The organism is Streptomyces noursei (assembly GCF_001646665.1).
Lineage (GTDB): Bacteria > Actinomycetota > Actinomycetes > Streptomycetales > Streptomycetaceae > Streptomyces > Streptomyces lavendulocolor.
In genome coordinates this window covers 60,650-107,595 of sequence record NZ_LWBU01000001.1, presented here as the reverse complement: position 1 = coordinate 107,595, position 46,946 = coordinate 60,650, and the positions used below count along the sequence as shown (strand labels likewise).

The window sequence follows — 46,946 nt, the reverse complement described above, 5'->3', positions numbered from 1 at the left end:
CGCTGGAGCGGGCTGCCGGGCCGTTCTGCGTTTTCGCGCTTTCCCTTTCCGGCGGCTCCGACTCTATCAGCCTTTTTCCGACCCCCTGACCACACTCGTGGGCACACAGAGGTGTAGACCAGTGGTGTAGACCAGTTAGGATCCGGCTTGTGAGAGTCGCTGCCGACCTCCGACTCAGAGTTGCGTCGTGGTCAAGCAGGGGTACGACCCTACCGCCCGTGGGTAGTTGAGGCAAATCGCTTCCGGTGGCCGCTAGGCCGTCGAACCGGACTACTCGGGCGGAACCCGGACTTCTCATGACATACGCTTCTGATCAGTACGCCGTCCAGGACAGGCAGTGACGGCGACACAGAATCTCCACCCCTGGGAGGCTCCCCATGACCACCGTGACGTCGCCGCTCGAGGGCCGCGCCATCGGACTCGCCGCCGTGCCCGACCCGGTCTTCTCCGGGGCCATGGTCGGCCCGGGTACCGCCATCGATCCCGTGCGTGAGGCCTCGGCGGCCGTGGCGCCCGTGGACGGCATCGTCGTGTCCCTGCACCCGCACGCCTTCGTGGTCGTGGACGGCGAAGGGCACGGGGTGCTCACGCACCTCGGCATCGACACCGTGCAGCTGAACGGCGAGGGCTTCGAGCTTCTCGTGAAGAAGGGGGACACCGTGACGCGCGGCCAGGCCGTCGTGCGCTGGGACCCCGCCGCCGTCGAAGCGGCCGGCAAGTCGCCGATCTGCCCCGTCGTGGCCCTGGAGGCCACCGCCGACTCCCTGAACGACGTCGTCGAGGACGGCGACGTGAAGGCCGGCGACTCCCTCTTCTCCTGGCGGTGACGTCAGTGCCGCCGTCGGCGGCTGCAGCGGGTCGGGACATACAACGTGGCGGTCCGGCCGCCACTCGATCGGAGACAGGTGTAATGGAGACAACGCTGCGGGGCGTCGGCGTGAGCCACGGTGTGGCGATCGGCGAGGTCCGCCACATGGGCACGGCCGTCCTCGAACCGCCGGCGAAGCAGATCCCGGCCGAGGAGGCGGAGCGCGAACAGGGGCGCGCCCGCCAGGCCGTCGAGGCGGTGGCGGCCGACCTCATCGCGCGCGGCAACCTGGCCGGCGGCGAGGCGCAGGCGGTGCTCGAGGCGCAGGCCATGATGGCCCAGGACCCCGAGCTGATGGCCGACGTCGAGCGTCGTATCGCCGTGGGGAGCACGGCCGAGCGGGCCGTGTACGACGCGTTCGCCGCCTACCGGGCGCTGCTCGCCGGTGCCGGGGAGTACCTGGCGGGGCGGGTCGCGGACCTGGACGACGTGCGGAACCGGATCGTGGCGCGGCTGCTGGGTGTACCGATGCCGGGTGTGCCGGACAGCGACGAGCCGTACGTGCTCATCGCGCGGGATCTGGCTCCGGCGGACACGGCGCTGCTGGACCCGGCCCTGGTGCTGGGGTTCGTGACGGAGGAGGGCGGGCCGACCAGCCACAGCGCCATCCTGGCGCGGGCGCTGGGTGTGCCCGCCGTGGTCGCGCTGCCCGGGGCCGGGGAGCTGGCCGAGGGCACCGTGATCGCGGTGGACGGCAGCACGGGTGAGATCTTCGTGGAGCCGAGCGACCTGAAGCGGGCGGAGCTCGAGCAGGCGGCTGCCGCGCGCAAGGCGGCGCTGTCGGCGGCCACCGGTCCGGGTGCGACGTCGGACGGGCACAAGGTGCCGCTGCTGGCGAACGTCGGCGGGCCGGCCGATGTGCCGGCGGCCGTGGAGGCCGGGGCCGAGGGTGTGGGGCTGTTCCGCACCGAGTTCCTCTTCCTGGACGACAGCGAGAAGGCGCCGTCGGAGGCCAAGCAGGTCGAGGCGTACCGCAAGGTGCTGGAGGCCTTCCCCGAGGGCCGGGTGGTCGTGCGGGTGCTGGACGCGGGTGCGGACAAGCCGCTGGACTTCCTGACGCCCGCCGACGAGCCCAACCCGGCGCTGGGTGTGCGGGGGCTGCGAACGCTGCTGGACCACCCGGAGGTGCTGCGGACGCAGCTGTCGGCGCTGTCGAAGGCGGCCGAGGGGCTGCCGGTGTACCTCGAGGTCATGGCGCCGATGGTGGCGGACCGTACGGATGCCAGGGCCTTCGCGGAGGCGTGCCGTCAGGCGGGGCTGCGGGCGAAGTTCGGTGCCATGGTGGAGATCCCGTCGGCGGCGCTGCGGGCGCGTTCCCTTCTGCAGGAGGTGGAGTTCCTGTCGCTGGGGACGAACGACCTGGCGCAGTACACGTTCGCCGCCGACCGGCAGGTGGGTGCGGTGTCGCGGTTGCAGGACCCGTGGCAGCCGGCGCTCCTCGACCTGGTGGCGCTCGCCGCGGAGGCGGCGAGGGCCGAGGGCAAGAGCTGCGGTGTGTGCGGTGAGGCGGCCGCGGATCCGCTGCTGGCGTGTGTGCTGACGGGCCTGGGGGTCACCTCGCTGTCGATGGGTTCCGCGTCGATTCCGTATGTGCGGGCGACCCTGGCCAAGTACACGCTGGCGCAGTGCGAGCGGGCGGCGGCGGCCGCGCGTGCCACGGACACCGCCGAGGAGGCGCGGCTGGCCGCGCAGGCGGTGCTGTCGGGGGAATAGTCCCCGGGCGCGGGTCGTGGAGGGGCTTTCCCGCCGGTGGGCGGGGAAGCCCCTTTTCGCTGTCCGGGATCAGTGGTGGGTGGGCCACTGGTCGTCGGGGGTGAGGGGGAAGCCGGCGCGGTAGTCGACGCCTGGTTCCGGTGGGAGGGGCTCCCCGGTGTCGGCGTCGGTGCAGTACGCGTTGAAGACCTCGGCCTCGGTGAGGGGGGTGAGGCGGCCGCGGTCGAGGCGCCAGCCGTGGACGCGGTCGGGAGCGGCCGGGGTGGTGGTGCGCAGGACGAGGCCCCCGGGGCTTTCGAGGGCGATGCCGGCCGCGAGGACGGTGACGAATTCGGCTGCTTCGGTGGGGTCGAGCACGGCGGGGCCGGTGGGGGGCCGTTCGGCGTGGAGGACGGCGAGGAGCTGTTCGTCGGCGGGGACGCTGCAGACGAGGTGGTGGGTGCCGGGGCCGGCTTCTTCGAGCAGCCGGGCCAGTGTGTGGGATGCCTGGTCGAACGCGGAGCGGCCGATGTCCTGGCCGCAGTCGGCGCATTCGCCGATGTCGGTGAGGAGCATGGTGGCGTACTCCCAGGTGGCCTGTCGGACGGCGCGGTGGACGAGGAGCGGGACGAGGCTGTCGATGGGCTGGCCGGTGTAGGCGACGGAGGCGCCGGTGGCGGCGACCTCGGCGGTGAAGCGGCTGCGGCTGGCGGGGCTGTCGGGGTCGAGTCCTGTGCGCGTGCAGTAGTCGGCGTAGTCCTCGGGGTCGAAGAGGGCGACGGTGGTGTGCCCGCCTTCGGTGGCGAGGGTTTCGAGGAGCTCCTCGACGCGGGCGAGGTACGTCTCGTGGTCGTCGAACGTGAAGGTGCGGTAGCGGCGGCGCATCGCGGTGAAGTCCTCGTCGTCGGCGAGGAGGCCGACGGTGCTCGGTACTTCCCTGCGCAGTGCGCGTCGCATGGTCGTGGCGTCCGTGCTGCGTGCCATGTCTCCCCCTTGTTCATCGGTGCTCACTCACCGTAATCGGCGGCACTGACAGTGGGGTGTCGGGCAGTCGGCGGCGGACGAGGCGGTGCTGGGCGAGGCAGGTGAGGGTGAAGGCGGCGCCGAGGACGGGCCAGGCGAGGGGGCCGGCGGTGATGGCCGCGGTGACGAGGAGGGGTCCGGCGCTGCGCTGGGCGGAGGCGGCGAGTCCGTGGACGCCGAGGTAGGCGCCCTGGGCGTCGGCGGGGGCGAGGGCCACGGAGAGTTCCCAGGAGGCGGTGGCGTGGATCATTTCGGCGAAGGTGAGGGCGACGGCGGCGGTGGTGAGGGCGGCGACGGCGGTCCAGCGGTCGCCGGCGGCCGAGGCCGCCAAGGCCAGGCAGCCGGTGGTGAAGAGGCAGGCGAGCGGGGTCAGCAGGGTGCGGGCCGCGGCGGGGGTGGTGCCGAAGCGGGCGAGGGGGACCTGGAAGAGGACGACGAGTACGGAGTTGAGGACGAGCAGGAGGGGGGCGAGGCCGACGGGGGCGTCGGTGGCGTGGACGATCCACAGCGGCATGCCGACCTGGAGGATCGCGTCGTCGAGGAAGAGGGCGGCTTCGGTGGCGGTGTAGAGGAGGAAGGTGCGGTCGCGCCACGGGTTGGACGGTTTGGCGGGAACGATCGGGGCGGGGGTGGTGCAGGTGGCGGCGATGCGGACCGGTGACGGGGGTTCGGCGCAGCGGAGGGTGAGGGCGGCGGCGCCGACGTACGAGAGCGCGTTGCCGATGAGGAGGGTCTGGTAGGCGGTGGTGGTGGCGACGGCGAGGGCCGCGGCGGCGCCGAGGCCGCCGATGGCCCAGCCGATGTTGGCGACGGTGCGGTTGACGGCTTGGTAGCGGGCCCGTCGGGGGCCCGCGAGGCGGGCGGCGTAGAGCTTGGTGAGGACGCCGGAGGCGCGGTCGGGAAGGGCGCCGATGGCGGAGTAGGCGAGGAGGAGCGCGTGGTCGTGGGTGGTGAGGAGGGCGAGGAGGGCGGCGGCGCGGAGCAGTTGGGCGGAGATGAGGACCCGGGTGACGGGGAAGCGGTCCGCGAGGCGTCCGGCGAGGGGTGCGCCGGCGACGCCGATGCCGCCGGAGATGCCGACGAGGAGGCCGACGTGGGCGACCGTCATGGCGGTGACCTGGGTGAAGTAGAGCGGGAGGGCGGTCGCCCAGAGGCCGGTGCCGATCTTGTCGATGAGGGAGACGAGCAGCATGCGGCGGCCGTCGCGTCCTCCCGGTATGCGCTGTGCGAGTGCCGGCCGGTCCTTGGTCCTGGTCACCGTTCCCCCTTGACGACGCTTTTGTATTGATACATAGTTCGGTACGTGACAGCACAATATGGTTTCTCGGGGTCGACGGCGAGGGACATCTCGGCCTCGGTGGAACGCGCCGTGGCCGGCGGGAGGCTGGTGCCGGGGGCCGCGCTGCCTCCCGTGCGGCGGCTCGCGGACGAACTGGGGGTCAGCCCCGGCACGGTGGCGACCGCCTACAAGGAGCTGCGGCAGCGCGGGATCGTGGTGACCAGGGGGCGCGGCGGCACCGTGGTGGCGCAGGCCCCGGCGGTGGGGTCGCGGCGGCCGCCGAGGGTGCCCGACGGGGTACGGAACCTGGGGGGCGGGTATCCCGACCCGGCGTTCCTGCCGGAGCTCGCGCCACCGTCGAGGGTGCCGCCGGTGCCCGGTTCGCACCGGGCCTCCCCGCGGCTGGCGTCCCTGGAGGCGCTCACCCGGGACTGGTTCGCCCGGGACGGGGTGCCCGCGCAGTGCGTGACGTTCGCGCACGGGGCGCTCGACTGCGTGGGGCGGCTGCTGTCGACGGAACTGAAGCCGGGCGACTCCGTGGCGGTGGAGGACCCGGGCTTCCACCACCTGCTGGACCTGGTGCCGGCGTTGGGCCTGCGCATGGTGCCGGTGGCGGTGGACGACCGGGGCATGGTCCCCGAGGCGCTGCGGACGGCGCTGCGGGCGGGGGCGCGGGCGATGGTGTGCAGTCCGCGCGGGCAGAACCCGACGGGGGCGTGCTTCTCGCGGGAGCGGCGGGACGCGCTGGCGGACGTCCTGAGCGCGTTTCCCGAGGTGCTGGTGATCGAGGACGACCACAACGCGGACATGTCGGGCGCGCCGTCGTACTCGCTCGCCGCGGCCGGGCTGCCGCGGTGGGCGCAGGTGCGGACGGTGTCCAAGCACCTGGGCATCGACCTGCGGTGGGCGGGGCTGGCGTGCGACGCCACGACGCTGGCCCGGCACGACGGGCGGCTGCTGCTGACGTCCGGCTGGATCAGTCACGTACTGCAGGAGACCGCGGCGTGGCTGATGGCGGACGAGGCGGTGCGGCGGCTGGTGGGCAGGGCCGAGGAGGTGTACGCGGAGCGGCGCGGGGCGCTCGTCGGGGAACTGGCGCGGTACGGCGTCCGGGCGCACGGGGCGAGCGGGCTGAACGTGTGGGTTCCGGTGCGCGACGAGTCGGCCGTGGTCAACGGGTTGCGGTCGTGCGGCTGGTGGGTGGCGGCCGGGGCGCGGTTCCGGATCGCCTCGCCGACGGGCGTCCGGGTCACGACGGCGGAGCTGGAGCCCGCCGACGCGGCGCGGCTGGCCTCGGACCTCGCCGGGGTGCTGGGCGAGTCCGAGGCCACGTACGGCGGTTGAGTCAGAGCTTCCCGAAGGGGTGCCGCGCCGCGAACTCCGGGGCGGTCATGCCCATCAGCACCAGGTCGTGGTGGCGTCCGGCGAAGAACTCGTGGTCGCGCAGCCTGCCCTCCTCGACGAAACCGAGCCGGCGGTGCAGGGCGAGCGAGGCGTCGTTGAAGGCGTGGATGCCCGCCTCGCACTTGTGGTAGCGCCGCTCGCCGAACATGTAGCGCAGCAGCAGCACCACGGCGTCCGAGGCGTAGCCGCGCCGCTGGTGCTCGCCGACGATGCCGACGCCGTACCGGAAACGGCCGCTGTGGGGGTCGGCCCCGTTGGTGGCGAGGCTGCCCACGACGTCGCCGGTGTCCAGGGCTTCGACGGCCAGCCGGAAGTCGTCCCCGTCCGGTGCGGCGACGGACTGTTCGGCCGCCCACGCGTGGTAGCGCTCGGCGGAGCGCGGCGGGTGGAGGACGTCCACGGAGCGCTGGTGCCCGGTGTGGGCGTCGAACTCCATGAACGCCTGCCAGTCCTCCGGTTCGATGCCCCGCAGCCGTACCCGCTCGCCGGTCCAGAAGGAGGCGTCGGCCGTCATCGGATGCTCTTGGACCGCTCGCGGGCGAGGTCCTCGTAGAAGCGGAGCAGGTCGAGGTTGTCGACGGAGCCGGGGTTGACCGCCTTGGACAGGTCGGTGCCCTGGAGGAGGCGCTTGACCGGGACCTCGATGCGCTTGCCGGTGAGGGTGTGCGGCACGCCGGGGACCTGGATGATCTCGTCCGGCACGTGGCGCGGGGACAGCTCCGCGCGGATGGTCGCCTTGATGCGGGCGATCAGGTCGTCGTCCAGGGCGGCGCCCTCGGCGAGGTGGACGAAGAGCGGCATCCAGTAGCCGCCGTCGGGCTCCTCCAGGCCGATGACGAGGGACTCGCGGATCTCCGGGAGGCGTTCGACGGCCTCGTAGATGTCGGCGCTGCCCATGCGGACGCCCTGCCGGTTGAGGGTGGAGTCGGAGCGGCCGTGGATGACGACCGAGCCGCGGTCGGTGATGGTGATCCAGTCGCCGTGGCGCCACACGCCCGGGTACATGTCGAAGTAGCTGTCGTGGTAGCGGCTGCCGTCCGGGTCGTTCCAGAAGCGGATCGGCATGGAGGGCATGGGGTTGGTGACGACCAGCTCGCCGACCTCCTCGACGACCGGTTCGCCCTGCGGGTCCCAGGCCTGGAGGTCGGTGCCCAGGCACGCGGCCTGCAGCTCGCCGATGTGGACGGGGAGGGTGGGGACCGCGCCGGCGAAGCAGCTGCACACGTCCGTGCCGCCGCTGACGGAGGCGATCCACAGGTCGTCCCGCACCTCGTCGTGGAGCCAGCGGAAGCCGTCCGGGGGGAGCGGCGAGCCGGTGGTGGCGACGCAGGTGACCCGGGAGAGGTCGTGGTCGCGGGACGGGTGGACGCCGGCCTTGCGGCAGGCCATGACGTAGGCGGCGGACGTGCCGTACAGGGTGGCGCCGGTGATCTCGGCGACGCGCCACTGGGCGCCGGTGTCCGGGAAACCGGGGCTGCCGTCGTACACCACCACCGTGGTGCCGGTGAGCAGGCCGGAGACGAGGAAGTTCCACATCATCCAGCCGGTGGAGGTGTACCAGAAGAACCGGTCCTCCGGACCCAGGTCGCAGTGGAGGCCGAGCTGCTTGAAGTGCTCCAGGAGGATGCCGCCCTGGGACTGGACGATCGCCTTGGGCAGGCCGGTGGTGCCGGAGGAGTACAGCACCCACAGGGGGTGGTCGAAGGGGACCTGCTCGAAGACCGGCTCCCGCTCGCCCGCCGTGAGGGCGGACCATTCGAGGGCGCCTTCGGGTGCTTCCGTGCCGAGGAGCGGGATGTGCACGACCGCGCGCAGGGAGGGCAGCTCGCGGCGGAGCTCGGCGACCGTGTCGCGGCGGTCGTGTTCCTTGCCGCCGTAGCGGTAGCCGTCGACGGTGAACAGGACCACCGGCTCGACCTGCTGGAAGCGGTCGAGGACGCTGCGGGCGCCGAAGTCGGGCGCGCAGGAGGTCCACACGGCGCCCACGGCGGCGGTGGCGAGGAGGGCGGTGACGGCCTGCGGGACGTTCGGCAGGTAGCCGCTGACGCGGTCGCCGGGGCGTACGCCGAGGGCTCGCAGCTCGGCGGCGAGGGCGCCCACCTGGCGGCGCAGCTCGGCCCAGCTGATGGGCGTCACTTCCTGCGTCTCGTCCACGTGGAGCAGGGCGGGCGCGTCGGGCCGGTCGGCGGCGGTGCGCAGCGCGTGCTCGGCGTAGTTGAGGGTGGCGCCGGGGAACCACTGCGCGCCGGGCATGGAGCGGTCGCCGAGGACGCGCTCGTAGGGCGTGGAGAACCGGATGTCGAACCACTCGGCGACCGCCTGCCAGAAAGCGTCGAGGTCCTCGACCGACCAGCGGTGCAGGGCGGCGTAGCCGCCGCCGGCCGGTGCCCCGTGCCGCTCGGCGGCCCAGGCCTGGAAGCGGGTGACCGCCGCCGAGGCGACGCGGTCCTGGTCGGGCTGCCAGAGCGGCTCGGAGTGGGCGTGCTCTGTGGTCATGGGGCTGCTCCCTGGCTGTGCGTCCCTGTACGCGGGTCTGCGTGGGTCGCGCGCACGTGCGGGGGTGTGCGCGTGACGCGGCTGACAGGACGATGCCATGTGATCGTTGTTCGCACCAGGGTCCGCCACCCATGGTCGGCGTGATGAATATGTGCTCCCACCACGGGTGAACGCCAGTTGAACGGCCCCTGATGGCCTCGTCGCGGGTGGCAGGGTGATCGGCATGGACGGTCGTGATCTGGTGCGCTCGGTGAGGATCTTCAGCACGGTGCGGGGGCTGCGGGCGATGCGGTCGGCATGGCGGCAGCGGCGGGCGGACGCCGTCGGGCTGCGGCCCCGGGGAGCGGAGCGGGCCCGGGTTCCGGGGCCCGTGGAGGGCGTGGAGCCGTTGCCGGGCGGGGGGATCGTGCGGTTCGCCCGGGCGCGGGTGCGGGTCTGCGTGGCGAGCGGCGGCACGGTGTTCTGGGGCTGGGACGGGGCGGAGCCGCTGCCCTCGTACGCGCTGGCGGGCCGGCCCCCGGAGCCGGACCCGCGCGCGGTGCTGGAGCCCGACAAGGGCGGCGGCTGGCGGGTGGTCTCGGAGCGGGTGACGGTCGCCGTGTCGCGCAACGGCGCGGTGGAGGTGCGTACGCCCGGTGGGGTGGTGCTGCGGCGGGACCTGCCGCCCCGGTGGTGGGAGCCGGTCGCCGGGGGGCCCGCGCGGTGGGTGCAGCGGACGGAGGTGCCGGCCGACGCGCGGTTCTTCGGGCTGGGCGGTCGGGCGGCCGGGCCACGGCTGCGCAGCGGGACGTACCGGCTGTGGAACACCGACCCGCGCGGCAGTTTCGCCCCGGGCGACGACCCGCTCTACATCACCATGCCGGTGCAGCTGGTGGTGTCGGACGCGGGGACCCATCTGGCCTTCCACGACAACTCCTGGGACGGGCTGGTGACGCTGCGGGAGGGCGAGGAGGGCGCGGGTTCCGGGCACGACCGGCCGGGCGTGAGCGAGGTGCGGATGGGTGGCGGGCCGCTGCGCTGCTGGGTCGTCGTCGGGACCCCCGCGCGCGTGCTCCACGGCTGGACGGTGCTGACGGGCGCGCCGGCGCTGCCGCCGTCGTGGGCCCTCGGGCCGCAGCACGCGCGGTGGGGGTTCGGCAGCGAGGCGGAGGTGCGGCGGGTGGTGGCCGGGTACCGGGAGCGTGACCTGCCGCTCTCGGTGCTGCATCTGGACATCGACCACTACGACCGGCACCAGGTGTTCACGGTGGACCGGGAGCGGTTCCCCGACCTGCCCGGGCTCGCGCGGGAGCTGCGCGAGGAGGGGGTGCGGCTGGTGTCGATCGTCGATCCGGGGGTGCGGGCGGAGCGGGGGAACCGGGTCTACGAGAGCGGTCGCGCCGTCGGGGCCTCGGGGGCGTACGTGCGGGACGCGAGGGGCGGCGAGGTGCGGGGCGTGGTGTGGCCCGGCGAGTGCGTGTACCCGGACTTCACGGACCCGGCGGCACGGGAGTGGTGGGGCGGGCTGTACGAGGAGCGGCTCGCGCAGGGGTTCTCCGGGGTGTGGCACGACATGAACGAGCCGGTGTCCTTCACGCCGTTCGGTGACATGACGCTGCCGCGTTCGGCGCGGCACGCCCTGGAGGGCCGGGGCGGTGACCACCGGGAGGCCCACAACGTGTACGGGCTGGCCATGGCGCGGGCGGGGTACGAGGGGCTGCGGCGGCTCCGGCCGGACGAGCGGCCGTTCCTGTTCTCGCGCTCCGGGTGGGCGGGGATGCAGCGGTACGGGGGCACGTGGTCGGGCGACGTGTCGACGGGGTGGCCGGGGCTGCGGGCCTCGCTGTCCCTGGTGCTGGGGCTCGGACTGTGCGGGGTGCCCTATTCCGGCCCGGACGTGGGCGGCTTCGACGGGAGCCCGTCGCCGGAGCTGTTCCTGCGGTGGTTCCAGCTCGGTGCGTGGCTCCCGCTGTTCCGGACGCACGCGGCGATCGACGCGGGGCGGCGCGAGCCGTGGGAGTTCGGCCCGGAGGTGCTGGAGCACGCCCGGGCGGCGCTGGCGGAACGGGAGCGGCTGCGGCCGTACTTCGTGACGCTGGCGCAGCTGGCGCGGCTGACCGGCGCCCCGTATGTGCGGCCGCTGTGGTGGGGCTCCCCGGAGGACCGGGCGCTGCGCGACTGCGACGACGCCTTCCTGCTGGGGGACGCGTTGCTGGTGGCCCCCGTGTTCGAACGCGGTACGGACCGGCGGGCGGTGCGGCTGCCGCGCGGACGCTGGTACGACACGGCGACGGGCCGGGCGTACGAGGGGCCCGGGCAGGTGCTGGTGGACGCGCCCCTGTCGCGGATCCCGGTGTTCGCCCGGGCGGGTGCGGTGCTTCCGGTGCGGGGCGGGGACGGGGCCGACGAGCTGGAGGTGTGGGCGCCGGCCGTGGGGCGGACCGGTGGCGGGCTGGTGGTCCGGGACGCCGGGGACGGATGGGCGGAGGCGGAGATCGAGCGGTACACGTCGCGGAGGGTGGACGGGCGGGTCGTGGTGGAGCGGGTCACGGACGACGGGACGGTGGAGGTCGTGGGGAGGGTGCGGGTGCGGGGGGTGGAGTGAGGCGGTGGGAGGCCCGGGGAGGTCGGTCCGGGGCCAGGGGGACGGGGGCCGGGGGGACGGGGGCCGGGGAGACGGGGGCCGGCTTCGGCTGGGTGCGGCGGGCGGGGGGGGGCGGGGGGCCGGCTTCGGGCCGGGTGCGGCGGGGGGGTGGGGCGGTGCGCGGGCGTCAGGTGTAACGGCCCGCGAACCAGTTCGCGACCGCCGCCGTGTGGAGGGGGAAGGCGAGTTCGGCCGGCGCGTGCAGGAGGTGGTGGCCGGCCGTCTCGTCGGTGACGGCGGAGGGCGGGAGGCTCGCGGCCGGGCGCTCCGGCAGCAGGCCGAACAGCAGGAGGTGTCCGGCGGGCGAGCTCATCGCGTCGGCCAGGGTCACGTCGCCGGCGGGAGCCTCGATGCCGGTCTCCTCCCTCAGCTCGCGCACCACCGCGTCCCGCCAGTCCTCGGCGTGGTCGATGAACCCGCCGGGCAGCGCGATCCCGCCGCTGTACGGCTCGATGGTGCGGGTGATGACGACGAGGCCCGTGCCCCGCGCGTCGGTGGCGGGGAGCAGCGCCACGGCGACGGGCAGCGGGTTGCGGTAGGCGACGGCCCCGCAGGACGCGCAGGCGCGGGGCCAGCCGCGGCCGGCCGGGTAGGGGGCGCCGCAGCTCGTGCAGTGGGAGTCCTTCACGGAGTGGGACTGTACCGACCCGCCCGGCGCCTGGTAGACGGTCCGCATGACAGGACGAGCCTCCGTGGTCCCCCTGGCCCCCGTTTCCCGCGCCCTGGTGACGGTCGCGGCCGTGCTCCTCGCCGTGCCGGCGTCCCCGGCGCCCGCCGCGCTGGCCACGGCCGAGCCGAAGGCGCCGGAGGACTTCGTGACCCTCCGCTCCGTCGACCCGACCATCATCCAGGAGATGCGCTACACGACCGCCCACAACTTCGTGGGCGAGCCCGTGGACGGCTACCGGCAACCCGTGTGCATCCTGACCCGGCCCGCCGCGCGGGCCCTGCACCGGGCGCAGGCGACCCTGCTGCGGCAGGGCCATTCGCTCAAGGTGTACGACTGCTACCGGCCGCAGCGGGCCGTGGACCACTTCGTACGGTGGGCGAAGGACCTTCGGGACGTGCGGATGAAGGCGGAGTTCCATCCGCTGGTCGACAAGTCGCGGCTCTTCGCGGACGGGTACATCGCCGTGAGGTCGGGGCACAGCCGGGGTTCCACGGTGGACCTGACCGTCGTACGCCTTCCCGCGGCACCGACCCGCCCCTACGAGCCGGGGGAAGCGCTGGTGCCGTGCTACGCCCCGCAAGGGGAGCGGTTTCCCGACAACTCCCTCGACATGGGCACGGGTTACGACTGCTTCGACACGCTCTCCCGCACCGACGACCCGCGCGTACGGGGTGAGCAGCGGGCGAACCGGAACCTGCTGAGGGACACGCTCGGTGCGGAGGGGTTCGTCAACCTGCCCGAGGAGTGGTGGCACTTCACGTACGAGCCGGAGCCGTTCCCCGACACGTACTTCGACTTTCCCGTCTCCAGGCGGTCGGTGGCGGGGCACTGAGCCACGGGCCACACAGGGTCCTCCACTCCCCTGCGGACCGGCGGTGCCGACGGCCTTGACGCACCGTCACGGCGGGAGAACACTGCCTCTTCGTCGACATCGCCGCTCACGCCCGCGCACCAGCACCCCCATGCCCGTCCGGCACGCCAGGGAGCCATGGAGCCTAGGAGCCGCCATGAGCAATGGAGACATCTTCGCCGGTGAGGTCATCGGCACCGCGATCCTCATCCTCTTCGGGGCGGGCGTCTGCGCCGCCGTCACGCTCGACTTCTCCAAGGCCAAAGGCGCCGGGTGGGTCGTCATCGCCTTGGGCTGGGGCTTCGGGGTACTGGCGGGGGCGTACACCGCCGCGCCGCTCTCGGGGGGACACCTCAACCCCGCCGTGACGGTCGGCGTCGCCGTCGACACGGGCGAGTGGGGCAAGGTGCCGCTGTACGTCCTCGCGCAGCTGGCCGGCGCGGTCCTCGGAGCCGTACTCGCCTGGCTGGTCTACTACGCGCAGTTCCGGGCGAACGCCGACACGGCGACCTCCCGGCCCACGCTCGGGATCTTCTCGACCGGACCCGAGGTCCGCAACCCGGCCGCCAACCTGACGACCGAGGTCGTCGCGACGGTCGCGCTGGTCCTCCCGATCCTGGCGTTCGGGAAGAACGACGGCATCGGCGTCGGCCCGATCCCCGGTGAGGCGGCGGGCATCTACGGCTCCGGCATCTCCATCCTGCTGGTGTCCCTGCTGGTCGCCGGCATCGGCATGTCACTCGGCGGGCCGACCGGTTACGCCATCAACCCCGCCCGGGACCTGGGGCCGCGCATCGTGCACGCCCTGCTGCCGATCCCCAACAAGGGCACCTCCGACTGGGGCTACGCGTGGATCCCGGTGGCCGGGCCGCTCCTGGGAGGGCTGCTCGCAGGGGTCCTCTGCAACGCCGCCTACTGAGACGGCCCACCCGCGCCACCCTCCCCACCCGTTCGTGCGTCCCGCCCATCCGCCGTCCCGGCACGGCCGCCCGGCCCGGCTCCCACTCGCGACAAGGGGTTTCATCACATGACGGACAGCTTCGTCGCCGCGATCGACCAGGGCACCACCTCCAGCCGCTGCATCGTCTTCGACCGGCACGGTGCCGTCGTCGCCGTCGACCGGCGTGAGCACCGTCAGATCTTCCCCAAGCCGGGCTGGGTCGAGCACGACGCCACCGAGATCTGGTGCAAGGTCCAGGCGGTGGTGGCGGGAGCCCTCGCCAAGGCGGGGCTGGAGCCGGACCGGCTGAGCGCGCTCGGCATCACCAACCAGCGGGAGACGACGGTCCTGTGGGACCGGGCCACCGGGAAACCGGTGCACAACGCGATCGTGTGGCAGGACACCCGCACGTCGGCCCTGTGCGCCCGGCTCGGCGGCACCGACGGCCAGGACCGGTTCCGGGACACCACGGGACTGCCCCTCGCCTCCTACTTCTCCGGCCCCAAGGCGGCCTGGCTGCTCGACAACGTCCCCGGGCTGCGTGCGCGCGCCGAGCGCGGGGAGATCGCCTTCGGCACCATCGACTCCTGGCTCGTCTGGAACCTCACCGGGGGTGTCGAGGGCGGCGTCCACGTCACCGACGTCACCAACGCGTCCCGCACCCTGCTGATGGACCTGGAGACGCTGGACTGGGACCGGTCCATCCTCGAGGCCATGGACCTGCCCGCCGTCATGCTGCCCCGGATACGGCCGTCGTCGGAGGTGTACGGCACCGCCGTCGGACCGCTGCGGGGCGTGCCCGTCGCGTCGGCCCTCGGCGATCAGCAGGCGGCCCTCTTCGGCCAGGCCTGTTACGACCCGGGAACCGCCAAGAACACGTACGGCACGGGGAGTTTCCTGCTGCTCAACACCGGGGAGCGCCCGGTGCCGTCGAAGAACGGCCTGATCACGACGGTCGGGTACAGGATCGGTGAGCAGGCACCGGTGTACTGCCTGGAGGGCTCGATCGCCATCACGGGCGCCCTGGTGCAGTGGTTCCGGGACCAGCTCGGCATCATCCGCAGCGCCGATGAGATCGAGACGCTGGCGGCGAGCGTGGAGGACAACGGCGGCGCGTACATCGTGCCCGCCTTCTCCGGGCTGTTCGCGCCGTACTGGCGCTCGGACGCGCGCGGTGTCGTCACGGGCCTCACCCGGTACGTCACCAAGGCGCATCTGGCGCGTGCCGTCCTGGAGGCCACCAGCTGGCAGACCCGCGAGGTCGTGGACGCCATGCACCAGGACTCGGGGGTGCGGATCTCGTCCCTGAAGGTGGACGGCGGAATGACCGTCAACGGCCTGCTGATGCAGCACCAGGCGGACGTGCTGGGTGTCCCGGTGATCCGGCCCGAGGTGGCGGAGACCACCTGCCTGGGCGCCGCCTACGCGGCGGGGCTGGCCACCGGGGTGTGGTCGGGACCGGACGAGCTGAAGGCCCACTGGCGGCGTGACGCGGAGTGGCGGCCCCGGATGGCGGCGGCTGCCCGGGAGCGGGAGTACGGCAAGTGGCGCCGGGCGGTGGAGCGGAGCCTGGGCTGGGAGGACGGGCACGAGGAGGGGAGCGCCGGGGCGGGGGCGGGCGCCGGGGCGGGGTGAGGCCGGAGGGCCGGCCGGATCACTCGGTGCACGCGGCCCGTGCCTCCCGTCGGTGGGGGACGGGCCGCGGCCGTCTTCTCGACGGTGGCGGACCAGCGGGCGCGGGCGCCTCAGGTCACGGCGGGCTCACGGGTGCGGGCCGCGAGGGTCAGGGCGTGCTCGACCACGGCGACGAGCACCGCCTTGACCGACTCCCGGTCCCGCGCGTCGCACATCATCAACGGCACGTCCGGGTCGAGGTCGAGCGCCGTCCGCACCGTCCCGGCGGGGAAGCGCGCCGCCCCCTCGAAGCAGTTGACGGCCACCGCGAAGGGGATGCCGCGCCGCTCGAAGTAGTCGATCGCGGCGAAGCTGTCCTCCAGGCGGCGGGTGTCGCACAGCACCACCGCTCCCAGGGCCCCTTGGGCCAGCTCGTCCCAGAGGAACCAGAAGCGGTCCTGTCCCGGCGTCCCGAACAGGTACAGCACCAGGTCCTCGCGGACGGTGATGCGCCCGAAGTCCATGGCGACCGTGGTGGTCGACTTGGTCTCGACGCCCCGCAGGTCGTCGACCGGCCGCCCGGCCTCCGTGAGGGTCTCCTCGGTGCGCAGCGGCCGGATCTCGCTGACCGCGCCCACCAGGGTGGTCTTGCCCACCCCGAATCCGCCGGCGACCAGGAGCTTCAGCGTCACCGGCTCGACCGGTCGCTTCCTGCGGCCGGTGCTAGAGCGCCCGAAGGCCATTGATCACCTCACGGAGGATGCTGACGTCCGGCAGTTCGGCCGGCGGTACGGGACGGGTGACGTGGACGAGTTCGTCCTCGACGAGGTCGCCCACCAGGACGCGGACCACCCCCACGGGCAGGTCCAGGCCGGAGGCCAGCTCGGCGATCGAGCGGGGCAGGTCGCTGCACCGCTCGACGATCTCCACGTGCTCCGGGGACAGCGTCTGGTCGCGGCCGGGGTCGTCGGCCGCGGGTTCGGGGACGACCATCGCGATCAGGTCGAGGCGGTGGCGGGTGGCGCTGCTGGTACGGCCGCGTGTCATCGCGTACGGGCGGACCACCGGGCCCGCGTCGTCGTCGAACCAGTGGTGCGGCTCATGGCGGCCCCGGCGTCTGTGCCGGTTGTGCGGCCCTGCTGCGTCACTCATCGCATCCCCCTCACCCTCCGGCGTGCAGTCCGGTCCGAGGTGCCGTCGCGAGGTGTGCCCCGACCCGCTTGACCATCAGCGTCATCTCGTACGCGACGAGCCCGACGTCCGAGTCGGCGTCGGCGAGCACGGCGAGGCAGCTGCCGTCGCCGGCGGCCGTGACGAAGAGGAATGCCTCCTCCAGCTCGACCACGGTCTGGCGGACGCTGCCGGCGTCGAAGTGGCGGCCGACGCCCTTGGCGAGGCTGTGGAACCCGGAGGCCACGGCCGCCATGTGCTCGGCGTCCTCACGGCTGAGGTCCTTGGAGGCTCCGGTGGCCAGTCCGTCGCTGGAGAGCACCAGGGCCTTGCGGATGGAGCCGACCCTGTCGACCAGCTCGTCCAGGAGCCAGTTCAGCTCACCGGTCGAGCCGGTCGAGTCGGGTGCTGCTGCGGCGTTCGGTGCGGTCATCGACCGTCCCCCTCGGGTGTCGTTCCTCGTGCTGTTACGCCGGGGTCGGCGGGCGGGGTGCCTTCGGCGTTCTGCCTGCGCCCCCGCTGCCAGCCCCGTTGCATGGCTGCCATTCGGCTGCGTACTTGTTCCGCTTCGCGCTCGGTGTCGCCGTCCGCGTCGCGAGCGGTGTCCCGGTCCTCCTCGGCGGCGCGGCGGGCCGCCTCCCTGAGCTGGGGGGCGAGACTCGCCTGGCGTACGCGCCTGGGAAGGCCGCGCAGCAGGAGGGTGGCGTCGTCGTCGGGGGCCGGGGTCTCCCCCGCGGCCCCGGCACCGGATGGCGTGGTGGGCGCGGCCGGTGCGGCGGGTGCGGCGTCGGACCGGGCGCCGGGTGCCGGGTGCGTGCGGCCGCCTTCGTCCAGCCGCCGGCCGCGGTGCGCGACGAGCGTGGGAGGCTTGCGGCGCGGGAGCGGGACAAGACCGCCCGCCGTCGCATCGGGAGCCTGGTCGGTGGCCTGCTGGTGCTGCTCCTGGTCGCCGGGCCGGCCGGTGACGGGGCGCAGCGGCGGACGGGCGCGGAACAGCCCGCTGCCCTCGCTCCGCGACCCTTCCAGGTCGCCGAGCCGGTCGTCGAGGTCGGTGAGGCCGGCGAGCCGGTCGTCGAGGCCGAGCGCACCGACCGGCGCCTCCAGTTCGACCGGTCCGTCGAGGACGGACGGGCCGGAGGCCGGGGAACGGCCGGAGGGGACCTTGGAGAGTGCCGCGCGCCGGTGCGGGGCGTCCTTGCCGCCCTTGCGGTCGAGCCGGAAACCGGCGCCCTCGGTCTCCGGTGCGTCGGTGAGCAGCGCTGCCGGGATGAACACGACCGCGGTGGTCCCTCCGTACGGGGAGGGCTGGAGGGAGACCCGCACGTTCTGGCGCTGGGCGAGGCGGCTGATGACGAACAGGCCGAGCCGGTCCGTGTCGGAGAGCTCGAACTCGGGGGTCTCGGCGAGCCGCAGGTTGGCGTCGAGCAGGGCCTCGGGCGCCATCCCGAGTCCGCGGTCGTCGATCTCCAGGGTGAAGCCGTTGGCGACCCGCTCGCCGTGGACGTGGACGGCGGTGTGCGGCGGGGAGAACACCGTGGCGTTCTCCAGCAGTTCGGCGATGAGGTGGGTGAGGTCCGCGACCGCGGGGCCGCCGACGCCGATGCGCGGCAGGCGCCGGACCTCGATGCGCTCGTAGTCCTCGACCTCGGCGACGGCCGCCCGTACGACGTCCATCAGCTGCACCGGCTTGCGCCACTGCCGGGAGGGTGCGGCGCCGGAGAGGATGACCAGGCCCTCGGCGTGGCGGCGCATGCGGGTGGTGAGGTGGTCCAGGCGGAACAGGTCGGCGAGTTCCTCGGTGTCCTCGGTGCGCCGCTCCATGGTGTCGAGGAGGGTGAGCTGGCGGTGGAGGAGCACCTGGTTGCGGCGGGCGAGGTTGACGAAGACGTCGGAGACGCCGCGGCGCATGTCGGCCTGCTTGACGGCGGCCTCCACGGCGGCCCGCTGGAGGGTGTTGAGGGCCTGGCCGACCTGGCCGACCTCGTCCTTCTCGTACTCCAGGTGCGGCACCTCGGTCTCGACGTCGACGTGCTCGCCGGCGGCGAGGCGGCGCATCACGCTGGGCAGCCGTACGCCGGACACCTCCTGGGCCTCCTTGCGCAGCCGGCGCAGGTCGCGCACGAGGCCCCGTCCGATCCGTACGGACACGACGACCGATACGAGCAGGGCGAGGAAGCCCAGCACACCGGCGACGCCCGCCTTCAGCAGGACGCTGTGGGCGGCGGGCTCGACGCGGTCCTGATAGCGGTTGCCGGCCTCGGTGTTCTCGCGGGCAAGTTCGTCGAGGACGGGGGTCGCCAGCTCCTCCCAGCGCACCGCGTCGATCGAGCGGGGCTCGTCGGTGGCCCCCTCGGCGAGCAGGGCGTCCTCGGCGTCGCGCAGCGTCTCGGTCTCGGGGCCGCGCCAGTAGGCCTGGAAGATGTCGCGTTCGGAGGCGGGCATCAGCTCCAGGTTGACCTCGTAGAGCAGTTCGCGGTGGGCGGCGAGGTCGGACATGGCGCGTACTTCCTGGGCGGTGATCCTCCTGCTGATGAGGGAGGAGACCGTCAGGGCGTCCTGCCGGGAGAGCATCTCGCGGGCCCGTACGACACCGGTGAGGGCCCGTCCCTGCTTGTCCAGCTCCACGTTCTCCAGGGCGTGGAGGTTGGTGAGGAAGCTGTAGCAGGGGTCCACGAGCCGGTTGTAGAAGTCCAGGGCCTGGAGGCGGCCCACGGCACGGGTCTCGACGGAGCGGCGCAGGGAGGTGAGGTCGTCGAGCGCTTCGAGGAGGGAGGTGAGCCTGGCGGACGCCTGGCCGCTGAGCGCGTCGACGACACCGGGGTCCTTGGCGCTGGCGCGGATCCGGGCGATGGCCCGGTCGGTCGCCGTACGGTCACGGCGCAGGACGGGCAGGGCCTCGGCGGAACGCGGGTCCGCGAGGTAGATCAGCGACTGGCGGCGCTCGCGCTGGATGACGTTGATGGTCTCCTCGAGGGGGTGCGCGACCCTGTCGACTATGTGGCCGACGTCGAGGAGCTGGCCGGCCTCGCGGCCGGTGATGTAGGTCGCGAATCCCCACAGGCCGGTGAGGGAGAGGAGCGGCACGAGGAGCAACGCCACGATCTTCCTGCGGATCGACTTCCCGCGAAAGCGCATGGCCTCCCCCACTCGCACCCGCCTGTCGTCCGGCGTGGGTGTACACATCAACACGGCAATAAACGGCGCGAGCCTACTACTGCATCACGGACAACTCGAAGGGACGCCCGGGCGATTTTCAGCCTCACACCGTCGCGCAGATCATGAGTTTTCCTGCTATTCGGCGAGTTGACGATCGCCGCTGTGGCGTACGGCACCTGGTGGGGCGTCATTTCTGGTTGGTGGGCGGATGGCTGGAATTGCACGATCCGGGGGAATCTTCCCCGGCCGTCGATCGTCCTTTCCGTACGGGGAGGCAAGAACGGTCCGCGTAAAGCGGCTCAAGGCGGGCAGCCACCCTTGTGACGGTCGGCGTGGGGAGTGGCGGTTCGGATGGAGACGGCAGAGCGGCGCGAGTTGTGGGTGGAAGAGCCGGTGGGGCGGCGGAGGCTCCCGGATCCGGTGCGTACGGCGGCTGTTCGCGCGGTGCTCATCACGGCACTGACACTCATCCAGGCGATGGTCGCGTTCTTCTGTACGGTCACGGCGTCCTGGCTGGCCTTCCCGATGGTGCTCACCAGCGTCGGGAGCACGGTGGTCGCGACCTGGTCCGTGCTGGACGTGTGGGTGACCCGGCAGGTGTGGAACCAGCGCCACGGCGTGGTGTCCACGCCCAGCAGTACGGCGCGCCGGCTCCGCCGGGAGCGGCGCAGGGCCCAGCGCGCGGCGCGCGCCGAGGCGCGGGCGGCGGCCCGCTCGGAGGCGCGCGGGACGGCGCGGGAGGCGGCGCGCGGAACGACGCGCGGTTCGGCGCGCATACCCGGGCGGCAGAGCGCGGGCGACAACCGGCTGTCGCGGGCCTGATCCCCGTACGGCTCGCGCGCGGTGCCGCCGCCGGGCGGGACGGAGACGGTGGCCCGTGACGTGGGAGGCGCACCGACCGATGTGGCCGTCCGCGCGGTGGGCGCGGTGAGCACGCGGGTGCGTCGCGCCCGCCCCGCGTAACCTTCTCCCGTGCCAGCAGCCCGCCCGCGTCGCGTCGCCGTCCTCGTGCTCGAAGGGGCGAAACCGCTCGACGTCGGCATCCCCGCACAGGTCTTCACGACCCGCGCGAGCATGCCGTACGAGGTGCGGGTGTGCGGGGCGGCGCCCGGCCTGGTGACCGGTGGCGACGGCCTCGCCTACCACGTCGCCGACGGCCTCGACGCGCTGGCGTGGGCCGACCTCGTGTTCGTCCCCGGCTACCGCTTCCCGGACCGCGACGATCCGCCGCGGGCCGTCGTCGAGGCCCTGGTCGCCGCCCACGACCGGGGCGCGCGCCTCGCCGCCATCTCGACCGGTGCCTTCGCACTCGCCGCCACGGGTCTGCTCGACGGCAGGCGCGCCACCACGCACTGGCACTACACCCGGGCGCTCGCCGCCAGGCACCCGCTCGTCCGGGTCGACGGGAACGTGCTGTTCGTCGACGAGGGCAGCGTGCTCACCTCCGCCGGCGCCGCCTCCGGCATCGACCTGTGCCTGCACATCCTGCGCGGCGACGTCGGGGTGGCCGCGTCCAACCACGCGGCCCGGCGGCTGGTCGCCGCCCCCTACCGCAGCGGCGGCCAGGCACAGTACGTGCCGCGCAGCGTCCCCGAGCCGCTGGGCGAACGGTTCGCCGCCACCCGCGAATGGGCGCTGCACCGGCTCGGCGAGCCCCTCACGCTCGACACCCTGGCGCGGCAGGCGGGGGTCTCGCCGCGCACGTTCTCACGGCGCTTCGTCGAGGAGACCGGCTGCACGCCGATGCAGTGGGTGATGCGGGCCCGCATCGATCTGGCCCGGGAACTGCTCGAACTCTCGCAGCGCAGCGTCGAGCAGATCGCCGCGGACGTCGGGCTGGGGACCGGCGCCAACCTGCGCCTGCACTTCCAGCGCATCCTCGGCACCACGCCGAGCGAGTACCGGCGCACCTTCACCCGGGGCGAGTGAACGGCGGCGACGTGCCCCGGCCCGGGTGAGCCGTACCGAGTGAGCCGCGCCGCGTGCCCCGGACCGGGTGGCGGAGGTCGGGCGACCGACCGGGCGTGACCAGGAGCGGGGTGACGCGGGCGAGTGGCCGGGGCCGGTGATTTGGGGCGAGCGACCTGTGGGGAGGAGCACGGCGGAGGACCGGGGCGAGGTGCGCCAGGGGAAGGTCGGGGACTGCCCAGGGCGCATGACCGGGGGCGGGTGATCCGGGGCGAACGGCCAGGGGCGTGATCGGGGGCGCGGTCCAGGCGCGTGACCGGGGGCGAAGGGCCGGGACGCATGACCGGGCCTGTCCGGTCGGCGCCGCCCGCGTGGCGGGATCCTTGTGAACCGTGGCGATCGCGCCACTGTCAGCGGTGGTTGCCGCGGGCGACTCTGGTGGCGAAGGGAAGGGACCTCACTCATGACTCGCATCGCCATCAACGGATTCGGCCGCATCGGACGCAATGTGCTGCGCGCGCTGCTGGAGCGCGACAGTGCCCTGGAGATCGTGGCCGTCAACGACCTGACGGAGCCCGCCGCCCTCGCCCGGCTGCTCGCCTTCGACAGCACGGCCGGCCGGCTCGGGCGCCCGGTGGTCGCCGACGGGAACACCCTCGTCGTGGACGGCCGCCGGATCGCGGTGCATGCCGAACGCGAACCGGCGCGGCTGCCGTGGGCGGACCTCGGCGTCGACATCGTCCTGGAGGCCACCGGCCGGTTCACCTCGGCCGGGGCCGCCGGCGCCCACCTCGACGCGGGCGCGAAGAAGGTGCTCGTCAGCGCGCCGTCGGACGGCGCCGACGTCACGCTGGCGTACGGGGTCAACACCGACGCGTACGACCCGGCCCTGCACACGATCGTCTCGAACGCCTCCTGCACCACCAACGCGCTGGCGCCGCTGGCGAAGGTTCTCGATGAACTCGCCGGCATCGAGCACGGGTTCATGACGACGGTGCACGCCTACACGCAGGAGCAGAACCTGCAGGACGGTCCGCACCGCGACGCCCGTCGCGCCCGGGCCGCCGGCGTCAACATCGTGCCGACCACGACCGGCGCCGCCAAGGCGATCGGCCTGGTGCTGCCGAACCTCGACGGCCGCCTGTCGGGCGACTCGATCCGCGTACCGGTGCCGGTGGGCTCGATCGTCGAGCTCAACACGACCGTCGCCCGCGACGTGACGCGCGACGACGTGCTGGCGGCGTACCGCGCCGCGGCGGACGGGCCGCTCGCCGGCGTCCTCGAGTACTCCGACGACCCGCTCGTCTCGTCCGACATCGTCGGCAACCCCGCCTCGTCGATCTTCGACTCGGCCCTCACCCGCGTCGACGGCCGCCGCGTCAAGGTGGTCGCGTGGTACGACAACGAGTGGGGCTTCTCGAACCGCGTGATCGACACGCTGGAGCTGCTCGCCGGCCGCTGACCGCCGGGCCCAGCCGCCCCCGCCGGCCACGACGGGGGCGGCGCGCACGCCTCCGCCGGGGCCGACTGGCGACTGCCGACGGCCGTTGAGGGTGCCGGCCTGCCCGGACCTCCGTCGGCGCGTGCCGGGCACGGGCTATTCGGCGACCGCCGGTTCCTGGGCCGGGGCGCGCTTGAACATGCGGGTGGCGGTGATCTCCCCGTGCACCACCGTCTCCCCCTCGGCCGGCGGCTGCGGCAGGCCGGGCCTCAGGTGTTCCTCGACGCTGATGTACTTCAGGCCCGCCCGCAGGTCCGCGTCGTTGCGCAGCCGGATGACCAGCGGGAACTCGGCGAGCGCCGTCGTGTCGAACAGGCCCGTGGTGTAGAGCAGCTGGACGCCGAGCGCGTCCGACACCGCACGCTGGAGCTCCAGCAGATACGTGGCGTTGGCGCGGCCGATCGGGTTGTCGAGGAACAGCGTGCCGGCGTGCCGGTGCTTGTCGCGGCCCCGGTCGTTGCTCCGCAGGGCGGCCATCGTGCAGTACAGGGCGATGGCGGCGGTGAGCAGCTGCCCGCCCGAGAAGACGTCGCCCATCTGCCCGACCGGCACCCGCTCGGCGCGCAGCACCGCGTCGGGCTTGAGGATCTCCACCGCGACGCCCTTGGGTTCGAGGGCGGCCTGGACGCCGCGGAGCAGCAGCGACATGCCGTCGCGGCGCATGTCGGAGTTCTTCCTGACGGCGGCGCGGGTCGCCTCGTCGACGACCTCGCCGAGCCGCTCGACGAGCGTGGCCTGGTCGGGCTCCTCGAACCGGATGCGCAGGAACTCCTGGCCGGACCACTCGCCCAGGCCCTCGGGGAGCCGGGACAACCGCTGCGCCGAGCGGAGCGTGGCCAGAGCGGACTCCACCAGTCCGCGCAGCCGGTCGACGATCGAGTCGCGGTTGCGCTCCAGCTGGGCCAGCTCGTCGGTGAGGACGCGCAGCCGGGGCGCGAAGGCCTCGGCCCACTTGGCGGCGTGCTCGGGCAGCGCCGACGCGGGCAGTTCGCGGATCTGCTGCCGGGCGGGGGTGCGGACCTGTTCGTAGCGGGTGGAGTTGGCGTGGCGTACGAGGATGTCGCATGCCTCGCGGACGGCGGCCTCGGCGGCCGACAGGTCGGCGGAACAGCCGCGCAGGGAGCGCCGGGTCTCGGCGGCGGACCGGCGCGCCTCCTCCAGGCTGCCCGGGTACGGGTCGGGGCTCTCCCCGTCCTCGTCGGTGTGCTCCCGCAGCAGGTCGCGCAGGAGGGCGGCGGTCTCGTCGAAGCCGCTCGCGGCGTCCTCGGCGGCGCGGTGGTCCCGCAGGAGCCGGGCGTGGGTGGCGCGGGCGGTCTCCAGCGCGTCGGTGCGGACGGCCAGTTCGGTGGTGGCGGTGCGCAGGAGCGACTGGGCGTGCTCGGCGTCGGCGGGCACCAGCTCCTCGGGCAGCTCGGTGTGCGCCTCGCCGTCCACGGGGGCCAGCCGCTCCGCCTCACCGCGCAGCCGGCCGAGCTTCTCGCTGGCCTCCGACGCCCGGGACTCCAGCATCTGGACCAGGGACTCGGCGCGGGCGGCCGCGGCCTGGCGCGACGGGCCGTCGGCGCCGTCGGGGCTCTCCAGCAGCTGGGCGGCCCGGGTGCGGACCTTGTTGGTGAGGCGGTCCAGCTCGGCGAGGGCGGCGCTCTCGTCGCTCTCGGCGCGGGCCTGCTCGGCGCGCAGGTCCGCGCCGACGCCGACCTTCTCGTACAGCTGGGAGGCCGCTCGGTAGGCCTCGCGGAGGGCGGCCAGCGGTACGCGGGGGGCGTCGGCGTCCGCCTCCGGCAGGTTCTCCGGGGCGCCGGCGATCTCGGCGCGTTCGGCGCGCAGGGCGCGGGCGGTGCGGTGGGCGTCGTCGGCGGCGCGCTGGGCCGCGCGGCGGTCCTCGTCGGCGGCGCGGGCCCGCTCCAGGCAGGTCTGCGCGCGGGCCTCGTACTCGGCGGCCTCGTCGGCCAGTTCGCGGAGCCTGCTCTGCCAGCCGGCCCGCTCGCGCAGCCGGAAGGCCAGGCCCGCGAGGGCGTCGGCGACGCGGCGCGCCCGCTGTGCGGCCTCCTGCCGCTCGTCGCGGACGCGGGCGGTGTCCGCCGCGGCCTCGTCGGCCTCCGCCCGTACGGTGCGGGCCTCGGCGAGCGCGGCCTCGGCGGCCTCGGCGGCCTCGCGCGCGGCGGTGGCGGCCTCCGCCAGTTCGGTGAGCATGCCGGGCGGGCAGTCGGCGCGCCAGGAGCCGATGCGGGCGGCGAGCGAGCGGTCGCCGGTGAGGCGGGCCGCGAGGGTGCGGATCTCCTCGTCGCGGGCGGCGGCACGGGCGCGCAGTGCCTGGCGCTCCTCGTCGGCGGCGTGCTCGTCGTGCATGGCCGGGTTCGGCGGGACGAGGAAGACGTCCGTGTCCGCGTCCTGCCCGGTGGTCGCCGGTACGGGCGCGAGCAGCGCGGCGGCGGTGCCCACGGCCACGGCGGAGCGCGGCAGCAGGGCGGCGCCGGCGAGGGCCTCGCGTGCCCGGGCGTACGAGACGGGGTCGGTGATCACGACGCCGTCGACCAGCTCGGGGCGGGCGGCCAGCACCGCGGCGTGGTCGGCGGGGGCGACGGCCTGGGCGAGGTAGCGCCAGCCGGGGAGGGCGGGGATGCCCTGCTCGCCGAGGTACTCGACGGTGGCGAGGACGTCGGGGCCGGGCGGCAGCAGTCCGCCGTCGCCGAGGGCGCCGAGGATGCGGGAGTCGTCGGCGGCGGCGGTGCGCAGTTCGAAGAGCTTGCGTTCGGCGGAGGCGATGCCCTGGTCGAGGAGGTCGCGCAGTTCGTCGGCGTACCGGTCGAACTCCTCGACGGTGAGGGGCCCGTCGGCCGCCCGCAGGGGCGCGGTGGCTTCACCGGTGCCGGTACCGGAGCCGGAGCCGGTGTCCGCGCCCTGGCGGGGGCCCGGGACGGCCGGCCGGGAGGCGGACGGCTCGGCGGTGGACGCGCCGGTGCCGGACGCCCCGCCGGTGGCCGCGCCGGCCGTGGACGGGAGGCTCAGCAGCTCGGCGAGGCGCTCCTCGGCGGCGATCGACTCGGCGGCGCGGCGCTCGGCCTGGTAGGCGTTCTCGGCGGCCCGGGCGGCGTCGGCGGCGCGGGCGGCGGCCAGTTCGGCACGGGACTCGGTGGCGGCGGCCTCACGGGCGCGGTCGGCCGCGGCGCGGGCGGCGTCGCGGGCCGTGTCCCAGGCGGCGACGGTGGTCTTCTCCGCGTCGCTGGCGGCCAGTGCCGCACGGGCGGGGTCGGCGTCCGGGGCCGTGTCGTCGAGCCAGCCGGCCCGTACGGCTTCGGCGGTCTCCTGCTCCACCTCGGCGAGGCGCTGACGGAGGTGGCCGGCCTCGGAGCGGGCGCGCTGGGCCTCGGTGGCGGCGGCGGTGGCGTCGCGGTGCGCGGTCTCCCCCGCCTCCTGGAGCGCGGCCGAGCGCTCCTCCTCCTCGCCCGCGTGCCGCTCGCCCTCCTCGGCGGCGGCGTGCAGCGCCCGTACGAGGTCGGCGGCGGCCTTCGCGCGGGCGGCGAGCGCGGGCGCGGCGTCCCGCTCGGCCTCGCGGATGGCGGCGGCCACGCGCGCGGAGCGGTCGGCGGCGGCGCGGTGCCTCAGGACGGCTTCGGCGGCCTGCCATGCGGCGTGCAGGGTGCGGGCGTCGGTCAGTTCGCGGCGCTGGGCGGCGGCGCCCTTCTCGGCGGCGGCGAGGGCCAGCGACGCGTGGCGGTAGGCCAGTTCGGCGGCGATGTGGGAGGCGCGGGCGCGGGCCCGCTCGGCCCCGGTGACCGTGTCGGCGGCCCCGGTGACCAGCTCGGCCAGTTCGGCGGCACGGCCCCGCTCCTCGGCGGCCCGGGCGGAGAGGCGGGTGGCCAGCGTGCGGGTGCGGCGCTCGGCGCCCGCGTGGACGTCCCGGGCACGCGCGCGTGTGCCGGCCGCGTCGACGATCCGCCCGAGGAGGTCGACCGAGCCGGCGGTGAAGTCCCGCTCGGCGGTGAGTTCGGCGCGGCGGCCCAGCTTGTTGCCGAAGCCGCTGACCAGGTCGGCGAGGCCGTCCGTGTCGCGGGTGTCGGTGACCGCGCGCAGCAGCAGGTCGGTGAAGTCGGAGTCCTTCTTCACCGCGAAGAGGCCGGCCGCCTCGCCCTCGTCGGCGTTCATCTCCCGCTGGTAGCGGAAGAGTTCGGGGTCCAGGCCCAGGTCGCCGAGGTGCTCGTTCCAGCGGTCGTGGATCTCCTCCCAGTACACCTCCAGGTGCGGGTACGCCTTGCCCGCCTCCGTGAGGGCGTCCCGGAAGCCCTTCATGGTGCGCCGTCGGCCCTGGGCTCCGGAGATCCCCTCGGCGGGCGGGCGAACGGAGGTGGCTTCGGCGACGGGGAGGGAGTCGAGGCTGAGGCCGGGCCCGGGGCGGAAGGAGTACCAGGCCTCGGCGAACTTGCGCGGGTCGTTGGAGACCTGCCGGCCGCGCCACTCGCTGACCTTGCCGACCACCACCAGTTCGCCGGTGAGCGTGTGCTGCCACTCCAGGGCCACGTGGCCGCAGTCGTCGGCGAGCAGGAACTTGCGCAGCACGCCGGAGCTGGCGCCGCCGAGGGTGTTGCGGTGGCCCGGCAGCATCACCGAGAAGATCAGCTTGAGCAGGACGGACTTGCCGCCGCCGTTCTCCAGGAAGAGCACGCCCGCGGGCGCGGGACGGCGCGGCGGACCGACCGGCTCCTCCTCGAAGAACTCCGCCTGCATGGGGGCGGGGTTGGGCACGGGCGCGCCCACTCCGCGCAGGTCCAGCACGGTGTCGGCGTAGCGCGCACCGGCCGGCCCGATGGAGTAGAGGCGGACCCGGGACAACTCGTACATGTCGGCGGACTCTCAGTCGTGTGCTGTCGTGTTGCGCGTGTCAGGCGTGGAAGGGCAGGCCGGCGTCGGCGGCGAGCTCGAGGTCGTCGCCCTCGGGCGGTGGCAGGAGGGTGGCGGAGCCGTCCGTGACCGGGACGACGCCCAGGTCCAGCAGTTCGGCCATGGCGGCGCTGCCGGCCAGGTCGCGGACCTGGAGCTGGTAGCGGGCGGTGGTGCGGTAGGAGCCGCCGCCCTCGTCCCCGGTGCGCTGGAGGAACCCGGAGTCGGTGAGGAAGGCGACGGCCTTGCCGATGATGCCGGTGGTGGAACCGGCGAGGCGGCGGGCGTCCTTGGTGGCGCCGGTCGAGCTGCGCCGCGCGTAGATGCGCCAGGCGGCCTCCAGGCCGGGGGCGTCGGTGGCGGGGTCGGTGTTCTCGCCCTGCTCCTCGGCGCGCTCCTCCAGGCGGCGGCAGGCCTGGCGTACGAAGGCGTCGACGCCGTTGACGGTGATGCGGCCGATGTACCCGTCGTCGGCGAGGTCATCGGGGCGCGGGAACGCCATGGCGGCGACGGCGAGGTGGGCCAGGCCGTGGAGGAAGCGGTCGCCGGAGTCGGTGGAGGCGCGGCGGGCGTAGTCGCCCATGCGGACGGCGAAGACCGAGTCCTCGGCGGCGGTGACGGCCATGCCGGCGCGCGGGGACACCTCCAGGACGATGAGGCCCAGGCCGGTGGCGACCGCGTCGGCGATCCGCGCGAAGGCGGGCTCCTCGCGGTAGCGGCGGAGCAGGTCGGCGTACTCGGCGTCGCGGGCGGGGAGCAGCTTGGGCTGGAGCCCGAAGGAGACCAGGCGGGCGGCGTCGGCCGCGTCGGCGGGCGTGACGGCCGGGCCGCCGGTGGGGGTCGCGGTGCCGGGCTGGGCCGTCTCGTGGACGTCCGGCTCGCTCCACGCGTCGGCGTGCTCGGCGTGGTGGTCGCTCACGGCTGGGGCTCCTCGGTGCGGGTGGATCGTGGTGGGGGCGGGGCGGTACGGGCGGCCCGGGTCACGCGCGGCGGCCGGCGTCGGTGACGGCGGCGGTGCCCGTCATGCCGTGTCCTTGCGGTCGGCGGCCATGCCCACCGCGTCCAGCAGGGCGGTGCCGACGATCAGGTCGGCGCCGCCGAACTCCGGGTCGTCGAGTTCGGTGCCGTCGTCGACGGCGAACAGCAGGCGCTCCTCGCCCTGCCGGTACGCCGTGCCGACCGGGGGGCTCGCCGCGTGCACGGCCAGCAGGGCCACCAGGTAGGGCAGTTCGGGGTCGAGACGGCGGGCCTCGGCGAGCAGCCCGGAGAGGCGGCGCGGCGCGTCGTGCTCCAGGTCGAGCAGGTCCATGGCGGTCGCCAGCTGCGCTTCGCTGAACCGGCTGTCGTCGGGCGTCGCGATCAGGTCGGGTTCGGGCATCTCGGCGCCCAGGTGCTCGCGCTCCACCGGCGGGGTCAGCAGCAGTTCGACCAGGTCGCCCATCCGGACCGCGCCGGGGGCGCGCAGCCCCGTGCCGTGGGCGAAGTACGCGTCGGTGACCTTGATGGCCTCTTCCACGGGGAGCGGCAGGACGGGTGCGACCAGCTGGCCGTAGAGGTCGAGTCCCGAGCGGGCGGTGGGCCGGGCGAAGGCCTGCCGGTCCTGTTCGGCCCGGAACAGCGGCCCGGCCTCCAGGAGGCGTGACTGGAGCTGGGTGTGGCGGCGGATGCAGTCCTTGACGATGTCGACCAGCTCGGCCGCGCGCCGCTTGTGCTCCTGGTCCTCGGCCTCGTCGCGCGCCTTGCGGATGTTGGTGAGGATGGCGTTCTCGTGGCGGTAGCGGTCGGCGACGTGGTCGAGCGCCTCGTCGATCATGTCCGGTACGGCGCCGAGCCAGTCGACGGCCCGGACGTTGCGCCGGGTGGCCTCCAGGGTCCTGCGCAGCGTCTCGGCGTACTGCACGGTGCGGTACCTGGCCTGCTCGGCGGCGAGCTGGGCGTCGGCCAGCCGGCCGCGGCTGATCAGCACCTCCAGCTTGACCTCGGCCGCGATCTGGGCGCTGGTGACGTCGGTGTCGAGGGCGCCGACGAGGACGTTGACCGCCTCGTCGGTGGTCCGCAGGTAAACGGCGCCGCCGTAGCCGGGGACCTCCTCGATGAGCTTGAAGTCGTAGTCGCGGCGCACGTAGACACCGTCGGTGCCGAACGTGCCGTACACGGCGCGGAAGCCCCGGTCGACGCTGCCGACGTTGATCAGGTTCTCCAGCACCCAGCGGGCCACCCGCTCGTGCTCGGCGGCGGGGCGCTGCGGGGCCTGGGCGGCGATGCGGGGCAGCAGCCGGGCGACGATCTGCTCGTGGTCGGCGCCGGTGTCGAAGTCCATGTTGAGCGTGACGAGGTCGATCGCCGCGAGGGCGACCTCCGCCATGGCGTACGTCGAGTACTCCCCCGCCAGGTTCGCCTTGCGCGCGTCCAGGTCGTGCAGGGGCGCGGTGCACGCGAGCGCGCGCAGCCGCCGCGCGAGCCCTTCGTCGGCGGCCGGGCCCTGCGCGGGCCGCGGCCCCGCGCTGAGCTGGGGCGGAACGAATTCCGTCGAGGCAGGCGAAGTCACGCTGCACAGATTAGGTCCTCGCAGTGACAACGGTCGAAACGGCGCAGATGGCCCCCGCCCTCCCACGGGCGGGCCGGTGCGCGGACACCCCCCACGCCTGTGCGCGCAAGCCCCGCACGCCGGTGCGCGCGGGCCGCGCCGGCCGGCTCGCGGAGGCGGTGGCGAGCCCCGCGCGCGAGCCCCCGCCCGGCCCCTGGGACCGAGCCGTGGGCCCCGGGCGGGGCGGCCGGCTCCCGCTCGGCCGGGTGCACGGGTGCACGGGTGCACGGGTGTCCCGGGTGTCCGGGCGCCCGCGGACCGTCAGCCGGTGGGCGTTCCCGAGCCGTGCTCCCGCACACGGGTGTAAACCCGGACCAACTGGTCACGCGAATCGTCGAGGTACTCCACGAGCAGCCGCTCCGCCTTCGCCCGCTCCCCCGCCTCCAGAGCGTCCAGAATCTCCCGGTTTCGCATGAGATAGGGCTCGTGCAGCGCACGCGGATCGTCCACCAGGTGGAAGACGAGCCGGAGTTCGGCGAGGACGCCCCGCATCAGCTCGTCCATGCGGGCGCTGCCCGCGAGGGCGACCAGTTCGCGGTGGAAGTGGATGTTGGCGGTGGAGACGCCCGCCCAGTTCCCCTCCCGCGCGTCGTGCTCACCCCCGGTCACCGCCCGGACCAGCCCGTCGAGGCGGAACGGGGGCTCTCCCAGGTCGTGCACGACAGCCCGCTCGACGAGCCGCCGCGTGCGGTAGATGTCCACGACGTCCTCGACGGCGAGGACGCGCACGAACACCCCCCGGTTCAGCTCGTGGACCAGCAGACGCTCGTGTGTGAGCAGCCGGAACGCCTCGCGCAGGGTGTTGCGGGACACCCCGAGCGCGCCGCCGATGCTGTCCTCCGACAGCCGCGTGCCCGGCGGGAAGAACCCCTCGGCGATACGGGTGCGCAGGATGTCCGCGACCCGCTCCGCGGTGCTCGTGCGGCCGAGCAGCGCCCGGTCGTCCGCCAGCCCGCCGCTCCCCGAGCCCGTCGTCCCCACAGCGCCCTCATCTCGTCCGTCCACGGCTTCCGCTCCCCTGTGCTCATCGTAGAAGGAAGCGAGGCTCCGAGAACAAGGGGACGAACCTCTTGTCGGATCGTTCAACAATCCCTACTTTGGGGACACCGCACGGCTCGGATCCGCTCCTCCCCCCACGCCCACTCAGGCCCGCCTCCCCCTCTGCGAGGTGCAGATGAGTACGACCCAGACCCCTCGGCCGACCCAGGGCGAAGTGCCCGGCGACAAGGGCGCGTTCGCCTGGCTGCGCGCCCTCGGACCGCGCGGCCGGCGCGCCTTCGGCGGCGCGTTCGGCGGCTACGCCCTCGACTCCTACGACTTCTTCACGCTGCCCCTGAGCATGGTGGCGATCTCCGCCTACTTCAGCCTGAGCAGCGGCCAGACCGGCCTGCTCACCACCGTCACGCTCGTCGTCTCGGCCCTGGGCGGCATCCTCGCGGGCATCCTCGCCGACCGGATCGGCCGGGTGAAGGCGCTGATGATCACCGTCATCACCTACGCCCTCTTCACAGTCCTGTGCGGCTTCGCCCCCAACTACGAGACGCTGCTGGTCTTCCGTGCCCTGCAGGGCGTCGGGTTCGGCGGCGAATGGGCGGTCGGTGCGATCCTTGTCGCCGAGTACGCCTCCGCCAAGCACCGCGGCCGCACGCTCGGCGGCGTTCAGAGCGCCTGGGCGGCCGGCTGGGCCCTCGCCGTCATCGTCTACACGCTGGTGTTCCACTTCCTCGACCCGGACACCGCATGGCGCGTGATGTTCTGGACGGGCGCCCTGCCGGCCCTGCTGGTCATCTGGGTCCGGCGGAACGTCGAGGACGCCCCGCACGCCGCCGAGGTGCGCAGGTCGAGCAGCGAACGCGGCTCCCTCACGGCCGTCTTCCGCCCGGGCCTGCTGCGGACGACCGTCTTCGCGACACTGCTGTCCACCGGGGTCCAGGGCGGCTACTACACACTGGCCACCTGGGTGCCGACGTACCTCAAGGGTGACCGCGGGCTGACCGTCGTCGGCACGGGCGGCTACCTCGCCTTCCTGATCTCCGGCGCCTTCATCGGCTACCTGACGGGCGGCTACCTCACCGACCGGCTCGGCCGCAAACGCAACATCGTCGTCTTCGCCGTGCTGTCGGCGGTGTGCATCCTGGCGTACACCAACATCCCCGCCGGGGCGAACGGACTGGTCCTCGTCCTCGGCTTCCCCCTCGGGTTCTGCATGTCGGCCATCTTCAGCGGGTTCGGCTCGTTCCTCTCCGAGCTGTACCCGACGGCGGTACGCGGTACGGGGCAGGGATTCACGTACAACACCGGCCGCGCGGTGGGGGCCTTCTTCCCCACCCTCGTGGGCTTCCTCGCCGACAGCTGGGGCGTGGGCGGGGCGCTCGTCTTCGGCGCGGTGGGCTACGGCATCGCCGTACTGGCCCTCCTGGGCCTGCCCGAGACGCGCGGCCGTGAACTGACCTGACGCACCACTGGGAGACACCACCATGACCTGGGCCTCGATCGACCTCAACGCCGACCTCGGAGAGGGCTTCGGGCGCTGGCTCCTGACCGACGACGAACAGCTCCTGTCCGTCGTCACCAGCGCCAATGTGGCCTGCGGCTTCCACGCCGGGGACGCGGTCACCATGCGGCGCGTCTGCGAGCTGGCGGCCGGACGCGGCGTACGGATCGGTGCCCAGGTCTCCTACCGGGACCTGGCCGGCTTCGGCCGGCGTTCCATGGACGTGCCGCACGACGAGCTGGCCGCCGAGGTGGCGTACCAGATCGGCGCCCTGCAGGTGTTCGCCAGGGCGGCCGGCGCACGGGTGTCGTACGTCAAACCGCACGGCGCCCTCTACAACCGCGTCGTGCACGACGAGGGGCAGGCCCAGGCGGTCGTCGACGGCGTACTGCTCACCGGTGAGCGGCTCCCCCTCCTCGGGCTTCCCGGCTCCCGGCTGCACGAGACGGCCGAGAAGGCCGGACTCCCGGTCGTCACCGAGGCGTTCGCGGACCGGGCCTACACGGCGGGCGGCACGCTCGTGCCGCGCGGCGAGGAAGGCGCCGTCATCACGGACGCGGCGGCCGTCGTGGAACGGTCGGTGTCCATGGCACGGTTCGGGGTGGTCACCTCGCTGTGCGGCCGCTCGGTCCCCGTCCGGGCCCGGTCGCTGTGCCTGCACGGCGACACCCCGGGCGCGGTGGGACTGGCCCGCCGTGTCCGGGCGCAGCTGGAGGCCTCCGGGGTGCGGGTGGAGGCGTTCGTATGAGGGCCGTCGTCGTCGGCGAGCGGGCCCTGCTCGTCGAGCTCGGCAGCGGCGGGGAGACCGAGGCCCTCCACGCGGAGCTGCTGCGCCGCCGGGCGGCCGGTGCGCTGTCCTCCGTGACCGAGATCGTTCCGGCGGCGCGGACGGTGCTGCTGGACGGCGTGGAGGAGCCCGCGCGGCTCGCCTCGCTCATCACCGGGTGGGAGATCGAGCCGCTGCACGCGCGCGTGGAGCCGGCCCTCGACATCCCGGTCCGGTACGACGGGCCCGACCTGCCCGAGGTCGCCGCTCTGTGGGGCGTGAGCCCCGAGGAGGCGGCGGAGATCCACGCGGGGGCCGAGTTCAGGGTCGCGTTCTGCGGGTTCGCGCCCGGGTTCGGCTACCTGACCGGACTTCCCGCCGGGTACGAGGTGCCACGGCGGGCCACTCCGCGCACCGCCGTGCCGGCCGGTGCCGTGGCGGTGGCGGGCCCCTACACGGGCGTGTACCCCCGCACGTCACCGGGCGGCTGGCAGCTCATCGGGACGACGGACGCGGTGCTGTGGGACCCGCGGCGTGAGCCCGCGGCACTGCTGTCGCCGGGCACCCGGGTGCGGTTCGTCCCGCAGGACCCGCAGGAGGCGGCGCGTGACGTGCCGCGGGGCGTGGGGGGCCGATGACCGACCGGGCCTTCGCCGTCGTACGGGCCGGGGCGCTGACCACCGTGCAGGACCGGGGGCGCCCCGGCCACGCGCACCTCGGCGTACCCCGCTCGGGCGCCCTCGACCCGTACGCGAGCGCACTGGCCAACCGCCTGGTCGGCAACCCGGCGGACGCGGCCGTGCTGGAGACCACCGTCGACGGCTGCGCCGTCCGGCCGCGCTGCGCGGTGACCGTCGCGGTCGGCGGCGCCCCCTGCGCCGTCCGCGTGGACGGGCGGCCCGCGGCGTGGGGCGCCCCCGTGCGCGTCCCGGCGGGCGCCGTGCTGGAGGTGGGCCGCGCGGTGCGGGGTCTGCGGTCGTACGTGGCGTTCGCCGGGGGCGTGGCCGCCGAGGCGGTGCTCGGCAGCCGGTCCACGGACCTGCTCTCGGGGCTGGGCCCGGCCCCGCTCCGCGACGGGACCGTGCTCCCGCTGGGCCCGCGGCCCGCGGGCGCGGCCGGGTCCGACGCCGTGCCCTGGCCGGCGGCGCCCGGGGAGCTGGTGCTGCGGGCCCGGCTCGGTCCGCGCGACGACTGGTTCACGGCCGCGGCCCTCCGGCTGTTCACCACGCGCGCGTACCGGGTGTCGCCGGCGAGCAACCGCATCGGGCTGCGGACCGAGGGCCCGCCCCTGGAGCGTGCCGTGACCGGGGAGCTGCCCAGTGAGGGCATGGTCCTGGGAGCGGTCCAGGTCCCGCCGGACGGGCGCCCGGTGGTGTTCCTCGCGGACCACCCGACGACCGGTGGCTATCCGGTGGTGGCCGTGGTCCGCGAGCGGGACCTGGCGGCGGCGGCCCAGGCGGTGCCGGGGACCACCGTCCGGTTCATCCCGGTCCGTTGAGGCGCGCCGCGCCGTCGGACGGGGTTCCGTAGCCGCCGCCCCCGGGGGTCGTGACCACCAGGACGTCCCCCGGGGCGACGTCCACCACGTCGACCCCCTCCAGCCGGCGGACGGTGCCGTCGGCACGCTCCACCAGGTTCTCGCCGAGGGCCCCCGGAGCGCCGCCCGCCATCCCGTACGGAGGGACCCTGCGGTGCCCGGTGAGGAGCGCCACCGTCATGGGTTCGAGGAACCGGATGCGCCGTACGACGCCGTCGCCGCCCTTCCACCGGCCGCGCCCGCCGCTGCCGCCGCGTACCGAGAACGCGTCCACCCGGACCGGGTAACGCCATTCCAGGACCTCGGGGTCGGTGAGGCGGGAGTTGGTCATGTGGGTCTGCACCGCGTCGGCGCCGTCGAAGCCGTCCCCGGCACCCGAGCCGCTCGCCACCGTCTCGTAGTACTGGACGCGGTCGTTGCCGAACGTCACGTTGTTCATGGTGCCCGAGCCCTCCGCCTGGACGCCCAGCGCGGCGTACAGGGCGCCGGTCACGGCCTGCGAGGTCTCGACGTTGCCCGCGACGGTGGCCGCGGGGTGGACCGGTGCGAGCATCGAGCCCTCCGGCACCCGGACGTCCAGCGGTGCGAGACAGCCGCTGTTGAGGGGGATGTCGTCGTCGACGAGGGTCCGGAACACGTACAGCACGGCCGCCATGACCACCGACGTGGGCGCGTTGACGTTCCCCGGCTGCTGCGGTGACGTCCCGGCGAAGTCCAGGACGACGCCGCGCCGCTCGTGGTCGACGCGGACGGCCACCTGGACGACGGCGCCGCCGTCCGTCTCGTAGCGGTAGGAGCCGTCCCGGAGGCCGGCCACGATGCGGCGGACGGACTCCTCGGCGTTGTCCCGCACGTGCCGCATGTACGCGTGGACGACGTCGAGGCCGAACCGGTCGACCATCCGGCGCAGTTCGTCGATGCCCTTCTCGTTGGCGGCGATCTGGGCCCGCAGGTCGGCGAGGTTGGTGCCAGGGTCCCGGGACGGGTACGGCGCCTCGGTGAGGAGCCGCACGGTCTCGGCCTCGCGCAGCCGGCCGTCGCGCACGAGCAGCCAGTTGTCGAAGAGGACGCCCTCCTCGTGGATGCTGCGGCTGAAGGCCGGCATGGAGCCGGGAGTGATGCCGCCGATCTCGGCGTGGTGGCCGCGCGAGGCGACCAGGAAGCGGAGCTCTCCGGCCCGGTCGCCTGCCCGGGGGTCGCCGGCCGGGGAGTCACCGGCCGGGAGGTCGCCGGCCGAGGGGTCGCCTGCCGGGAAGTCGGCTGCCGGGAGGTCGCCTGCCGGGCCGAAGACCGGTGTCACGACCGTCACGTCGGGCAGGTGGGTGCCTCCGTGGTAGGGATCGTTGATCGCGTACACGTCTCCGGGCCGCATGGTGTCCGCGTTGCGGCGCAGCACCTCCTTGATGGACTCCCCCATGGATCCCAGGTGGACGGGGATGTGGGGAGCATTGGCGATCAGGTTGCCGTCCGCGTCGAACAGGGCGCAGGAGAAGTCGAGGCGTTCCTTGATGTTGACCGAATGGGCCGTGTTCTCCAGCCGTACGCCCATCTGTTCGGCGATCGCCATGAAGAGGTTGTTGAACACCTCCAGCAGGACGGGGTCGACGTCCGTGCCGACGGCGGTGCGGCCCGGCCGGGGGCGGGCCCGTGTCAGGCGCAGGTGGCCGGTGCCGGTCACGAGGGCCCGCCATCCGTCGTCGACGACCGTGGTGGCGTCGGCCTCCGCGACGACGGCGGGGCCGGTCACCGTATCGGCGGGACGGAGGTCCTCCCTGCGGTACAGCGGGGTGTCCCGCCACTCACCGCCCGCGTACATGGCCGTGGTGGCGTGCGGACGCAGCGGGCCCTTTCGGGGCGGCGGTGCGACGCCCGCGGCACCATGGGGGCCGCCGGCCCGGCCGACCGCCTCCACGGACACGGCCTCCACGACCAGGGGCTTGTCCATGGTGAAGGCGTACCGCGCGCGGTGGGCGGCGGTGAACGCCTCGCTCATGGCCTCGGCCGAGTCCAGGGGGACGGGCAGGCTCGCGTCGGTGCCCGCGTAGCGGATCAGCACGCGCGCGTGGGTGGCGATGGCGTCGTCGGGCACGCCGTCGGCGCGCAGTTCGTCGCGGGTGCGCTCGGCGAGCCTCGCGCAGAGCTCCGCCACGCGCGCGTGGGCGGCGGTGTCCAGTTCCGCCTCGACGGACTGCTCGCGCATGGCGGTGGCGTCGGCGAGTCCGATGCCGTACGCGGAGAGGACACCGGCCAGCGGCGGCACGAGGACCGTGCCGACCCCGAGCGCGTCGGCGACGGCGCACACGTGCTGGCCGCCGGCGCCGCCGAAGCCGGTCAGCGCGTAGCGCGTGATGTCGTGGCCGCGCTGCACGGAGATCTTCTTGACGGCGTTCGCCATGGCGAGGACGGCGATCTCCAGGAATCCGGCGGCGACCTCCTCCGGGGCGGGGGCGGCCGCGGTGTGCCGCCGTACCTCCTCCGCGAGGGCGGTGAAGCCGGCGCGGACCACCTCGGTGTCGAGCGGCTGGTCCCCGTCCGGTCCGAAGACGGCGGGGAAGTGCTCCGGCCGTACGCGTCCGAGCATCACGTTGGCGTCGGTCACCGTGAGCGGGCCGCCGCGCCGGTAGCAGGCGGGGCCGGGGTGGGCGCCGGCCGAGTCGGGGCCGACCCGGTAGCGGCTGCCGTCGAAGTGGAGGACCGATCCGCCGCCCGCCGCGACCGTGTGGATGCTCATCATGGGGGCGCGCATCCGCACGCCCGCCACCTGGGTGCCCAGCTCCCGCTCGAACTCGCCCGCGTAGTGCGACACGTCGGTGGACGTGCCGCCCATGTCGAAGCCGATCACCCGCGTGAAGCCCGCCTGCTCGGACGTGCGCGCCATCCCCACCACCCCGCCCGCCGGGCCCGACAGGACGGCGTCCTTGCCGCGGAAGTGGGCGGCCTCGCGCAGCCCGCCGTTGGACTGCATGAACAGCAGCCGGACCCCGGCGAGCTCGGCCGCGACCTCGTCGACGTACCGCCGCAGGATCGGTGAGAGGTAGGCGTCGACGACCGTGGTGTCCCCGCGCGGCACCAGTTTGATCAGCGGGCTCACCTCGTGCGAACAGCTGACCTGCGTGAACCCGGCCTCCCTGGCCGTCTCGGCGACCCGCAGTTCGTGGTCGGGACGGCGGTGGCCGTGCATGAGGACGACCGCGGCGCTCCGGAATCCGTCGCCATGGGCGGCCTTCAGGCGTTCGCGGACCGCGGGCGCGTCGAGCGGCCGGACCACGGTGCCGCGGGCGTCGACGCGCTCGGGGACCTCGATGACCCGGTCGTACACCGCTTCGGGGAGCAGGATCCGGCGGTCGAAGATACGGGGCCGGTTCTGGTAGGCGATGCGCAGCGCGTCGCGGAAGCCCTCGGTGATGAGCAGGACGGTGGGCTCGCCGCGCCGTTCCAGGAGGGCGTTGGTGGCGACGGTGGTGCCCATCCTGACGGCGGCGATCCGGTCGGCCGGTACGGGTTCGCCCGGTGCGAGCCCGAGGAGGAGCCGGACGCCCGCCACGGCCGCGTCCCGGTACCGGCCGGGAGCGTGGGAGAGCAGCTTGCGGGTGACCAGGTGGCCGTCGGGCCGGCGGGCCACGACGTCGGTGAACGTACCGCCGCGGTCGATCCAGAACTCCCAGCGCCCGGTCATTCCCCCATTGTGGCAAGGGGGACCGCGGTGGGCACCGGGACCGGGACGGGCCGCGCGGAGGCCGCAGGACTCCCGACGCCGGCCGGACCCGCAAGGACCGCCGGCGGCCCGGAGGCCGGGGCAGGACCGGCGAACTGGGCCGGACCGGAGACCGAGGCCGGACCGGAGACCGCCGCCAGCGCGGCCGCCAGGGACCGTTCGGCACGCAGGTCGAGCAGCGTGCCGGTGCCGCGCGCCCGGTGCCGCACCTCCGCCCCGGCGAGCCGGAGCAGGTCGGGCAGCAGGTCGTGGCAGCGCCGCAGCAGCCAGCCCGTCCCGGCGGTCGCCAGCCACCGCAGGGCGTCCGCGCGGGAGGGCGGCGGCTGCCGCGGTTCACGCCCCGGCGCGGCCGCGTGCGCGAGGCCGCGCTCGGCGAGCAGGGCGTGGAACCGCGCGGCGATCGTCCGGTGCCCGCGCTCCCCCGGGTGCAGCCGGTCGGCGCTCCACAGGGTGCGGTCGGCCACCCAGGCGGCGTCCGCCAGGTGCAGGTGGACGGCGCCGTACCGGGCGGACAGGGTGTGCACGACGGCGTCGACCTGCCGCTGGCGGCGTGCGAGGGGGCGGGCGAGGGGCCCGGGCAGGCCCAGCACGGCGCCGGGATCGGGCAGGCACGCGGTCAGCAGCACGGCGCCCCGGGCGGACAGCGCGGCGCAGGTGCGATCCAGGGCGAGGGCCACCTCGGTGATGTCGAAGGTGCGGCGCAGGGTGTCGTTCATGCCGACGACGACGGAGACGACGTCCGGCCGGTACGCGAGTGCCCGCGGCAGCTGGAACGCGGCGACGTCCCGGGCCCGGGCGCCGGCGACGGCGAAGTTGCGGAACCGGACCGCTCCCCCGGCCGCCTCCCCGCTCCCGTCGTCGGCGTCGTCGGCGTCGGCGTTGTCGGCGTCATCGGCGACGAGCCCGCCCGCGAGCAGCGCGGCCCACCCGCGCAGCCCGTCGCCCACCGGGTCGCCGACCCCGGCGGTCAGCGAGTCCCCGAGCGCGGCGAACCGCACCACCGCCCGCCGCCCGGCCGCCCTTCCCGCCGCGCCCGCGGTTCCTTCCGCCGCGGCTCTTCCCGACGCCGTCCCCGTCGCCGTCACGCCGGGACCCGGGGGGCGGAGGCGGGCACCGGGGGCGCGGGGGCGTCGTGGGCCGCGAGGAACGCCCGTACGGCCCGGTCCCAGCCGAACAGCTCGGCACGCGCGCGTGCCGCCGCGCGGCGCTCCTCCTCCGGGCGGGCCAGCAGCCGGATCACGGCGTCGGCGAACGCGGCGGGGTCGTCCTGGGCGGCCGCCCCGGCGTCGCCCACCACCTCGGGCAGCGCGGAGCCGGCGCCGACGACGACCGGGGTGCCGCAGGCGAGCGCCTCCAGGGCCGACAGCCCGAACGTCTCCGCCGGCCCCGGCGCGAGGCACACGTCCGCCGAGGCCTGGAGGCCCGCCACCTCGTCGCGGTCGGGCACGTGCCCCAGGAACCGGACGCCGAGCCCTCGGGCCCGCCGCTCCAGCCAGGGGCGCAGCGGCCCGTCCCCGGCGACCACCAGGGCCGCCCGGACACCGCGTGCGCGCAGCTCCGCGACGGTGTCCAGGGCCGTGCCGGGCCGTTTCTCCACCGAGAGCCGGGAGCAGAGCAGGAGCAGCACGTCGGCGCCGGGCGGCGCGTGGCGGGCCCGCAGGGCGGCTCTGCGCAGGCCGGGCCGGCAGCGCCGCAGGTCGACACCGAGCGGCGCGCGCACGACGTTGCGCGCCCCGACGCGTACGAACTCGCGCTCCGCCCACTCGGTGGTGCACACGATCCGGGCGTAGGCCCACGCGCTGCGGCGGTTGAGCCGGTCGGCGGTGCGCCCGGCGACCGGGCCCGGCACCCCCCAGGCGCGCAGGACGCCGTCGGCGGTCTCGTGGGAGACCATCACCGCGGGCACCCTGGCGCGCCGGGCCCACTCGCCCGTCCAGCGCAGGGTGGTGCGGTCGGAGACCTCCAGGCGGTCGGGGCCGAGTTCGCCGAGCAGCCGCCGCAGCCGCGGGCGGTCGGTCAGGACGCGGTAGCCGCCCGTGCCGGGCACTACCGGTCCGGGCAGGGTGATCACCCTGCCCTGCGGGGTGATCCGGTCGCTCATGGTCTCGCCGGGCACCACGAGGACCGGCTCGTGACCGGCGGCGAGGTATCCGCGGCCGAGTTCGTCGAGGGCGGTGCGCAGGCCCCCGGAGGCGGGGGTGACGAAGTTCGCCAGCCGTACGATGCGCAGGCTCATGCCGCCACCACCGTCCGCTCGCGCAGCACGTCGCCGTAGTGGCCGATGAGCCGGTCGCCGACGGCCGCCCAGGTCCTGTCCTCGACCGCCGCCCGTCCCGCGCGTCCGTGGGCGGCGCGCAGGGCGGGGTCGGCGGCCAGCGCCGCCACGGCGGCCCGCAGGGCATCCGGGTCGTGCGGGGGGACGAGGAGGCCGGTCCGGCCGTGGTCGACCAGGTCGAGGGGCCCGCCCGCGGCGGGGGCGATCACCGGGACGCCGGCGGCCATGGCCTCCTGCACGGTCTGGCAGAACGTCTCATGGGGGCCGGTGTGCGCGAACACGTCCAGGGAGGCGAAGATCCGGGCGAGCCCGGGACCGGTCCGGCGCCCCAGGAACGCGGCGCCGGGCAGCGCCCGGCGCAGGGCCCCTTCGCTCGGCCCGTCGCCGACGACGACCACCCGTACGCCGGGCAGGCCGCACACCCCGGCGAGCAGCTCCACCCGCTTCTCGGGCGCGAGCCGCCCCACGTACCCGACGAGCAGTTCCCCGCCGGGCGCCAGCTCCCGGCGCAGGCCCGCGTCCCGCAGTCCGGGACGGAACCGCACGGTGTCGACGCCGCGCGGCCAGAGCCGTACCCGCGCCACCCCGTGCCGCTCCAGGTCGCGGACCGCGGCGGTGGAGGGGGCGAGGGTCCGGTCGGCGGCGCCGTGCACGGCGCGCAGCCGCCGCCAGGCCGCCGCTTCGCCGGCGCCGACGTAGGTGCGGGCGTAGCCGGCGAGGTCGGTCTGGTAGACCGCGACGGTGGGCAGGCCGAGCCGGGCGGCGGCCGCCATGCCCCGTACGCCGAGCACGAAGGGGCTCGCCAGATGGACGAGGTCGGGCCGGTGCCCGGCGATGGCGGCGGCCACCCGCCGGCTGGGCAGCGCCACCCGGACCTGCGGGTATCCGGGCAGCGGCAGGGAGGGGACGCGGACGACCCGGCAGGGTGCGTCGGCGTCCGGGTGTCCGTCCGCCGGGCCGCCGCCCGCGGGGACGGCCCGCGCCGGGGCGGGGCCGTACGCGTCCCCGGCGCCGCCCGGGGCGTCCGGGGCGGCGCCGGGGGCGGCCGGCGCGATGACGAGCGGGTCGTGGCCGCGTCCGGCGAGGTGCCGGGCGGTCTGCAGGGCGCAGTGCGCCACACCGTTGACGTCGGGAGGGAAGGACTCGGTGACGATGACGACACGCATAAGGGTGTTGTCGTCCCGCCCGGCGTGGCCCCACCGACTTGGATCTGTCCGTGCGGGGAACGTCCCATGAGCGTTTGCCCGCACGGCCCCGCGTCCCTGCGCCGATCGGGGCGACTCGGCGCACTTCGGTCAGACCGTCAGACCTTGGGCAGGTCCGGGCCGATCCTGCTCCGTACGGCGGTCTGCACCTCGTCCTCCTCGGCGGGGTCGGCGGCGAGACGGCGCAGTCGCTCGGCCACGCGGACGTCGCCGGTCTCGGCGTGCAGGGCGGCGATCTCCCGGGTGGTCTCCTCGCAGTCCCACAGGCATTCGACGGCGAACCCGTTCGGGAAGGAGGGGTCGGTGGCGGCGAGGGCGCGGGCGGTGCGGCCGCGCAGATGGGAGGAGGCGGTCTCGCGGTAGATGTGGCGCAGTACGGGCGCGGCGCAGGCCACGCCCAGCCGGCCCGCCCCGTCGACGAGCGCGTGCAGCGCCTGCGCGTCGGGGCCGTCGGACCGTACGGCCTCGCGCAGCGCGCCGAGGACGAGCGGGGCGTCGCGGGCATCGCCCCGGCAGGCGAGCACGCCGGCCGCCGAGACGCCCAGCGGGTCGGGGCGGTGCACCCAGCCGCGGGCGCGGTCGACGGCCTCGTCGCCGCACATCCGCTCGAAGGCGGCGACGGCGGCTTCCGCGACGACCCGGGAGTCGTCGGCCGCCGCGGCCTCGATGAGGTCGAGCACGACGGGGTCCCGCGCCTCGGCCAGGTAGTGCAGGGCGGCGCAGCGCGCGCCGTCCGGGCCTCCGCGGGCCGCCTCGACGATCAGCGGGCGGTCGTCGGGGCCGGCGACGGCGGTCAGGCAGCGGGCGGCCGGCACGTGGAGCGCGGAACCGCGCTCCAGGCCCTCCTGGGCCCACTCGAAGACGGCCCGGACGCTCCAGCCCGGCCGGGGGCCGGTGGGGCGCAGCTGTCGCTGCCACCGGTCGAAGGAGCCCTGTTCCCCGGCGGCGCGCACCCGGCTGCCGATCGCTTCCCGCCGGTCGTCGGCCCACAGCCGCCACGGGCGGGGCTCGAAGGCGTCCCGTACGGCGGCGGCCAGCTCGGCGTCGCCCTCGGGGGTGGCGGGGAACCTGGCGAGGATCGGGGCGGCGAGTGCGCGCAGCCCGGAGTCGTCGTCGCGCAGGGCCAGCTCGTCGAGGGCCCACGACCAATTGGTGCCGGTGGCGGCGTACCGGCGCAGCAGGGCGAGGGCGTCCTCGCGGCCGTACGCGGCGAGGTGGCCGAGGACGGCGAGCGCGAGACCGGTCCGTGACTCCTCGGTGTCGAGGTGGTCCTCGACACCGAAGAGGTGGGCCTCGATCTCCCCGAGCCCGCCGTGCAGATCCAGGTAGAGGCGTGCGTAGTAGAGGGAGCGGTTCTCGACCTGCCAGTCCTGGCGGGGGTCGTGGAGGACGCAGTGGTTGAGGGCCGCGAGGGCTTCCGCCCGTGGCGCGGCCAGCGCGTGCAGCGTGCCGTCGCCGCGACCCCTCTGCAGCAGGCCGAGCAGCGTGCCGCTCGGCGCTATGACTGGATCGAACATGGAAAATGCCTCACATCAAGCTGTCGACGCACCCGGAGGTGACCGGGGACCCCGGGGTGACCGGGGATCGGTGATGACCTAGGCCGCGCAGCAACATGTGGAGCCGCCCGTCGTCTTCCGCTTGGTGATGACCATCTTCCTCTGCCTCTCGTCGGTGGCCCCGTTCGGGCCCGACGCCATGATGACCCAGCCATTTCGCCACCGCGACCACATTTACGGCACCGCTCTCACCTGGCGTTCAGCACTCGTTCACCGGGACTCGAACAGCTCCAGCAGGTGTGTCTTCCCAAACATCCTGGCGGTATCCACGGCGGACGGAGTTCCTGCTTCCGGATCGGCCCCGGCCGCGAGGAGGGCGCGGACGATGCCGTCCTCGCCCTTGAAGACGGCTCCCGCGATCGGGGTCTGGCCCCGGTCGTTGATGCGGTCGGGGTCGGCGCCGCGCTCCAGGAGGGCCGCCACCGCCTCCTCCTGGCCGTGGTAGGCGGCGAGCATCACCAGGCAGTCGCCCTTGTCGTTGGTGAGGTTCGCGGGCACACCGGCGTCGACGTAGGCGGCGAGCGCCTCGGCGTCACCCTGCCGTGCAAGATCGAAGACCTTGGACGCCAGCTCGATCACCTCGGGGTCCGGGGTTTCACTCATCGGACGTACCGCCTCTCACCTCGTTGACGCGTCATGGCGACCATGGACGCGCGCGGCCGCGACAGCCGCGTTGACCTGCATGTACCCGGTTGAACCGGTGCGCACGGCGGGAGAGCCGTACGAGTGAACCGACAGGGTACTGCCCGGCCGTTCACGCGGCCCGGCCCGCCGGTGGCAAAGGATGGCCCGGGGCACGGGGACCGTGTCGGCGCGGTCCCCCGTCCGCCGATGAAGTGAAAACCGGATAATTTCACCCATTTGCATCTTTAATCACATAGATACTTGCTGTGAGGCTGGAAGTACTCAAGGTGACTGTCCCCTCACCCAGGAGATCCCCTCATGATCCTGTCCATCTCAGGCGTGGTACTGCTCGGCATCATCGTCTTCCTCTTCTTCAAGAAGGACGGGCTCAAGGCCTCCCACGCCCTCGTCTGCGCACTCTTCGGCTTCTACCTCGCGGGCACCGCGATCGCACCCAGCATCACCGCGGGCGGCGCGAGCCTGGCCAGCCTGCTGGGCGGGATCAAGTTCTGACCCGCAGCGGCCCCCTCCACGACCCCAGGATCAGGAGTACGACGTGGCCCGGCGCCCTCTTCCGCGCATCCCGAACCTCCCGGGCATCACGAGCCTTCCGAGCAGCGCCACTGCCCGGATCGCCCGCGGCCGGGAGATCGCACGAACGGCCGCCGACGGCGCCACGGACGTCCTCCATCCGCTGATCACGATCACGCGTGGCCTGCGGAAGCTGGGCGGGGCCGCACGCGCCAGATGGGCCGCGACCCCCAGGGAGCGGCGCGGTCCCGCGCTGTTCGTGGTCGCGGCCTGCGTCATGGCCGTCGCACTCGTCCCGTACGGGCCCCTGCTGGCCCTGGTCACGGTGATGGGCGCGGCGGCCTGGCAGGGGCGCGAACGCCCGGTCGTGAAGACCGGGCCCGACGAGGCGGAGACCGAACGGCTCCGGGCGCTGTACGAGGCGCTGGTGCCGTACTTCTCCGTGCCCGAGGACCCGAGCCCGCTGTTCGCCCACGGCGGTGACTGGACCAAGGCGTTCAGCGACTTCGCGTTCGACGGCGACGGCCGGCCGGCCCGGCTGCGCATCACCTACCCCGCGTACTTCACGGACGGCGAGGCCGCGTCCCGGGCGAGGATCGAGCAACTCCTGCACGCCAAGTCCGGGCGGGGCAGGGAGTACCTCTTCGACTGGGACGAGGAGGGGAACCAGCTCCTCATGCGGGTGCTTCCGGCGCTGCCCACCACCGTGGCCGCCCAGCGCTTCGTCACGGCACCGGGCGAGACGGTGCTGGGGTTCACCGATCCCGAGGCGGTCCAGCGGACCGTACCGGTGCTGGACGGTGACGAGCCGCGGGACGCCCCGCCGGTGGTGTGGCGCACCGGACCGCGCTCGACGGAACCGCATCTGCTGGCCGTCGGGCAGCCCGGCAGCGGCACCACCACCCTCCTGCGCTCCATCGCCCTGCAGGCCCTCCAGCACGGCGACGTCGTCGTCGTGGAGGGCAGCGGCACCGGCGAGTACGCCTGCCTCGTCGGGCGCGCCGGGGTCCTGGCGGTCGAATGCGGGCTGGGCGGCGCGCTGGCGACCCTGGAATGGGCGGCGCACGAGACGGAACGGCGGCTGATCGCCGCCAACCGGGCGCGGCAGGCCGGGCACCCGGCGCCGGAGGACACCAGGCGGCCCCTGTGGATCCTGGTGGACCGGCCGAGCGTGTTCGGCCACCTGGCCGCGGCCGACGGGCGGCCGGACCCGCAGTCGCTGCTCCAGATCCCCCTGCGGCACGGCCGGGCCGCCCACGTGACGGTGGTCGTCGCCGAGCAGTTCGACAGCCTCGACGCGCTGGGCGAGTCCGTGCTCTCCCACACCCGCGCCAGGGTCGTCCTCGGGCCCGCCGGCCCCGAGCAGGTGCGGTACGTCCTGGACGCCGCCCCGCCCACCACGCCCGTCCCGTACGTCCCGCCCGGGCGGGGGTACGCCCGGCTCGGCACCGGGCCGGTGCTCAGGCTCCAGGTCCCGGCGACGCCCGACCCGTACGACGAGGCGACGACGGAGGCGCACCGGCAGGCCGTCCTGGCCCTGCTCCCGGAGCGCCACCCCGCCCCTGAGCCCCCCGCCCCGGTCGC

Annotated in this window: 35 protein-coding genes; 16 read left to right on the top strand and 19 right to left on the bottom strand. The window is 74.6% G+C overall.

What is annotated here, in order from left to right; translation table 11 throughout:
* The first annotated feature begins 377 nt into the window (after nt 1-377).
* Nucleotides 378-827: a PTS sugar transporter subunit IIA gene (locus A4V12_RS00435; RefSeq protein WP_064067119.1), complete on the top strand. Its 450-nt coding sequence runs from the start codon at nt 378-380 to the stop codon at nt 825-827.
* Between the two features lie 83 nt (nt 828-910).
* Nucleotides 911-2,581: a phosphoenolpyruvate--protein phosphotransferase gene (ptsP, locus tag A4V12_RS00430; protein WP_064067118.1), complete on the top strand. Its 1,671-nt coding sequence runs from the start codon at nt 911-913 to the stop codon at nt 2,579-2,581.
* Nucleotides 2,582-2,650: 69 nt separating this feature from the next.
* Here the strand turns inward: ptsP and A4V12_RS00425 are convergent, their stop codons facing one another.
* On the bottom strand, nt 2,651-3,544 hold the full coding sequence (locus A4V12_RS00425) for a hypothetical protein (protein ID WP_107415274.1): 894 nt from the start codon (nt 3,542-3,544) through the stop codon (nt 2,651-2,653).
* Between the two features lie 13 nt (nt 3,545-3,557).
* On the bottom strand, nt 3,558-4,841 hold the full coding sequence (locus tag A4V12_RS00420; RefSeq protein ID WP_350497988.1) for an MFS transporter: 1,284 nt from the start codon (nt 4,839-4,841) through the stop codon (nt 3,558-3,560).
* Between the two features lie 45 nt (nt 4,842-4,886).
* Between A4V12_RS00420 and A4V12_RS00415 the strand changes: the two genes are divergently transcribed.
* Nucleotides 4,887-6,206: an aminotransferase class I/II-fold pyridoxal phosphate-dependent enzyme gene (locus A4V12_RS00415; RefSeq protein ID WP_079136703.1), complete on the top strand. Its 1,320-nt coding sequence runs from the start codon at nt 4,887-4,889 to the stop codon at nt 6,204-6,206.
* A gap of 1 nt (nt 6,207) precedes the next feature.
* Here the strand turns inward: A4V12_RS00415 and A4V12_RS00410 are convergent, their stop codons facing one another.
* The gene (locus A4V12_RS00410) at nt 6,208-6,780 is read right to left on the bottom strand and encodes a GNAT family N-acetyltransferase (protein ID WP_064067115.1); all 573 of its coding nucleotides are present in this window, start codon (nt 6,778-6,780) and stop codon (nt 6,208-6,210) included.
* Entirely contained in the window at nt 6,777-8,762 is a 1,986-nt protein-coding gene (locus A4V12_RS00405) for an acetoacetate--CoA ligase (protein WP_064067114.1), read from the bottom strand. The genes A4V12_RS00410 and A4V12_RS00405 overlap by 4 nt, the downstream gene beginning before the upstream one ends.
* A 223-nt stretch (nt 8,763-8,985) precedes the next feature.
* Here A4V12_RS00405 and A4V12_RS00400 point away from each other — a divergent pair, with 223 nt between their 5' ends.
* Nucleotides 8,986-11,346: a glycoside hydrolase family 31 protein gene (locus tag A4V12_RS00400; RefSeq protein ID WP_064067125.1), complete on the top strand. Its 2,361-nt coding sequence runs from the start codon at nt 8,986-8,988 to the stop codon at nt 11,344-11,346.
* Between the two features lie 166 nt (nt 11,347-11,512).
* Here A4V12_RS00400 and A4V12_RS00395 read toward each other — a convergent pair whose 3' ends face one another.
* Nucleotides 11,513-12,061 carry an NUDIX domain-containing protein gene (locus tag A4V12_RS00395; protein WP_064067113.1) on the bottom strand — a complete coding sequence of 183 codons (549 nt, stop codon included), beginning with the start codon at nt 12,059-12,061 and terminating at the stop codon, nt 11,513-11,515.
* Here A4V12_RS00395 and A4V12_RS00390 point away from each other — a divergent pair.
* The 3 genes from A4V12_RS00390 (at nt 12,060) to glpK (ending at nt 15,480) form a co-directional block, all read left to right on the top strand.
* Entirely contained in the window at nt 12,060-12,887 is an 828-nt protein-coding gene (locus A4V12_RS00390) for a M15 family metallopeptidase (protein WP_079136702.1), read from the top strand. The two genes, A4V12_RS00395 and A4V12_RS00390, sit on opposite strands and share 2 nt — an antisense overlap.
* A gap of 175 nt (nt 12,888-13,062) precedes the next feature.
* Entirely contained in the window at nt 13,063-13,824 is a 762-nt protein-coding gene (locus tag A4V12_RS00385; protein ID WP_064067112.1) for an MIP/aquaporin family protein, read from the top strand.
* Nucleotides 13,825-13,932: 108 nt separating this feature from the next.
* A complete protein-coding gene (glpK, locus tag A4V12_RS00380; RefSeq protein ID WP_064067111.1) occupies nt 13,933-15,480 on the top strand; it encodes a glycerol kinase GlpK in 1,548 nt (515 codons plus the stop codon).
* 110 nt (nt 15,481-15,590) lie between these two features.
* Here glpK and A4V12_RS00375 read toward each other — a convergent pair whose 3' ends face one another.
* The 4 genes from A4V12_RS00375 to A4V12_RS00360 are packed head-to-tail and all read right to left on the bottom strand — an operon-like array spanning nt 15,591 to nt 19,764.
* Nucleotides 15,591-16,202, bottom strand: a complete 612-nt coding sequence (locus A4V12_RS00375; RefSeq protein ID WP_064067110.1) for a GTP-binding protein — start codon at nt 16,200-16,202, stop codon at nt 15,591-15,593.
* Entirely contained in the window at nt 16,183-16,611 is a 429-nt protein-coding gene (locus tag A4V12_RS00370; RefSeq protein WP_064067109.1) for a DUF742 domain-containing protein, read from the bottom strand. The genes A4V12_RS00375 and A4V12_RS00370 overlap by 20 nt, the downstream gene beginning before the upstream one ends.
* Nucleotides 16,612-16,621: 10 nt before the next feature.
* Nucleotides 16,622-17,062 carry a roadblock/LC7 domain-containing protein gene (locus A4V12_RS00365; protein WP_064067108.1) on the bottom strand — a complete coding sequence of 147 codons (441 nt, stop codon included), beginning with the start codon at nt 17,060-17,062 and terminating at the stop codon, nt 16,622-16,624.
* Nucleotides 17,059-19,764: a sensor histidine kinase gene (locus A4V12_RS00360; RefSeq protein ID WP_064067107.1), complete on the bottom strand. Its 2,706-nt coding sequence runs from the start codon at nt 19,762-19,764 to the stop codon at nt 17,059-17,061. The genes A4V12_RS00365 and A4V12_RS00360 overlap by 4 nt, the downstream gene beginning before the upstream one ends.
* A 372-nt stretch (nt 19,765-20,136) precedes the next feature.
* Here A4V12_RS00360 and A4V12_RS00355 point away from each other — a divergent pair, with 372 nt between their 5' ends.
* The 3 genes from A4V12_RS00355 (at nt 20,137) to gap (ending at nt 23,155) form a co-directional block, all read left to right on the top strand.
* On the top strand, nt 20,137-20,607 hold the full coding sequence (locus A4V12_RS00355; protein WP_064067106.1) for a hypothetical protein: 471 nt from the start codon (nt 20,137-20,139) through the stop codon (nt 20,605-20,607).
* A 150-nt stretch (nt 20,608-20,757) separates the two neighbouring features.
* Nucleotides 20,758-21,714 (top strand): GlxA family transcriptional regulator, encoded by a 957-nt coding sequence (locus A4V12_RS00350; protein WP_064067105.1) that lies wholly within the window; start codon nt 20,758-20,760, stop codon nt 21,712-21,714.
* Between the two features lie 442 nt (nt 21,715-22,156).
* Complete coding sequence (gene gap, locus A4V12_RS00345) at nt 22,157-23,155, top strand: type I glyceraldehyde-3-phosphate dehydrogenase (RefSeq protein WP_064067104.1); 999 nt, start codon at nt 22,157-22,159, stop codon at nt 23,153-23,155.
* A 135-nt stretch (nt 23,156-23,290) separates the two neighbouring features.
* Here gap and A4V12_RS00340 read toward each other — a convergent pair whose 3' ends face one another.
* The 4 genes from A4V12_RS00340 to A4V12_RS00325 form a co-directional block, all read right to left on the bottom strand.
* Nucleotides 23,291-28,033, bottom strand: a complete 4,743-nt coding sequence (locus A4V12_RS00340; RefSeq protein ID WP_064067103.1) for a hypothetical protein — start codon at nt 28,031-28,033, stop codon at nt 23,291-23,293.
* A gap of 40 nt (nt 28,034-28,073) precedes the next feature.
* Entirely contained in the window at nt 28,074-28,991 is a 918-nt protein-coding gene (locus A4V12_RS00335; RefSeq protein WP_064067102.1) for a hypothetical protein, read from the bottom strand.
* A gap of 102 nt (nt 28,992-29,093) precedes the next feature.
* The gene (locus tag A4V12_RS00330) at nt 29,094-30,620 is read right to left on the bottom strand and encodes a hypothetical protein (protein WP_064067101.1); all 1,527 of its coding nucleotides are present in this window, start codon (nt 30,618-30,620) and stop codon (nt 29,094-29,096) included.
* Between the two features lie 300 nt (nt 30,621-30,920).
* Nucleotides 30,921-31,640, bottom strand: a complete 720-nt coding sequence (locus tag A4V12_RS00325) for a GntR family transcriptional regulator (protein ID WP_064067100.1) — start codon at nt 31,638-31,640, stop codon at nt 30,921-30,923.
* 193 nt (nt 31,641-31,833) lie between these two features.
* Between A4V12_RS00325 and A4V12_RS00320 the strand changes: the two genes are divergently transcribed.
* The 4 genes from A4V12_RS00320 to A4V12_RS00305 are packed head-to-tail and all read left to right on the top strand — an operon-like array spanning nt 31,834 to nt 35,417.
* The gene (locus A4V12_RS00320) at nt 31,834-33,114 is read left to right on the top strand and encodes an MFS transporter (RefSeq protein WP_064067099.1); all 1,281 of its coding nucleotides are present in this window, start codon (nt 31,834-31,836) and stop codon (nt 33,112-33,114) included.
* Nucleotides 33,115-33,136: 22 nt separating this feature from the next.
* Entirely contained in the window at nt 33,137-33,901 is a 765-nt protein-coding gene (locus A4V12_RS00315) for a LamB/YcsF family protein (RefSeq protein ID WP_064067098.1), read from the top strand.
* Complete coding sequence (locus A4V12_RS00310) at nt 33,898-34,557, top strand: 5-oxoprolinase subunit B family protein (RefSeq protein WP_064067097.1); 660 nt, start codon at nt 33,898-33,900, stop codon at nt 34,555-34,557. The genes A4V12_RS00315 and A4V12_RS00310 overlap by 4 nt, the downstream gene beginning before the upstream one ends.
* A complete protein-coding gene (locus A4V12_RS00305; RefSeq protein ID WP_064067096.1) occupies nt 34,554-35,417 on the top strand; it encodes a biotin-dependent carboxyltransferase family protein in 864 nt (287 codons plus the stop codon). Before A4V12_RS00310 ends, A4V12_RS00305 begins: the two co-directional genes overlap by 4 nt.
* On the opposite strand, the gene A4V12_RS00300 is transcribed toward A4V12_RS00305, so the two are convergent.
* The 6 genes from A4V12_RS00300 to A4V12_RS00275 all read right to left on the bottom strand — a co-directional run bounded on the left by A4V12_RS00300 (nt 35,401) and on the right by A4V12_RS00275 (nt 44,810).
* The gene (locus A4V12_RS00300; RefSeq protein WP_064067095.1) at nt 35,401-39,132 is read right to left on the bottom strand and encodes a hydantoinase B/oxoprolinase family protein; all 3,732 of its coding nucleotides are present in this window, start codon (nt 39,130-39,132) and stop codon (nt 35,401-35,403) included. The genes A4V12_RS00305 and A4V12_RS00300 overlap by 17 nt on opposite strands.
* Nucleotides 39,129-40,169 carry an SGNH/GDSL hydrolase family protein gene (locus A4V12_RS00295; RefSeq protein WP_079136706.1) on the bottom strand — a complete coding sequence of 347 codons (1,041 nt, stop codon included), beginning with the start codon at nt 40,167-40,169 and terminating at the stop codon, nt 39,129-39,131. Before A4V12_RS00295 ends, A4V12_RS00300 begins: the two co-directional genes overlap by 4 nt.
* 83 nt (nt 40,170-40,252) lie before the next feature.
* Nucleotides 40,253-41,407 (bottom strand): glycosyltransferase, encoded by a 1,155-nt coding sequence (locus A4V12_RS00290; RefSeq protein ID WP_079136701.1) that lies wholly within the window; start codon nt 41,405-41,407, stop codon nt 40,253-40,255.
* Complete coding sequence (locus A4V12_RS00285) at nt 41,404-42,612, bottom strand: glycosyltransferase family 4 protein (protein WP_064067092.1); 1,209 nt, start codon at nt 42,610-42,612, stop codon at nt 41,404-41,406. Before A4V12_RS00285 ends, A4V12_RS00290 begins: the two co-directional genes overlap by 4 nt.
* 137 nt (nt 42,613-42,749) lie before the next feature.
* On the bottom strand, nt 42,750-44,168 hold the full coding sequence (locus A4V12_RS00280) for a hypothetical protein (protein WP_064067091.1): 1,419 nt from the start codon (nt 44,166-44,168) through the stop codon (nt 42,750-42,752).
* 249 nt (nt 44,169-44,417) lie between these two features.
* A complete protein-coding gene (locus A4V12_RS00275) occupies nt 44,418-44,810 on the bottom strand; it encodes an ankyrin repeat domain-containing protein (protein WP_064067090.1) in 393 nt (130 codons plus the stop codon).
* A gap of 339 nt (nt 44,811-45,149) precedes the next feature.
* On the opposite strand from A4V12_RS00275, the gene A4V12_RS00270 reads away from it, so the two are divergent.
* Together A4V12_RS00270 and A4V12_RS00265 are read left to right on the top strand one after the other, a co-directional pair.
* Nucleotides 45,150-45,344 (top strand): hypothetical protein, encoded by a 195-nt coding sequence (locus A4V12_RS00270; protein ID WP_017949565.1) that lies wholly within the window; start codon nt 45,150-45,152, stop codon nt 45,342-45,344.
* Between the two features lie 43 nt (nt 45,345-45,387).
* Nucleotides 45,388-46,946: hypothetical protein (locus A4V12_RS00265; protein WP_064067089.1), on the top strand; the 1,559-nt coding region annotated here is incomplete at its 3' end.

Coding starts and splice junctions, on each gene's coding strand:
- A4V12_RS00435 (WP_064067119.1), top strand. CDS start 378: ATGACCACCGTGACGTCGCCGCTCGAGGGCCGCGCCATCGGACTCGCC.
- ptsP (WP_064067118.1), top strand. CDS start 911: ATGGAGACAACGCTGCGGGGCGTCGGCGTGAGCCACGGTGTGGCGATC.
- A4V12_RS00425 (WP_107415274.1), bottom strand. CDS start 3,544: ATGGCACGCAGCACGGACGCCACGACCATGCGACGCGCACTGCGCAGG.
- A4V12_RS00410 (WP_064067115.1), bottom strand. CDS start 6,780: ATGACGGCCGACGCCTCCTTCTGGACCGGCGAGCGGGTACGGCTGCGG.
- A4V12_RS00405 (WP_064067114.1), bottom strand. CDS start 8,762: ATGACCACAGAGCACGCCCACTCCGAGCCGCTCTGGCAGCCCGACCAG.
- A4V12_RS00400 (WP_064067125.1), top strand. CDS start 8,986: ATGGACGGTCGTGATCTGGTGCGCTCGGTGAGGATCTTCAGCACGGTG.
- A4V12_RS00390 (WP_079136702.1), top strand. CDS start 12,060: ATGACAGGACGAGCCTCCGTGGTCCCCCTGGCCCCCGTTTCCCGCGCC.
- A4V12_RS00395 (WP_064067113.1), bottom strand. CDS start 12,061: ATGCGGACCGTCTACCAGGCGCCGGGCGGGTCGGTACAGTCCCACTCC.
- A4V12_RS00385 (WP_064067112.1), top strand. CDS start 13,063: ATGAGCAATGGAGACATCTTCGCCGGTGAGGTCATCGGCACCGCGATC.
- glpK (WP_064067111.1), top strand. CDS start 13,933: ATGACGGACAGCTTCGTCGCCGCGATCGACCAGGGCACCACCTCCAGC.
- A4V12_RS00375 (WP_064067110.1), bottom strand. CDS start 16,202: ATGGCCTTCGGGCGCTCTAGCACCGGCCGCAGGAAGCGACCGGTCGAG.
- A4V12_RS00370 (WP_064067109.1), bottom strand. CDS start 16,611: ATGAGTGACGCAGCAGGGCCGCACAACCGGCACAGACGCCGGGGCCGC.
- A4V12_RS00365 (WP_064067108.1), bottom strand. CDS start 17,062: ATGACCGCACCGAACGCCGCAGCAGCACCCGACTCGACCGGCTCGACC.
- A4V12_RS00360 (WP_064067107.1), bottom strand. CDS start 19,764: ATGCGCTTTCGCGGGAAGTCGATCCGCAGGAAGATCGTGGCGTTGCTC.
- A4V12_RS00355 (WP_064067106.1), top strand. CDS start 20,137: ATGGAGACGGCAGAGCGGCGCGAGTTGTGGGTGGAAGAGCCGGTGGGG.
- gap (WP_064067104.1), top strand. CDS start 22,157: ATGACTCGCATCGCCATCAACGGATTCGGCCGCATCGGACGCAATGTG.
- A4V12_RS00340 (WP_064067103.1), bottom strand. CDS start 28,033: ATGTACGAGTTGTCCCGGGTCCGCCTCTACTCCATCGGGCCGGCCGGT.
- A4V12_RS00320 (WP_064067099.1), top strand. CDS start 31,834: ATGAGTACGACCCAGACCCCTCGGCCGACCCAGGGCGAAGTGCCCGGC.
- A4V12_RS00315 (WP_064067098.1), top strand. CDS start 33,137: ATGACCTGGGCCTCGATCGACCTCAACGCCGACCTCGGAGAGGGCTTC.
- A4V12_RS00310 (WP_064067097.1), top strand. CDS start 33,898: ATGAGGGCCGTCGTCGTCGGCGAGCGGGCCCTGCTCGTCGAGCTCGGC.
- A4V12_RS00305 (WP_064067096.1), top strand. CDS start 34,554: ATGACCGACCGGGCCTTCGCCGTCGTACGGGCCGGGGCGCTGACCACC.
- A4V12_RS00300 (WP_064067095.1), bottom strand. CDS start 39,132: ATGACCGGGCGCTGGGAGTTCTGGATCGACCGCGGCGGTACGTTCACC.
- A4V12_RS00290 (WP_079136701.1), bottom strand. CDS start 41,407: ATGAGCCTGCGCATCGTACGGCTGGCGAACTTCGTCACCCCCGCCTCC.
- A4V12_RS00285 (WP_064067092.1), bottom strand. CDS start 42,612: ATGCGTGTCGTCATCGTCACCGAGTCCTTCCCTCCCGACGTCAACGGT.
- A4V12_RS00280 (WP_064067091.1), bottom strand. CDS start 44,168: ATGTTCGATCCAGTCATAGCGCCGAGCGGCACGCTGCTCGGCCTGCTG.
- A4V12_RS00275 (WP_064067090.1), bottom strand. CDS start 44,810: ATGAGTGAAACCCCGGACCCCGAGGTGATCGAGCTGGCGTCCAAGGTC.
- A4V12_RS00270 (WP_017949565.1), top strand. CDS start 45,150: ATGATCCTGTCCATCTCAGGCGTGGTACTGCTCGGCATCATCGTCTTC.